Origin of the sequence: Arthrobacter sp. NPDC056727 (genome assembly GCF_042790555.1) — a bacterium.
Lineage (GTDB): Bacteria > Actinomycetota > Actinomycetes > Actinomycetales > Micrococcaceae > Arthrobacter.
The window spans coordinates 233,797-291,467 of the sequence record NZ_JBHTZA010000004.1; the positions used below are offsets into that span (position 1 = coordinate 233,797).

The 57,671-nt window shown below is 67.0% G+C and carries 45 protein-coding genes (2 of these 45 only partly in view); 14 read left to right on the plus strand and 31 right to left on the minus strand.

The window, feature by feature from the left end:
• Both ACFRAH_RS06035 and ACFRAH_RS06040 read right to left on the minus strand, forming a co-directional pair.
• Positions 1-828, minus strand: partial view of a glycosyltransferase gene (locus ACFRAH_RS06035; RefSeq protein WP_377989990.1) — the 5' portion only. It extends 294 nt beyond the left edge of the window; the window shows 828 of its 1,122 coding nt (coding positions 1-828); its start codon is at positions 826-828; its stop codon lies beyond the left edge, outside the window.
• Positions 829-875: 47 nt separating this feature from the next.
• Complete coding sequence (locus tag ACFRAH_RS06040) at positions 876-1,982, minus strand: glycosyltransferase (RefSeq protein WP_377989991.1); 1,107 nt, start codon at positions 1,980-1,982, stop codon at positions 876-878.
• Positions 1,983-2,036: 54 nt separating this feature from the next.
• On the opposite strand from ACFRAH_RS06040, the gene ACFRAH_RS06045 reads away from it, so the two are divergent.
• Positions 2,037-3,194 carry a glycosyltransferase family 2 protein gene (locus tag ACFRAH_RS06045; protein WP_377989992.1) on the plus strand — a complete coding sequence of 386 codons (1,158 nt, stop codon included), beginning with the start codon at positions 2,037-2,039 and terminating at the stop codon, positions 3,192-3,194.
• Positions 3,195-3,265: 71 nt separating this feature from the next.
• Positions 3,266-4,330: a non-hydrolyzing UDP-N-acetylglucosamine 2-epimerase gene (gene wecB / locus ACFRAH_RS06050; RefSeq protein ID WP_377989993.1), complete on the plus strand. Its 1,065-nt coding sequence runs from the start codon at positions 3,266-3,268 to the stop codon at positions 4,328-4,330.
• A gap of 75 nt (positions 4,331-4,405) precedes the next feature.
• Here wecB and ACFRAH_RS06055 read toward each other — a convergent pair whose 3' ends face one another.
• The 10 genes from ACFRAH_RS06055 to ACFRAH_RS06100 all read right to left on the minus strand — a co-directional run bounded on the left by ACFRAH_RS06055 (position 4,406) and on the right by ACFRAH_RS06100 (position 16,639).
• Positions 4,406-6,409 (minus strand): DUF6541 family protein, encoded by a 2,004-nt coding sequence (locus ACFRAH_RS06055; RefSeq protein ID WP_377989994.1) that lies wholly within the window; start codon positions 6,407-6,409, stop codon positions 4,406-4,408.
• 50 nt (positions 6,410-6,459) lie between these two features.
• Positions 6,460-7,188: an ABC transporter ATP-binding protein gene (locus tag ACFRAH_RS06060; protein WP_377989995.1), complete on the minus strand. Its 729-nt coding sequence runs from the start codon at positions 7,186-7,188 to the stop codon at positions 6,460-6,462.
• 3 nt (positions 7,189-7,191) lie between these two features.
• The gene (locus tag ACFRAH_RS06065) at positions 7,192-8,079 is read right to left on the minus strand and encodes an ABC transporter permease (RefSeq protein ID WP_377989996.1); all 888 of its coding nucleotides are present in this window, start codon (positions 8,077-8,079) and stop codon (positions 7,192-7,194) included.
• A 14-nt stretch (positions 8,080-8,093) separates the two neighbouring features.
• Complete coding sequence (locus ACFRAH_RS06070) at positions 8,094-10,124, minus strand: glycosyltransferase (protein WP_377989997.1); 2,031 nt, start codon at positions 10,122-10,124, stop codon at positions 8,094-8,096.
• Positions 10,121-11,305, minus strand: coding sequence for a UDP-galactopyranose mutase (glf, locus tag ACFRAH_RS06075; RefSeq protein ID WP_377989998.1), 1,185 nt, complete (start codon positions 11,303-11,305; stop codon positions 10,121-10,123). Before glf ends, ACFRAH_RS06070 begins: the two co-directional genes overlap by 4 nt.
• 122 nt (positions 11,306-11,427) lie before the next feature.
• Positions 11,428-12,603 carry a glycosyltransferase family 4 protein gene (locus ACFRAH_RS06080; protein WP_377989999.1) on the minus strand — a complete coding sequence of 392 codons (1,176 nt, stop codon included), beginning with the start codon at positions 12,601-12,603 and terminating at the stop codon, positions 11,428-11,430.
• Positions 12,600-13,595: a Gfo/Idh/MocA family oxidoreductase gene (locus ACFRAH_RS06085; RefSeq protein ID WP_377990000.1), complete on the minus strand. Its 996-nt coding sequence runs from the start codon at positions 13,593-13,595 to the stop codon at positions 12,600-12,602. The genes ACFRAH_RS06080 and ACFRAH_RS06085 overlap by 4 nt, the downstream gene beginning before the upstream one ends.
• Complete coding sequence (locus ACFRAH_RS06090) at positions 13,595-14,686, minus strand: DegT/DnrJ/EryC1/StrS family aminotransferase (protein WP_377990001.1); 1,092 nt, start codon at positions 14,684-14,686, stop codon at positions 13,595-13,597. The genes ACFRAH_RS06085 and ACFRAH_RS06090 overlap by 1 nt, the downstream gene beginning before the upstream one ends.
• Positions 14,683-15,282 carry an acyltransferase gene (locus tag ACFRAH_RS06095; protein WP_377990002.1) on the minus strand — a complete coding sequence of 200 codons (600 nt, stop codon included), beginning with the start codon at positions 15,280-15,282 and terminating at the stop codon, positions 14,683-14,685. The genes ACFRAH_RS06090 and ACFRAH_RS06095 overlap by 4 nt, the downstream gene beginning before the upstream one ends.
• 67 nt (positions 15,283-15,349) lie before the next feature.
• Positions 15,350-16,639: a nucleotide sugar dehydrogenase gene (locus ACFRAH_RS06100; protein ID WP_377990003.1), complete on the minus strand. Its 1,290-nt coding sequence runs from the start codon at positions 16,637-16,639 to the stop codon at positions 15,350-15,352.
• Positions 16,640-16,876: 237 nt separating this feature from the next.
• On the opposite strand from ACFRAH_RS06100, the gene ACFRAH_RS06105 reads away from it, so the two are divergent.
• Positions 16,877-21,091, plus strand: coding sequence for an FtsK/SpoIIIE domain-containing protein (locus tag ACFRAH_RS06105; protein WP_377990004.1), 4,215 nt, complete (start codon positions 16,877-16,879; stop codon positions 21,089-21,091).
• Positions 21,092-21,193: 102 nt separating this feature from the next.
• Here ACFRAH_RS06105 and ACFRAH_RS06110 read toward each other — a convergent pair whose 3' ends face one another.
• A complete protein-coding gene (locus ACFRAH_RS06110; protein WP_377990005.1) occupies positions 21,194-21,691 on the minus strand; it encodes a hypothetical protein in 498 nt (165 codons plus the stop codon).
• Positions 21,692-21,924: 233 nt separating this feature from the next.
• Here ACFRAH_RS06110 and ACFRAH_RS06115 point away from each other — a divergent pair, with 233 nt between their 5' ends.
• A complete protein-coding gene (locus ACFRAH_RS06115; RefSeq protein WP_003804966.1) occupies positions 21,925-22,173 on the plus strand; it encodes a WhiB family transcriptional regulator in 249 nt (82 codons plus the stop codon).
• An 86-nt stretch (positions 22,174-22,259) separates the two neighbouring features.
• Here ACFRAH_RS06115 and ACFRAH_RS06120 read toward each other — a convergent pair whose 3' ends face one another.
• Genes ACFRAH_RS06120 through ACFRAH_RS06135 form a run of 4 tightly spaced genes read right to left on the minus strand, consistent with a single transcriptional unit; the run spans position 22,260 to position 30,639 of the window.
• Positions 22,260-23,729 (minus strand): sensor histidine kinase, encoded by a 1,470-nt coding sequence (locus ACFRAH_RS06120; protein WP_377990006.1) that lies wholly within the window; start codon positions 23,727-23,729, stop codon positions 22,260-22,262.
• Positions 23,730-23,763: 34 nt separating this feature from the next.
• On the minus strand, positions 23,764-28,617 hold the full coding sequence (locus ACFRAH_RS06125) for an NAD-glutamate dehydrogenase (protein WP_377990007.1): 4,854 nt from the start codon (positions 28,615-28,617) through the stop codon (positions 23,764-23,766).
• Positions 28,618-28,675: 58 nt separating this feature from the next.
• Positions 28,676-29,998 (minus strand): CpaE family protein, encoded by a 1,323-nt coding sequence (locus ACFRAH_RS06130; RefSeq protein ID WP_377990008.1) that lies wholly within the window; start codon positions 29,996-29,998, stop codon positions 28,676-28,678.
• Positions 29,995-30,639: an SAF domain-containing protein gene (locus ACFRAH_RS06135; protein ID WP_377990009.1), complete on the minus strand. Its 645-nt coding sequence runs from the start codon at positions 30,637-30,639 to the stop codon at positions 29,995-29,997. The genes ACFRAH_RS06130 and ACFRAH_RS06135 overlap by 4 nt, the downstream gene beginning before the upstream one ends.
• A gap of 154 nt (positions 30,640-30,793) precedes the next feature.
• Between ACFRAH_RS06135 and ACFRAH_RS06140 the strand changes: the two genes are divergently transcribed.
• Positions 30,794-31,009, plus strand: coding sequence for a helix-turn-helix domain-containing protein (locus tag ACFRAH_RS06140; RefSeq protein WP_043419585.1), 216 nt, complete (start codon positions 30,794-30,796; stop codon positions 31,007-31,009).
• 30 nt (positions 31,010-31,039) lie between these two features.
• On the opposite strand, the gene ACFRAH_RS06145 is transcribed toward ACFRAH_RS06140, so the two are convergent.
• Positions 31,040-31,609 carry a hypothetical protein gene (locus ACFRAH_RS06145; RefSeq protein ID WP_377990010.1) on the minus strand — a complete coding sequence of 190 codons (570 nt, stop codon included), beginning with the start codon at positions 31,607-31,609 and terminating at the stop codon, positions 31,040-31,042.
• Between the two features lie 138 nt (positions 31,610-31,747).
• On the opposite strand from ACFRAH_RS06145, the gene ACFRAH_RS06150 reads away from it, so the two are divergent.
• The gene (locus ACFRAH_RS06150; protein WP_377990011.1) at positions 31,748-32,563 is read left to right on the plus strand and encodes a LysM peptidoglycan-binding domain-containing protein; all 816 of its coding nucleotides are present in this window, start codon (positions 31,748-31,750) and stop codon (positions 32,561-32,563) included.
• Positions 32,564-32,669: 106 nt separating this feature from the next.
• Entirely contained in the window at positions 32,670-33,116 is a 447-nt protein-coding gene (locus ACFRAH_RS06155) for an Rv3235 family protein (RefSeq protein ID WP_377990012.1), read from the plus strand.
• 55 nt (positions 33,117-33,171) lie between these two features.
• Here ACFRAH_RS06155 and secA read toward each other — a convergent pair whose 3' ends face one another.
• The 7 genes from secA to mtrA all read right to left on the minus strand — a co-directional run bounded on the left by secA (position 33,172) and on the right by mtrA (position 43,527).
• The gene (gene secA / locus ACFRAH_RS06160; RefSeq protein WP_377990013.1) at positions 33,172-35,904 is read right to left on the minus strand and encodes a preprotein translocase subunit SecA; all 2,733 of its coding nucleotides are present in this window, start codon (positions 35,902-35,904) and stop codon (positions 33,172-33,174) included.
• 85 nt (positions 35,905-35,989) lie between these two features.
• The gene (locus ACFRAH_RS06165; RefSeq protein WP_377990014.1) at positions 35,990-37,204 is read right to left on the minus strand and encodes a winged helix-turn-helix domain-containing protein; all 1,215 of its coding nucleotides are present in this window, start codon (positions 37,202-37,204) and stop codon (positions 35,990-35,992) included.
• A 29-nt stretch (positions 37,205-37,233) separates the two neighbouring features.
• A complete protein-coding gene (gene hpf, locus ACFRAH_RS06170) occupies positions 37,234-37,959 on the minus strand; it encodes a ribosome hibernation-promoting factor, HPF/YfiA family (protein WP_377990015.1) in 726 nt (241 codons plus the stop codon).
• Positions 37,960-38,138: 179 nt separating this feature from the next.
• A complete protein-coding gene (locus ACFRAH_RS06175) occupies positions 38,139-39,038 on the minus strand; it encodes a ComF family protein (RefSeq protein WP_377990016.1) in 900 nt (299 codons plus the stop codon).
• Between the two features lie 88 nt (positions 39,039-39,126).
• Complete coding sequence (locus ACFRAH_RS06180; protein WP_377990055.1) at positions 39,127-40,836, minus strand: LpqB family beta-propeller domain-containing protein; 1,710 nt, start codon at positions 40,834-40,836, stop codon at positions 39,127-39,129.
• Positions 40,837-40,841: 5 nt separating this feature from the next.
• A complete protein-coding gene (gene mtrB, locus ACFRAH_RS06185; RefSeq protein WP_377990056.1) occupies positions 40,842-42,695 on the minus strand; it encodes an MtrAB system histidine kinase MtrB in 1,854 nt (617 codons plus the stop codon).
• A gap of 157 nt (positions 42,696-42,852) precedes the next feature.
• Positions 42,853-43,527, minus strand: a complete 675-nt coding sequence (gene mtrA / locus ACFRAH_RS06190) for an MtrAB system response regulator MtrA (protein ID WP_076801713.1) — start codon at positions 43,525-43,527, stop codon at positions 42,853-42,855.
• Between the two features lie 508 nt (positions 43,528-44,035).
• On the opposite strand from mtrA, the gene ACFRAH_RS06195 reads away from it, so the two are divergent.
• Genes ACFRAH_RS06195 through ACFRAH_RS06220 form a run of 6 tightly spaced genes read left to right on the plus strand, consistent with a single transcriptional unit; the run spans position 44,036 to position 50,101 of the window.
• The gene (locus ACFRAH_RS06195) at positions 44,036-45,178 is read left to right on the plus strand and encodes a hypothetical protein (protein WP_377990017.1); all 1,143 of its coding nucleotides are present in this window, start codon (positions 44,036-44,038) and stop codon (positions 45,176-45,178) included.
• Positions 45,175-45,882, plus strand: a complete 708-nt coding sequence (locus ACFRAH_RS06200; protein ID WP_377990018.1) for a DUF4129 domain-containing protein — start codon at positions 45,175-45,177, stop codon at positions 45,880-45,882. Before ACFRAH_RS06195 ends, ACFRAH_RS06200 begins: the two co-directional genes overlap by 4 nt.
• Positions 45,879-47,048: a DUF4350 domain-containing protein gene (locus tag ACFRAH_RS06205; protein WP_377990019.1), complete on the plus strand. Its 1,170-nt coding sequence runs from the start codon at positions 45,879-45,881 to the stop codon at positions 47,046-47,048. Before ACFRAH_RS06200 ends, ACFRAH_RS06205 begins: the two co-directional genes overlap by 4 nt.
• 56 nt (positions 47,049-47,104) lie before the next feature.
• Positions 47,105-48,085 carry an AAA family ATPase gene (locus tag ACFRAH_RS06210; RefSeq protein ID WP_377990057.1) on the plus strand — a complete coding sequence of 327 codons (981 nt, stop codon included), beginning with the start codon at positions 47,105-47,107 and terminating at the stop codon, positions 48,083-48,085.
• Between the two features lie 4 nt (positions 48,086-48,089).
• Positions 48,090-49,382 (plus strand): DUF58 domain-containing protein, encoded by a 1,293-nt coding sequence (locus ACFRAH_RS06215; RefSeq protein WP_377990020.1) that lies wholly within the window; start codon positions 48,090-48,092, stop codon positions 49,380-49,382.
• On the plus strand, positions 49,382-50,101 hold the full coding sequence (locus tag ACFRAH_RS06220) for a DUF4166 domain-containing protein (protein ID WP_377990021.1): 720 nt from the start codon (positions 49,382-49,384) through the stop codon (positions 50,099-50,101). Before ACFRAH_RS06215 ends, ACFRAH_RS06220 begins: the two co-directional genes overlap by 1 nt.
• Here ACFRAH_RS06220 and ACFRAH_RS06225 read toward each other — a convergent pair.
• Together ACFRAH_RS06225 and ACFRAH_RS06230 are read right to left on the minus strand one after the other, a co-directional pair.
• Positions 50,098-51,138, minus strand: coding sequence for a hypothetical protein (locus ACFRAH_RS06225; RefSeq protein WP_377990022.1), 1,041 nt, complete (start codon positions 51,136-51,138; stop codon positions 50,098-50,100). The two genes, ACFRAH_RS06220 and ACFRAH_RS06225, sit on opposite strands and share 4 nt — an antisense overlap.
• A gap of 3 nt (positions 51,139-51,141) precedes the next feature.
• On the minus strand, positions 51,142-51,564 hold the full coding sequence (locus ACFRAH_RS06230; protein WP_377990023.1) for a chorismate mutase: 423 nt from the start codon (positions 51,562-51,564) through the stop codon (positions 51,142-51,144).
• Between the two features lie 96 nt (positions 51,565-51,660).
• Here ACFRAH_RS06230 and ACFRAH_RS06235 point away from each other — a divergent pair, with 96 nt between their 5' ends.
• Positions 51,661-52,323 carry an NADPH-dependent F420 reductase gene (locus ACFRAH_RS06235; RefSeq protein ID WP_377990024.1) on the plus strand — a complete coding sequence of 221 codons (663 nt, stop codon included), beginning with the start codon at positions 51,661-51,663 and terminating at the stop codon, positions 52,321-52,323.
• Positions 52,324-52,402: 79 nt separating this feature from the next.
• Here ACFRAH_RS06235 and ACFRAH_RS06240 read toward each other — a convergent pair whose 3' ends face one another.
• From ACFRAH_RS06240 to ACFRAH_RS06255, 4 genes are all read right to left on the minus strand, one after another.
• Complete coding sequence (locus tag ACFRAH_RS06240) at positions 52,403-54,118, minus strand: ABC transporter ATP-binding protein (RefSeq protein ID WP_377990025.1); 1,716 nt, start codon at positions 54,116-54,118, stop codon at positions 52,403-52,405.
• The gene (locus ACFRAH_RS06245; RefSeq protein ID WP_377990026.1) at positions 54,115-55,137 is read right to left on the minus strand and encodes an ABC transporter permease; all 1,023 of its coding nucleotides are present in this window, start codon (positions 55,135-55,137) and stop codon (positions 54,115-54,117) included. The genes ACFRAH_RS06240 and ACFRAH_RS06245 overlap by 4 nt, the downstream gene beginning before the upstream one ends.
• Before the next feature lies 1 nt (position 55,138).
• Positions 55,139-56,230: an ABC transporter permease gene (locus tag ACFRAH_RS06250; protein WP_377990027.1), complete on the minus strand. Its 1,092-nt coding sequence runs from the start codon at positions 56,228-56,230 to the stop codon at positions 55,139-55,141.
• Positions 56,231-56,359: 129 nt separating this feature from the next.
• Positions 56,360-57,671, minus strand: the 3' portion of a protein-coding gene (locus ACFRAH_RS06255) for an ABC transporter substrate-binding protein (RefSeq protein ID WP_377990028.1). The gene runs 323 nt beyond the window's last position; only the last 1,312 of its 1,635 coding nucleotides appear in the window; the start codon falls outside the window, past its right edge; the stop codon is at positions 56,360-56,362.

The window sequence follows — 57,671 nt, forward strand, 5'->3', positions numbered from 1 at the left end:
GAAGAACAGATCGGCGGCGGACAGATGCCGGGCCACGTCGGCTGGCCGGACCGAGCCTGCCAGCGTCACCCGGTCACCCAGGCCGAGCGCCGCAATCCGCGACTCGACCTCGGCCCGCAGGGGCCCGTCCCCCACCCAGGTCAGGTGGGCTTCAGTGCCGTGGTCCCTGAGCCAGGCGATGGTGTCCACCGCTTCCAGCGGCCGCTTCCGGGCGACCAGCCCCCCGACGGCAGCAAGGCGGAGGGGATTCCCGAATGAGGCTGGAACGACGGCGCCACGCCCTTTGACCACGCACGGCACCACTGCCGCCGCGCCGGGCCGTGCAAAGCGCTGCATTTCCGCGGTCAGCTGTCCGGTGACGCCGGTGACAACGTGCGGCAGCCGCAGAACCGCCCGGACTCCGGCGAGCTTTTCCCACAGGGGTGAGACGCTCGCCGGGTTGACCACGCCGTTCCAGTGCTCCGTGTGAACCCAGGCCGGTCCCCGGCCGGTAAGCGTCCGGGCAGCCCACGGCAGCATCGTGACGAGGATGGAGGAGAACGCCATGGTGTGGATGGCGTCCGCCCAGGCCATTTCGCGTGCCAGCGTCCGTGCCGCCTGCACGAGGGTGAACGGGCGTTTGGGATCGGCGGCAACGCGCCGCACCGGCGTTCCCTCCCACAGGCCGGACGCCTGCCCGGGCATGCCGAGCGCGCCCCCGAGCCTCACATGGACCACCCGTACGTCGTGTCCCCGGCCGCGGATGGCTTCCACGTGTTCGGCGTTGAAGGGCGCCTCGGTGGGGTTTTCGTCATGGGGGTACCACGTGGCAACTACCAGGATCTTCATGTGTTCCTTTGACGTGTCTGGAATTGTGCGGGTGCCTGGACTGGCGTCTAGACGAGGGCCGAGGCGCTCATGAACCGGAAGGGGGCTTCCGGGTGCAGCACCCTGGTGACGTCGCGGGGCACCCAGGTCTGCGGGCTGACAAAGCGGCGCCTGGCGTGGGCCAGGGATTTCATCACGTCCAGGTCCGGTTCTTCCCGGACGACGGCGTCGAGCAGCTTCCTGTCCGCCAGCGACAGCGGACGTGCGGCCTGCGGCGCCCTGAACAGCAGCTTCCGCACCTCCTGCGCCATTTCCCGCGCGTCTTCCGCGTCCCAGGTTCCGGCGTCCGCGCGCAGCAGGACGTGTCCAAAAACGTGCACGCGGATGATCTTGGTGACGATCGCCTCCCGGGCCCGCTGCGGAAGTCCGGCAAACCAGTCGGACAGCACGAGGTCGGTGGCGAAGGCCAGGTCCTCCTTGACCGGCCGCGGCGTGTGGGTCACCCGGACGGCTGCGTCGGCGTGCACCAGGTAGCGCGGCAGACCCCGGCCGTAGCTGATCTTTGCACCGGAAAACCACAGCTTCGCGGAAAAGGACTGGTCCTCCCCCGTCGCGTAGCGCGGCGGAAACGTGAGGCCGAGGTCGCGGACGAGTGAGAGTTTCAAAAGTCCCAGCGGTGCGGTCCGGTAGGTGAGCCGGTCCGCCACCGGGTCAAGGTGTCCGCGCCGGGTACGCCGGACCACGGGGGTACGGATCGTGCCGCCTCCGGCGTGCGCCATGGGGGCGATCAGGACGTCGGAGGCGTCCCGTTCGGCCGCCTCCACCCACTGCGCCAAGGCGCCGGGTTCGACGGAGTCATCGCTGCCCATGATGGCCACCCAGGTGCCGGTGGCCTGGGCAATGCCGTGGTTGAAGGGACCTGCCGGGCTTTTGATGCCGTCAGCGTAAGGCAGGAAGCGGACCAGATCCCGCTGCCCGCGGGCTACGCGCTGCCGGATCGGCTCCACGTCCGTGTTGTGGCAAACCACGTTAATCCGCAGGCGCCGCGGCGCTCCGGCCTCTACGGCCAGGCCGCCCTCCAGCAAGGACGCCACAGCGCGCCCTACCGGCCGGTCCGGGGTGTGCACGGCAATCACCACGTCGAGCAGCACGGAGTCCTGTGTTTCGTTGTCCACCCAGTAAGGTTATCGCGGGTCCAATGAAACCTTGCCGAGGAGCACGCACACCCCATGAGCCAGAGCATCGAAGTGGTCATTCCCGTCCATGATGTGCAACGACCCTTCAAACGCGCTGCCAGCTCCGCCCTGGACCAGCGCTCCGAGCTGTCCCGGCTGGGTGTTGAGCTGCGGGTGACGGTGGTGCTGCACAACCTCGGCGGCGCAGCCGGGGACACAACGGCTGCATCTGCTGCGGGCAATGAGTTCGACGGCGTCACCTGGCTGGCGTGCGACGACGGCGTGAGGTCCCCCGCCGGCCCCCGCAACCTGGCGCTGGACGAAAGCACGGCAACGTTCCTGAGCTTCCTCGACTCGGACGACTACCTGGAACCCGGGTCGCTGGCAGCATGGTGGAAGGCCGCCCAGCCGGACAGCGCTTCGGTGGTCATTGCTCCGCTGCGCACGCCGGAGGGAAGCATCCTGCCGGCGCCCCGCATCAGGCCCTCGAAGCCGGCGGTCCTCGATCCCCTCAAGGACGGGCTCGCCTACCGGAGCGTGCCGTACGGCCTGCTCCGGCGCTCAGCCCTCACCAACACTGGCTTCCGGTACGCGGAGGGGATGCGGACCGGCGAGGACATCGAAGCCACCCTGAAGCTCTGGTTCCGCTCAGGCCCCGTCCGCTACCCCTACGGCGCGCCCGCTTACCAGCAGACGGACGATTCCGGCGCCGGACGTGTCACCAGCTCCCTCACCAACCTGGCGGACGAACTCCAGTGGCTGGAACGGCTGCTCGATTCTGTTTGGCTCCAGCAGGCCGCCCTTTCCGAGCGGCGGGCCGTGGCACTGAAGATCTTGCGTGTCCACGGCATCGGCGCACTGCTCCGCCGCGGCGCCCCGGCCGGCGCGGCCGGCGCGGCTGGTCTCCCGGACGACGCCCTGTGGAACGAGACGGAACGCTCATACTGGGCGGACATCTCCTCACGGCTGTACGCATTTGCCAGCGGCTCCCTGCCGGAACTGAGCCGCCGGGACGCGGAACTGACACAGGCAGCCGCCGCAGCGGCAGATGTTCAGTCGCTGCGCACCGCCGTCGAACGCCACCGGAGCACGGGCCGCCTGGGCGACCTCGTCCCGGTGGCCCCCGCGGCGATCCTGTCCCGGGACTCGGTGCTGCGGCATTACCTGACGGAGCGGCTGCGCGCCCGGGCCGGGGTCTTTTCCCGGTCCTGACAGTGCGGTCCAAATGCTGCACTGGCGGCCCCGGGCGGAAATCCGTGCGGCCTGCAACTAAACTGGAACCCATGCGAATTCTCAGCGTCGTTGGCGCACGTCCCCAGTTTGTGAAACTTGCGCCGATTGCGGCGGCCATGGAAGGTCGGGCAGAACACCTGATCGCCCACACGGGCCAGCACTATGACGAGCTCATGAGCGATGTGTTCTTCCGCGACCTCGGCATCCCCGCACCGGACTTCAACCTTGGAGTGGGCTCCGGCAAGCACGGGGCCCAGACCGGTGCCATGCTGCACGGGCTGGAAGAAATCCTGGAACAGTCCGCCCCTGACTGCGTCCTGGTGTACGGCGACACCAACTCCACCCTGGCGGCGGCCATCGCCGCCATCAAAATGCACATCCCCGTTGCGCACCTCGAGGCCGGACTGCGGTCCTTCAACCGCCGGATGCCCGAAGAGCACAACCGGGTCCTGACCGACCACAGCGCCGATCTCCTGCTCGCCCCCACCGAGGTGGCCGTCAAGCACCTCGCCACCGAGGGCCTCGCCGAGCGGACCGTCCTGGTGGGCGACGTCATGACCGACGTCCTCTTCAAGGTCCGCGACATGCTCGACGGCGGCGACCAGCCCCTGCCGGTCGACGCGGCTCCGGGCGAATACTACGTCTGCACCATCCACCGGCCGGACAACACGGACTCCCCGGAACGCCTGGCCGCCATCGTCGGGTCCCTGGCCAGCCTGGAGAAGCCGGTATACCTGCTGGCCCACCCCCGGCTCGTCAACCTGGCAGCCAAGCACGGCCTTGAGCTGGAGCAGGGCTCGGTTCGGGTTGCCTCCCCGCTCGCCTACCCGCAGCTGGTCCACGCCGTCCGGAACAGCGCCGGCGTCATCACGGACTCCGGCGGACTGCAGAAGGAAGCCTTCCTGCTCCGCACCCCCTGCACGACGATCCGCCCTGAAACCGAGTGGGTGGAGACCGTGGAACTGGGCTGGAACGTGCTGGTGAGCAAGGACCTCAGCATCCTGGCCGACACCGTCCGCCGCCCCGCGCCTGCCGCGACGGACGCCACTCCGTATGGCGACGGCCACGCCGCCGACCGCACCGTGGAAGCCCTGCTTCAGGCCTTCGGAAACTGACACCGGTTTAAGCAGAAGACCTCCGGAACAGGCGTCCACAGGATGCCCGTTCCGGAGGTCTTTTGCTTGGGGCTGCTAGCTGCAGGCCACCACTTTGAAGAGCTTTGCGTTGCCCTGCTGGTCCACGAGCTTTACCGCGCCCGAGGATGAGAGGTTCTGCAGGCCGGGGTATGTCCGGCTTTCGGGGTGGTTGAGGAGATACTGCGTACCGAAGTCCAGGGCGTAGGACACCTTGGTCGCCTTCACGGCGTCACACACCGCGGGTGAGGTATCGGCATCGGCCAGCGATTGGGCCACAGTACGCATGCTCTTGGTTTCGCGCTGGCCCATGTGGAACTCCAGCACCTTCCGGTCGGAGAAGGCGTACGCCAGGGCCCCGCCGTTCCAGGGGTTCACGGCGATGACGGCGTCCTCGGGCACTTCGGATCCCAGACGCGCCAGCAGCGCGTACTCGTCCGAGGACAGGATGGAATCCTTCGTGTCCCGTTCAAAGAAGTACTGGCTGGACGCCACGTACCCGCGGACCGGACCTGCCTGCGTTGCCCATCCCAGTGCGAGGCAGACCGCCAGGATGCCCGCGAAACCCGCAACACCTGTCAGCCGCATGCGGCGAACGCCATCGGGCTGCAGTTTCAAAGCCAGGACGCCGGCTGCTGCCTTCAGCGTATCCGCTGTCGCCAGCACGCCCAGCGCCGCCAGGACCACGGCGAAGATCGGAAGATAGGCCGCGAGCCGGTAGGTGTCCTGGTACCAGGTGCCGGTGAAGAATGCCCGCGCCCAGCCCGCCGCAAATCCGGCGTCCACGACGTAGAGGAACCCGGCCACGAGGTAGCACCCGAGCAGCCACAGCTGCGCGCGCCGGCGGACGATCCTGGCCGCGCCAATCACCGCCAGGACGGAGATGATGAGCGTGACATCGGTTTTCATGGGGCCGTTCGCAATGACTTCGCCGATGGCGCCCGCGACGGTCTGGTGCGGCGTCCATCCGTTGTACGGCGCCGGGCGCAGCTTCTGCCAGGCCACCACAACGGCCGCGGCAGCCGCCACCGAGGCCACAGCAACCAGCACAAATTTGGCCGGTGATGCCTTGGTCCGGATCATCTCCCGGACATAAAGGAAGAGCCGGGCAAGGACAATGGGGATGCTGAAGGCCAGAAGCGCGTTGACGGCGCTCATGTGCGAAAGTGCCAGGCCCGGAACGGCCAGCAAAAGCGCCAGCCAGGCGCGCAGTGGAGGTTCGCGGAGCGTCCAGGACAGGCGGCAGACAAAAATCACCGCGGCGACGCCGGCCGGAAGGGCACTGACCGAGAGCAGGTTCGGAAAGAGCGGTCCCCACACCAGCAGCAGGTAAGGGAACGCGAGGAATCCAGCCGACATGACGCCTGCGGCCATCAGGCCGATCGGACGTGGGCCGATCACAACGCGCGTCAGGAACACCACGGAAACGGGCCAGATGACCGCCGAGGCCACGAGGTTCACGGCGTTCACCGAGACCGGGACGGACGCGCCCGTGAGCTGTGTGACGAGCGCGGCCAGTGAATGCCACACGGCAGGGTACACCGAGGACAGTCCGCCGGTACCGCCGGCCATGCTGCCGAGGTTCAGGGTGGAGGCGTTGCCTGTGTCCAGGATGAAGCGGACGGCGTTCAGGTGAAAAACGTTGTCATAGCGCTGGGAGATATTGTCCGGTTCGCCGATCAGCTGGATGACCCGCCGGGCGATGAGCAGCGCCCCGACGGCAATGCCGAGGGCCCCGGCAACAAGGGTCGGCCAGCCGTCCCCCTGCTGCACTGCCTGCCGCAGTGATGTGCGCTCCCCGCGCTGCCATGGCCGCCGGGTTATGGCCCAGGCTGCCGCAGATGCCAGGACGGCCGTCACGAGGACGACGCCGATCCCCCACCCCACGCCGAGGAACGGTGCCAGTACGGCGCCGACGCCGGCAATGGACAGGGACAGCACCGGCGCGAGTCCCAGCAGGCTGGTCCGCCGGAACCCGAGGGACCAGGCAAGCGCTGCACCGGGCAGCAATACGACGGCTGCGGCAGCGAAAAGGGCCGGCAGCGATGTCAGCCAGGACAAATTTCCTCCAAGAATGTTTACGGATCGGGCCGGGGCTGCCCGGACCGTTGCTAGTTGCCGCGGAGGCGGCTGATCACGTCCGCCACGGGGCCGTCCATGATGACCCGCCCGTGCTCCAGAAGCACTCCGCGGTCGCAGACATGGGCAACAAGGTCGAGGTCGTGGCTGACCACCACCAGCGTCTTGCCTGCCGCCGCGAGTTCCTTGATCTTGGCGAGGCACTTCTTTTGGAACGGTTCGTCGCCCACGGCCAGGATCTCATCGACCAGGAAGACGTCCGGGTCCGTGTGCACGGCTACCGAGAACGCCAGCCGGAGGTACATTCCCGAAGAATAGAACTTGACCTCGGTGTCGATGAACTCCCCGATCTCGGCAAACTCGACGATGGAGTCGAACTTTTCCTTGATCTGGGCCTCCGTCATCCCGAGGATCGCCCCGTTGAGGAAAACATTGTCCCGCCCCGAGAGGTCCGGGTGGAAACCGGCGCCGACCTCGATCAGGCCGGCCACCCGCCCGCCGGTGCGGACCGTGCCCGAATCCGGAAGCATGACCCCCGAGATGTGCTTGAGCAGTGTCGACTTTCCGGAGCCGTTCAGCCCCAGCAGCGCCACTGTCTCACCGTGCTCGACGTCGATGGACAGGTCGCTGAGGGCATGGAACTTCTTCGACAGATCACCTTTGCGGCCCCGCAGGAGCCACACCAGGGCTTCCTTCAGTGACCGGGTGTGCCTGAGCACGAACTGCTTGTTGATGTTGCGGATTTCAATTGCGGTGCTCACGTCTCACAGCTCCTGTGCGAAGCGGCCCTCGAGCCGCCGGAAAGTCCACTGGCCGAGGAAAAGGATGGCAAGCGAGACCAGAATTCCCACCGGCACCCACAAGGTAACCAGGTTGGGCGGGCTTCCCTCAGCCCCGGCCGTGGTGGGCAGCCAGAAAGCGTGGTGGAAACACTCGACGGCGATCGTGATCGGGTTGAGCTGGTAGACCGTGAACCAGGTTTCGCCGGCCTTGTCCAGCACCATCCGCCAGGAATACAGCACGGGTGCCACCCAGGTGGCGATCAGCAGGATCAGGTCAACCAGGTTCTCCGAATCACGGAAGTACACGTTGACGGACCCGAAGAAGAGACCCAGGCCGGTGGCCAGCAATGCGATCATGACGAAACCGGCGACGGCGGTCACCAGCTCAAGCGGCCCCGGCCGCCAGCCACTGAAAAGGCAGGCCACCACCAGGACAAACAGCTGCGGAAAGAAGTGGACCGCGGAGACCCACACCGAGGAGACCGGAAAGAGTTCCCTCGGCAGGTAGATCTTATTGATCAGTCCGCTGTTGTTGACGATCGACCGGGTGGCCGTGCTCAGCGACTCGGTAAAAAAGTTCACCAGGATGATCCCGGAAAACAGGTAGACGGCGTAGTTGGGCAGCCCTCCCCTGTTGCTCGGGCTCTGCTCCAGCCCCAGGAATACCCCGAGGGCAATATAAAAAGCGACGAACTGGACCCCGGGCTTGACGTAGGTCCACAGCAGTCCGAGGACGGAGCCCCGGTACCGGATCCTGAGCTCCTTGCGGACCAGCAGCTTCAGGAGGAACCGGGAACGGAACACATCTACGAGCCCGTTCCCGGTTCCCGGCGCTACCAGCGCCCGGCCGGAGTCCTGGTTTGTCGGCAAAGTACGTCCGTTTGTCACTGACCGGGCTTCTGCTGTCCAGCGTCGGAGCCGGAGTTGGCGGCGAAGGTCTTGCGCCACGCGTCCGGGGACGTGAAGTTGGGCAGTTCCTTCTTGTAGGACGCCGAGAGTTCGTCCCAGCGGGCCAGCACACGTGCGTGCAGGGCAAGGCTGCGCAGCAGTTCCTTGCGGAAGCGGACGTTGTCCCGGCGGTACCAGGAGGCCCCTGTGCCGTCAGACGCCGAGACCAGCGCTGAGTCCAGGTGCGACAGCCGCCACCAGCGGGCGTCCGCCGCGGGCACCACTGCCTCAGGATGCTCGGAGGCAGCCGGGTCCACGGGGCGGAGCTGGCGGAGCGCCCCGGACAGTGCACCCGATACCGTCTGCGCAAAGTTCTTGGGGCGTGTCGGAACCATGCCGAACTTGGGCAGGTGCAGCCGCTTCACGGCCGGGAACTCGGTGATGTCCTTGCTGACCTGGGCATCCGGGAACTCTGCACGGACCTTGCGGATCTCGGGGAGTTTTCCGCCGATGGTCCGGTGCAGGTGCGAGGGCCCGTCGAGAAGGTCCGTGAGCGCACGGTTCCGCAGCTCCACTGCCGAGTACTGCAGCGAGAGGAGGTGCCTGACGTCCTGCAGGAAGCTCTCGATCGGCAGCCGGCCGCCCTTTTCATACTGCGAGTACAGCAGCGCCGCCACCCAGCGGTTCCGCTGGTGGAAGTAGGCCTGCCAGTCGATGGTGTCGTCTTTTTCGGTCCACGGCATGTGCCAGACCGCCGCGCCGGGCAGGCTCACCGTGGTGTAGCCGTTGGCCTTGGCGCGGATGCCGTATTCGACGTCGTCCCACTTGATGAAGACGGGCAGGGCCAGCCCGATCTCCCGGATGATCGACGTCGGGATCAGGCACATCCACCAGCCGTTGTAGTCGACGTCGATCCGGCGGTGCATCCACGGGGTGGTGCGCAGGTTGCTGGCGGCAAAGTCATGGGTGCTCTGCGCCTCGCCGATCGGCTGGTACTGGAACCTGTACTCGTTGATTCCCTCGCCGAAGTTGTGGATCACGGAGCGTTCGAAGAGGTTGAACATGTGGCCGCCCACAATGGTGGCGCTGCGGGTGAAGTCGGCGAAGTTGACGGCGCGGAGGACGCCTTCGGTCTCCACGACGACGTCGTCGTCCAGGAGCATGACGTACTTGCTCTCCCCGCCCTCGACCGCCTCGTGCATGCCCCGGGCAAAGCCGCCGGAGCCGCCGAGGTTGCCCTGCTCAACGAGCTTGAACTTGTCGCCGAGCACGGCCGCCGCTTCATCGAAGCCCGGCTCGTCCCGGACCTTCTGGTTGCCCTGGTCCGTGACGATGAGCCGGTCCATGGCCGCCAGCAGTTCCTCGGACTCGGCGAAGGTCCGCAGGTGCTTGACGCAGTAGTCCGGCCGGTTGAACGTGGTGACGGCGATGGACAGTGACCCGGGGCTGAAGCCCTCGGGCTGCGGAACGGACCACTCGGCCTGCTTCAGGGTGACGTCCTGGCCGTGGGCGACGAGGTCGAACCAGTACCAGCCGCCGTCGGCGAACGTGGTCAGCGTCAGGTCGCAGCTGGCCGTAGTGCCGCCCGTGACGTGGAGGCTCTGCACGCGGTTCGAGCTGCCGCGGGGGCTGGACTTGTAGACAATAACCGTTGCCTCGGCGTCCACCTCAATGCTCAGGCGGACCTGCTGGACGTCCGTGTGGGCGCGCCAGTAGCTGGCGGGGAAGGCGTTGAAGTACGTTCCGAAGGAAACGCGCCGGTGCGCCGGCAGCGACAGCTGGCGCCGACCACGGATGAAGTCCGACCGCATTTCGCTCCGCAGCACTGCCGGCTGCGAAGCGGTGGCGCTCTTCTTGCTTCCAGAATCCTGCGACTCCACCACGCGGCGGGCAGCGTCAAAGTCGACGTACAGCGGGAGGGTGTCGGTGTCGCCGTCGACCGGGAAGACCACCCGGTGGACTGTCTTCCACACCGTCTCGTCGCTGCCGGGATCGGTTCCCTGCCGGAACTCCGTCGCTACGCTCATGCGTCTACTCCTCCGCTTTCCAGCTTCGCACCGCCGCTGAAGTGCGGCTTGATCTTGTTGTCGAACATGCTCAGGGCCGATCCGATGGCCATGTGCATGTCGAGGTATTTGTAGGTTCCCAGCCGGCCGCCGAACAGGACCGAGTCCTCGCCGCGGGCGAGGTCGCGGTAGGCCAGCAGCTTCTCGCGGTCCACCGCCGTGTTCACCGGGTAGTAGGGTTCGTCGCCCTTCTCGGCGAAGCGGGAGAACTCCCGCATGATGACCGTGGCGTCCTTCGTGTAGTCCCGCTCGGGGTGGAAGTGGCGGAACTCGTGGATGCGGGTGTATGGGACGTCCTCGTCCGGGTAGTTCATCACCGAGCAGCCCTGGAAGTCCTCTATCGGGAGCACCTCTTCCTCGAGGTCGATGGTGCGCCAGGACAGGTCGCCTTCGGCGTAGTCAAAGTAACGGTCCACCGGGCCGGTGTAGATGACCGGCACCTGGCCGCGCACGGCCGCCCGGCTGTATTCGCCGTCGTCGAAGAAGTCGGTGTTGAGGTGGACCTCGATGTTGGGGTGGTCGGCCATCCGCTCGATCCACGCCGTGTAGCCGTCAACCGGCAGTCCCTCATAGGTGTCGTTGAAGTACCGGTTGTCGTAGTTGTAGCGGACGGGAAGGCGGGAAATGATCTCCGCGGGCAGGTCCTTGGGGTCCGTCTGCCACTGCTTGCCCGTGTAGTACTTGATGAACGCCTCGTAGAGCGGGCGGCCGATCAGCTGGATGCCCTTGTCGTTGAGGTTCTGCGGATCGGTGCCCGCGAGCTCACCGGCCTGCTCCTGGATGAGCGCACGTGCGTCGCCGGGGCCCATGGAGGACCGGAAGAACTGGTTGATGGTGCCCAGGTTGATGGGCATGGAGTACACCTCGCCCTTGTGGCTGGTGTAGACCTTGTGCTGGTAGCTGGTGAACGCCGTGAAGCGGTTCACGTACTCCCAGACCCGCTCGTTGGACGTGTGGAAGAGGTGGGCGCCGTACCGGTGTACCTCGATGCCGGTCTTGGCCTCATTTTCGCTGTACGCGTTGCCTCCGATGTGGTGGCGGCGGTCCAGGACGGCGACTTTCAGCCCCAGTTCCGTGGCGGCGCGTTCCGCGATTGTCAGGCCAAAAAAACCCGAACCGACTACGACGAGATCAGCGTTCACAACTCTCCTGTGTGTTTTGGTGGCAGGGTTCAGCAGCCCTATCTGCCGGGTCTAGACTACCCGAAGTTAAAAAGCGTCCCGCATTCCGGGGCGGCTGCCGCAGGGCCGCCCGGCCGTTCAAACTAAGCCCTGGACGGAACGGTGGACAGCACTTCGGCGGCGGCATGCTGCCCTGACGTTGCCAGCGAGGCGTTCTGCTGCACCCAACCGGCCCGGGCGTCCCGGCCGTCCGCAGTGCCGGAGTGTTCAGCGGCCGCCACTCGGCACATGGCGGCGGCGACGCTGTCCACGTCGTAGCTGGCGGCTTCGCCGAGTCCGTTGCCGGAGACCAGCGCGGCGCCCTCCCCCGTTCCGGCGAAGACCACCGGCGTCCCGCAGCCGGCGGCAGCGTAGATTTTGGTGGGCTTGGCAAAGTCGTAACCCTGGCCGGGTTTGATGCTGACCAGGGCCGCGGCTGCGCCGCGGATCCAGCGGGCCGCGTCGGCAGGGGGAATGACTCCGCCGAAAGTCACCCGGCCGGGCACTGTCTGCTCCGCAAGCTCCCTGAGGTGGGGCTCGTCGGCGCCCTGCCCGAAGAACCGAATGCCGGCGCGGGGGTGCTCGGCGAGCACAGCGGGCAGTGCACGGATGAAGATGTCGGCACCCTGCCATTCGGACATTGTTCCCGTGTACACGAAGTACGGTCCCTCGGACCCGGCGCTCTCCCCCTCTGGGCCGAACACCGACGTATCAATCCCGTTGCCGACGACGGCCACGCGGTTTTGCGGAACGCCGAACTGCGCGACTTTCTGTGCCACGGCGTCCGAGATGGCGATAACCTTCGACGCCCTGCGCAGTGCAAACCCTTCGGCGGCCCGCATCACGCTGATGACGACGCCGGGCACGTCCGTGGCGGACAAGGCTTCAGTCCAGATGTCGGCAGCGTAGTAGACGAACGGCCTGCGCCGCAGCGCCGAAGTCAGCGCGACAACCACGCCGGTGGTGGGCGGCGGCTCCGACACGACGACGTCGGCCCGCGAAAACACCAGCCGGAAGAAGGCGGGCACGTCAAAGCTCATGTACTGCACGTAGCCGCGCACGTTGCCCCCGGCGTCCCGCAGCACGGGCCACCGGGAGACCTTGTACCGGGGCTTGAACGCCGGCGATCCCTTGGGCGGCCTGGTGGTCACGACGCTGACGTCAGCGCCGTCGGCCACCAGGCCGTCCACGAGGGCTTTCAGCCGGAACGAGGCCGCACCCACTTCCGGCGTGAAGAGCCGTGTTGCCACGGTGACCCGGACAGGTCTGTTGTCACTCACGAAGCGGCAATCTGCACGATCTGCCGGTTGGTGGCGGACTCCAGCACGGCCTCGGCCACGCGGAGCGTGTCCAGGCCTTCGCGCATGGTGACGACGTCGCTGCGCAGTCCGAGGACGGCGTCGCGGAACGCTTCGTGCTCTGTCCGCAGCGGCTCCGGCTTGGCGATGGCGAGCCGGGTGACGTTGCCTTCGGAGACGCCACGGAACGCGGCCATGGATTCCCATTCGGTGGCGACGGTGCCGTTCTCGAAGAACGTCAGGTCGGCCGTGATGGTGTCGGCCACGAAGGCGCCCTTTTCACCGGTGACGATGGTGAGGCGTTCCTTCATCGGGGAGAGCCAGTTGACCAGGTGGTTGGTGATGACGCCGTTGCCGAGCTGTCCGGTCGCGGCGACCATGTCCTCGTGCGGGCGGCCGCTGCGGGTGGTGGTGCGGGCGAAGATCGACTCAAAGCGGCTCTGTGCCAGCCAGGCGGTCAGGTCGATGTCGTGCGTGCCGAGGTCCTTGACCACGCCGACGTCGGCGATCCTGGCCGGGAAGGGGCCCTGGCGCCGGGTGGCGATCTGGTAGACATCGCCCAGCTCGCCGGCTTCGATCCGCTTGCGCAGCGACTGCAGCGCCGGGTTGAACCGTTCGATGTGGCCGACGGCGCCAACGAGGCCCTTGGCTTCGAACGCGTCGACGAGGCGCTGGCCGGCCTCTGCGCTGGAGGCGATCGGCTTCTCCACCAGGGTGTGGACGCCGGCCTCGGCCAGGGCCATTCCGACTTCCTCGTGCAGGCCCGTGGGGACGGCCACCACTGCCATGTCGATGCCGGCGGCGATGAGTTCCTCCACCGAGGACAGGAGGCCCAGCTGGCCCGCGACGCCGTGCGAGTCGCCGAAGGAGTCGGCGACCGCGACCAGGTCGACGCCGTCGAGCTCCCGCACCACCCGGGCGTGGTGGCGGCCCATCATCCCCAGGCCAATGAGGCCGACGCGCAGGTTAGCCATCAGGCACCTGCCTGGACGAGCTTGTTGACCGCGGTGACGATGCGGTCCAGGTCGTTCTGGCTCAGGGACGGGTGCACCGGCAGGGACAGGACTTCCCGGGCGGCGGTTTCCGTGTTGGGCAGGTCCTCGGTGCGGTTGAACGAGGGCAGGCGGTGGTTCGGGACCGGGTAGTACACGCCGGTGCCGATGTTGTATTCCTCCCGCAGGGCCTTGGCCAGTCCGTCGCGGTCCTCCGGCACACGGATCGTGTACTGGTGGTAGACGTGGGACGCGCCCTCGGCGACCTTGGGCGTGCCGACGCCCTGGAGGTTCGCGGTCAGGAAGGCAGCGTTCTGCTGGCGCTGTTCGGTCCAGCCAAGGACCTTCTTCAGCTGGACCCGGCCAATGGAGGCGTGCAGGTCCGTCATCCGGGCGTTGAAGCCCACGAGCTCGTTTTCGTACTGCTTTTCCATGCCCTGGTTCCGCAGCAGGCGCAGGTTCCGTTCCACGGTGCTGTCAGGGGTGGAGACCATGCCGCCCTCGCCGGAGGTCATGTTCTTCGTCGGGTAGAGGCTGAACATCGCGAACTTGCCGAACGTTCCCACCTTCTGGCCGTTGAAGCTGGCACCGTGGGCCTGGGCGGCGTCCTCGTACAGGTCGATCCCGCGCTCTGCGGCGAGTTTCCCGAGGCCCTCGACGTCGAACGGGTGGCCGTACAGGTGCACCGGCATGATGCCCTTGGTCTTGTCCGTAATCAGCGAGGCGACATGGTCCACGTCCAGGGTGTAGTGGTCCAGTTCGATGTCGGCAAACACCGGGGTGGCCCCGGCCAGCGCCACCGAGTTGCCGGTCGCGGCAAAGGTGAACGAGGGAACGATGACTTCATCACCGGCCCCGACCCCCGCGGCCAGGAGGCCGAGGTGCAGTCCGGAGGTTCCGGAGTTGACGGCCACGGAGGAGCGGCCATCGAGGAGAACCTCGGAGAATTCCTTCTCGAACTCGGCGACCTGCTGGCCCTGGGCCAGCATTCCGGTGGCCAGAACGGCGTCGACGGCGGCCCGCTCGTCGGCGCCGATGATCGGCTTCGCCGCGGGGATAAAGTCGTAGCTCATGCGTTCTCCTCAGACTCTTTCAGGGAATTTCCGTCTTCAATGTATTTGGCGCCGGTGGCGGGACAGACCCAGAAGCCGCCCTCCTGGCGCAGCGGCTCGCCCGCCTTGCCCACCCAGCCAAGCCGGCGGGCAGGGACGCCCGCCACCAGGGCAAAGGCAGGAACATCCTTCGTGACGACCGCGCCCGCCGCCACCGTGGCCCAGCGCCCCACCGTCAGCGGGGCAACACACACCGCGCGGGCACCGATCGAGGCGCCGTCCTCGATGGTGACGCCCACCGGCGTCCAGTCGTGGGCGCTTTTGAGCGAGCCGTCGGGGCTGACCGACCGCGGGTACGTGTCGTTGGTCAGAACCACGGCCGGACCGATGAAAACACCTTTGCCGAGCTTGGCCGGTTCGTACACCAGTGCGTAGTTCTGGATCTTGGTGTTCTCGCCGATCTGGACGCCGGTGCCGACGTAGGCGCCGCGTCCCACGATGCAGTTCGCGCCGAGGTTCGCCTGTTCGCGCACCTGGGCCAGGTGCCAGATCTTCGTTCCGTCGCCGAGGATTGCCTGGTCCGAAACGTCGGCGCTCGGAGCAATGGTCGTCGTCATACTTTAATTCCTCTCAGAAGTGCTGCTGCGGGCCTGCCGCAGCGGCGAAGGCTGCCGCGAAGCGCTCTCAGGCCTTGCCGATAACGCGGTAAACGACGCCGTCCCACCGTTCGGCAGAGCTGACCCGGCGGCCGTCAATGAATGCCTTGATGCCGGGCAGGTCAGCCGGGGCCAGCGTGCGGTACTCGGCGTGGTCGGCCTGGACGACGGCCGCGTCAACCGGCTCGCCCACGTGGTACGCGGTGAAACCGAGCTTCTCCAGTTCGGCATCCGTGTAGAGCGGATCGTGGACCGTTACCACGGCGCCGCGCTTCTCGAGGCTGGACACGGCGTCGAAAACGCCGGAGAAGGCGGTCTCCTTCACCCCGCCGCGGTACGCGGCGCCCAGCACCACCACGCGGGCATCGGTGAGATCGCCGTAGGCACCCTCGAGGAGGCCCACAGTGTAATCGGGCATGTCAGCGTTCGCCGCGCGTGCAGCCCGGACCACCGTCGCTTCGGGGTCGTTCCAGAGGTACAGGCGCGGGTAGACCGGGATGCAGTGACCGCCGACGGCGATGCCCGGCTGGTGGATGTGGCTGTACGGCTGCGAGTTGGAAGCCTCGATGACCTGGTAGATATCGATGCCCGCGGTACCGGCGAACCGGGCGAACTGGTTGGCCAGCCCGATGTTCACATCGCGGTACGTGGTCTCGGCCAGCTTGGCCAGCTCGGACGCTTCCGCGGATCCCAGGTCCCACACGCCGTTCGGCCGGCGAAGGTCGGCACGCTCGTCGAAGTCCAGAACGGCTTCGTAGAACTCGACGGCCTTGGCCGCGCCCTCCTCGGACAGGCCGCCCACCAGCTTGGGGTACTTGCGGAGATCCTCGAACACCCGTCCGGTCAGCACCCGTTCCGGGGAGAAGACAAGGTGGAAGTCCTTCCCTTCAACCAGCCCGGATCCGGCCTCGAGGGCAGGCTTCCAGCGCGTGCGCGTGGTTCCCACAGGCAGGGTTGTTTCATAGGACACGAGGGTGCCCGGGGTCAGGTGCTTGGCCAATTCAGCCGTTGCGCCGTCCATCCAGCCGAAGTCAGGCTTGGCATCCGCATCCACGAACAGCGGGACCACCAGCACCACGGCATCCGCGCCCGGAACAGCCTCGGCGTAATCCGTGGTGGCACGAAGCCTGCCCGCGGGAACCAGTTCGGCCAGCTTCTCCTGCAGGTGGGCTTCGCCCGGAAACGGCTCGGTCCCCGCGTTGATCAGCTCCACGACCTGCTGGTTGACGTCGACGCCGACGACGTCATGGCCTTTGGAAGCAAACTGGACAGCCAGCGGCAGCCCGATTTTTCCCAACGCAATTACAGCAATCTTCACGAGTCAGAAGCCTTTTCTCTCAGGACTGGCAGGCGGCAGCCACGCTGCCACACCGGGTTTTGCTTAACACTATCCGCTGAGCGGACCTTACGCCGATTCCGCGGCATGGTCGGCGCAGCCGGACTCTGCGGTCCGGAGACGCGGGCGGGTTTTCCACATGGAAGGATTGGTGGCCTCCGTTCGGGCCGCGCCGTCACTAGCGTGGTGCCCAGGTTTTCCCGAAGATCGGAGATCGCCGTGCAGCTGCAATGCACCCTGGTCCGCGCCCCCGGAGCCGGTTCCGGCGGGCCCGGTTCCCCCCGGCCCGCATTCCCCGCCGGGCCGGTGGAGCTGACGGTGTCGGCCCCGGACGGCTGCCCGGGGGCAGACCTGGAGGCAGAGGTCGCGCGCAGCTTCCAGACTGGCGGGCTGACTGTAGCCGGCCAGCCGCTCAGCGGGCTGACCGTCGGCCGCGCGCCCCTGGTCAATGGGGCTGTCCTGGTGGACGGCCACGCCGCCTTTCCTGCCTCCGGGCCGGGAACTGCCGGCGAACCTGCCGCCGCTGTCCTCCTCACCGTGGACAGCGGACCCGTTGCGGGTTCCGTTCTTCGGCTGCGCCGGGGAAGCTACCGGATCGGCCGGACCAACGTCGAACTGACCATTCCGGATGCCGACCTGTCCCGCGAGCACGCCAGCATTGAGGTCTCGGACACAGCCCTGACGCTGGTGGACCTTGGCAGCATCAACGGCACCGAGGTTGATGGCAAACGCGTGTCAAAAACAACTGTGGCGATCGGTTCCCGCATCCGCTGCGGCAATTCCTCCATGTCGATCGTGCTGGCGGCGGCGCCGGGGACACCGGACGGTGGCCTTGCGCTTGCCGGGAGCCCCGTGGCCGAACCCCTGACCGTATCGGGTCCGGCCGCGCCCGCGGGGAGAACCGTGCTGGCTCTCGGGGCGATTCTTCCGGTGATCATCGGTGTGGGACTGGCCCTGGTCACGGGATCATGGATGTTCCTGGCGCTCACGGCAGTGTCGGCGGTGACCCTCCTTGTCCCCTTGCTCTCAGGCGCCCGGCAGCGCCGTGAACTCAAATCGGCAATCGCCGCGGCAGCTGCGCAGGATCAGGACCGACGACGGCGGTCCGCACCGTCCGCTGCTGACCTTGCGCTGGGCGCCGCGTTTCCCGCCCTGATCCCTGCCGGCAACGGCCTGCCCGCCGCACGGGAGGCGGCAGCGTCTACGGAAGGGCCGGGCCCTGCGTCCGGTGTCTGGCTCCGCCTCGGCCTGGCTGATCAGCTGGCCAACATCCGCCTTGAGCCGGACCGGCCGGGCTTCAAAGCCCCGAGGCTCGGTGCCGTGCCGCTGCTCCTTGATCCGGGCCTCGCGGTGGTTTCCGTCCGCGGGCCGGAGCCGGAGGTTCACGGTCTGGTCCGCTCGTTCCTCATGCAGCTCACGGCGTATCCGCTGGCCAGGGGCACCCGGATCGTGATTCACGGGCCGGCTTCCGCGCTGCCGCTGGCCGCCCGGTTTCTCCCCTGCGTCTCGCTCCACTCAAGGATCCCGGACACCATGGCGGCACTGACGGAGACGTCCGGCGGGAAGGGCGCGGCACGCATTCTGCTGCTTTTCGGCAGTACGGAAGACGGCACCGGAGAGACCGGCATCGCCGCGACGGCCCGGGGACTGGGCTGGCGGGTGATCCATCTCCCGGCGGGGGGACAGCAGCAGGCGGAAACCGATATTGAACTCGGCGAGCGCGGGGCCGTGCTTCGGGCGCGCGGCGCATCTCACCGCTTCGTTCCCGATCTGGTCCCGGCCGGCGTGTTCGACCGCTACAGCCGGACCTTCGGGCAGTCCCTCACCGACGTCCCGGCCAACCGGCATGCCGTGCCCGCACGCTGCGGGCTCGGCGACCTCCTTGACGTGTCGGCCTCTGCGACCGCCACGCGCTGGGCGGCAGGCAGGCTGACGCCGGGACTCAGTATCCCCCTGGGCCGTACGGCCCAGGGGGTGCGCATCCTCGACCTCGAGACAGACGGTCCGCACGTCCTCGTGGCCGGCACCACAGGTTCCGGGAAGTCGGAACTGCTTCGCACCATGACCGCCGGGCTCGCCCTCTGCTATCCGCCGGACCGCGTCAATGTCCTCTTCTTCGACTTCAAGGGCGGGTCCGGACTCAGTCCGCTGGCTGCCATCCCGCACTGCGTCGGCATGCTGACGGACCTTGCCAGCACCCAGCTGGAGCGCACAATTGCGTCACTGCGGGCCGAAGTCCGCAGGCGCGAACAGCTGCTCGCCACCGCCGGCGCCCCGGATCTGGCCGCGTACAGGCTGGCCCCGGCCGGCGGGCCGCCGCTCCCCCAGCTGGTCCTCATCATTGACGAGTTCCGGATGCTGGTCGAGGACGCTCCGGAGACCCTGACCGAGCTGATGAGGATTGCAGCCATAGGCCGGTCCTTGGGTATCCACCTGGTCATGGCAACCCAGCGCCCACAAGGGGCTCTCACGTCGGACATCCGCGCCAACGTCACAACCAGCATCGCCCTGCGTGTGCAGTCAGCGCACGAGTCGGCCGATGTGATCGGCACGAGCGAGGCCTCGGCCATACCCGTCACCCGGCCCGGCCGCGCCTACCTTGCCAGCGGCGCCGAAGCGGCCGAGGAGTTCCAGTCGGCGTCACTTGCCGCCAATGACCCCGCTTCTGGCCAGGTCACGGTGCTCGAGACCGTCAAGGCGCTGGCCATGCTGCCTTCTGACGACGGAAGCAGCGCTGCGCCGGCCACTCCCTCGGACGTCGCCAGGCCTGTGGTGGCCCTGGCTGCCTCCGTGTGGGCCGGGATGGGCGGTTCCGCGCCGCGCCGGCCTGTCGCTCCGATGTTGCCGGACGTCCTGACGGATCCTGCTGACGTGGCCATACTTACCGCGGAAGGCACGGCCCCTGACGCCGTGCCCCCTGGCGGCCCGGTGCCAGGAGCGGCCGGGGACTGGGCTGTTGGACTGGGCCTGCTGGACCTGACCGACGAGCAGCGGCTCGCCTGCCTCACCTGGCGGCCCGGAACTGACGGGCATCTGGCCCTGATCGGCGGAGGATCCTGTGATGCCGCCTCCACCATGTCCACTGCAATGCAACAACTCCTGGCCCATCCCACGGAGTGCCACCTCTATGTCCTCGATGCGGACGGATCCCTGGCGGGACTGGCGGGCGCCCAACGCACGGGTTCCTTTGTGGGCCTCCACGACCTCCGCCGCGGCGTGCGCGTACTGGAGCGCCTGGCGGCCGAAATGTCCCGGCGGCTCAGCAGGCTCCCGGCAGCCTCGGGTCCGGCGCTGGTACTTGCCATTTCAGGCTGGGGCTCCTGGCTGTCGGCTCTTCGCTCAGGTCCCCTGACCCGCGCCGAAGACCATGTCCAGGACATCGTCCGGGATGGCCGCCCTGCAGGAATTACCGTCGTGATCTCCGGCGACCGCGACCTCGTGACGTCGCGGTTCTTTCCGGCCATCCCCAACCGGATCTACTGTCCGCGGGGTGCCAGCGCCGAGAGCAGGCTGGCATGGCCAACGGTGCCCCTCCTGCCGCCGGTTCCGGGCCGCGCCGTCGCATCCGGCCCGCTGGCCGCCGGGCGCCAGGTTGTCTGCCAGCTTCTCACCCCGGGAATTGGACGCGCAGGCCCTGGCGGAGCCGCGACGCCCGGCGAAGGGCTGCAAGGGCCGGTCCGGGTAAAGCCCTTCCGCGTGGATCCGCTCCCCGTGCGGCTCTCTGTGGCTGACGTGCTGTCCCGGATGCCCGGACTTTCCCAAATGCCCGGAACCGGGTCAGGTTCAAACGCCCCTGTGCCTGCACCAGACCCCGCGGCGGCACCCGCACGCACAGCCGCCCGGAACCTGGTCGTCGGCATGGGCGGGGACGAACCCGCCCCTGCCGCAGTGCGCCTCCCGGGCGGCGCTGTCCTCGCCGTGCTGGGCGGCGCCGGTTCGGGCAAGTCATCATTCCTGGCGTCCCTGCCGGCACTCAACCCGTGGGTGTCCGGGTGGCTGCGGCCCGGTCCGGAACCGGGCCCCGCCAACTTTTGGACCGGCGTTCACCGAGATGCCGTGGAAGGACGCCTGCCCAGGGACGCGATACTCCTGGTCGATGACGCCGACCTGCTGCCTGCCACCTCACACCAGCACCTCGCGGATCTGAACGGCCGCGGCTGGCCGGTAATTTTCTCAGCAGCGTTCAGCCAGTCACTGGTGCAGCGCGTCCCCCTCGCGCTGGCCGCCCGCGGCGGCGGCAAGGGCATCCTCATTGCGCCCCGCGGTCCGCTGGATGGGGACCTCTTCGGACTGCGGATTGAGCCGGATTCCCATCCACCGCCGGGACGTGCCCTGCTCGTGGCGGACGGTAGAGCACTGCCCGTTCAGCTGGCCGTGGCCGAAGATCTCACCACACTGGCGGGCATCCCGCCGCACGGCGAAGCAGCAGGGTGAGGCACCGTGTACCAGGCGCCGGGGCGCTGGCGGGCGGCAGAGTGCCACAGGCTCAGCGGGGCCGGGGCCTTCCGGTGCCGGGGCCTCGAGGTGCCGGGCCCGTCAGAGCGCCGGCGGAGCGGAAGCGGCCCGGGAGGCGAAGCGAATCACACGTTTGTCGAATAGCAGGACGATGGCCGTTGCGGCCGGAATCAGCATGGCGGCGCCGGCCACCGGGAATCCGCCCGTGAGCGTGGGGAAGCCAATGGTCAGCACGAACAGCTGCGCCACGAGCGCCCCCGCGCGCGGCCAGCGGAAGCCCCGGAACAGGAACACAGCAACGGCGTACAGCCACGACGCAAAAGCCAGCAGCAGGCCGAGCGTGAAGACGGCACCCCAAAACGACATGACAGGCGCGCCGCTGACCAGCTGGAATCCATACCAGGCGGCTGCCCCCAGCAGCGCCGTGGCCTCGGCCGCCACAATCCCGGAGATCACAGCAACGGCGCGGGGACGGACGTGGCTCAGAGATTCCGTTCCGGCTGGGTCCTGGTCCTCCGGGGTCCCACGGTCTCCGGCATCGGAGAACGGCTCGGACGGGTCTTTCGGGGCTCTTGACACACTGGCACACTACCCGACATAGTCGACACGCGGCGGGATGCACCCCCGATGTGATGCATCGCTCACGTTTCTTGGGGATTTCGTGGTCCACTACCCCTTGTTTACACAGCGTTAACATGAAACGCTTGATCCAGATGACCAAGGGGGCCCTGCAGGGCCCCTTTCCTATGTAAGCCCTAGTGAATATTTTCACAAAGGGTATTGACTTCCCAGGAATGGAGTGACTGATCAGCATGGATTGGCGTAACCGCGCGGCCTGCCTCGACAAAGACCCGGAGCTGTTTTTCCCGGTGGGCAACACCGGCCCGGCACTGCTGCAGATCGAAGAAGCTAAGAGCGTCTGCCGCCGGTGTCCGGTCGTTGACACCTGCCTGCAGTGGGCCTTGGAATCCGGCCAGGATGCCGGCGTGTGGGGCGGCATGAGCGAGGACGAGCGCCGTGCGCTGAAGCGCCGCGCAGCCCGGGCCCGCCGCGCTTCCTGACGCGAGCCACAGCAGGAAATAGGCGCCACAGCTATTAAAAGGCTGCGGCCGCGGACCCCTGGTCCGCGGCCGCAGCCTTTTTCATGTCAGCGGCTTGCCAGGCTCAGCACAATCTGCACAGCAGTGCCGCCGCCCTCGCGGGGCTTCCACTGGATGGTGCCGCCCAGTTCGCTCGTGACCAGGGTCCGGACAATCTGCAGCCCGAGGCCCTCCACATGCGGCGTTTCCGGCAGGCCGACGCCGTCGTCCGCCACAGTGACGGTGAGCAGCTCCTCGCCGTCCTCGTTGGCCGAACGGTCGGCGAGCAGCCACACCGTGCCGGTGCGTCCCTCCAGTCCGTGCTCGACAGCGTTCGTCACGAGTTCGTTGATCACCAGCGCCAGCGGGGTTGCGAAGTCGCTGGGGAGCTCACCGAACAAACCCGACCGCTGCGTCCGGACCTGCTGGGACGGCGAGGCCACTTCTGCGGAAAGGCGGAACTGGCGTCCGATGAGTTCATCGAAGTCGACGCTTTGTGCCAACCCCTGGGAGAGCGTCTCGTGGACGAGGGCAATCGTTGCCACGCGCCGCATTGCCTGTTCCAGCCCCTGCTTTGCTTCGTCGCTGACCATCCGGCGGGACTGCATGCGCAGCAGCGCGGCAACGGTCTGCAGGTTGTTCTTGACCCGGTGGTGGATTTCACGGATCGTGGCGTCCTTCGTGACCAGCTCCATCTCGCGGCGCCGCAGTTCAGACACGTCGCGGCACAGGACCAGCGCACCGAACCGCTGCCCTTCGTCGCGGAGCGGAATCGCGCGCAGCGACAGGCTCACGCCACGGGATTCGATCTCACTGCGCCACGGCATCCGCCCGGTGACAACGAGCGGCAGTGTCTCATCCACCATGCGGCGGTCCTTCAGCAGCCCGGCCGTGACCTCGGCCAGCGAGCGGCCTTCGAGGGATTCGCCGTCGCCGAGGCGCCGGAACGCCGAGACGCCGTTCGGGCTGGCATACTGCACGATGCCCTCGGCATCGAGGCGGATCAGGCCGTCGCCTACGCGCGGAGCACCGCGGCGGGAACCGGTCGGCGAGGCGAAGTCCGGCCAAAGACCCAGCGTGCCCATGCGCAGCAGATCATAGGCGCACTGGCGATACGTCAGCTCCAGCCTGGACGGCATCCGCGAACTGGACAGGTCCATGTGCGAGGTGACCACGGCCAGCGTCCGGCCGTTGCGGACCATCGGGACGGCTTCGACCCGCAGCGCCATATCGCTGCTCCAGTTCGTTTCACTGGACCGCTCAATGGTGCGGCTCTCCCATGCCTTATCCACCAGCGGCTGCAGGTCCGACCGGATGCCCTCCCCGACGAAGTCGGCATGGAACACCGTATGCGTCGTGGAGGGCCGGACGTGGGCCAGGGCAACATAGCCGTGCTCCGGGTGCGGGAACCACAGGGCAAGGTCGGCAAACGCGAGATCGGCCACCATCTGCCAGTCGCCCACCAGGAGGTGCAGCCACTCGGCATCCCCCGGCCCGAAATCAGCGTGCTCCCTGATGGGGTCCGTAAAGATTGCCACTGCACCTCCAGTTTTTCGACGGCGGGACCTTGTCCTAGCGTCGGACGATTGACCTCAAGAGCCTCAATGCTACCGAGAGCGAGGCCATGTCGTCCGCTTCGAGGGCGTTGACCTCATCGAACATGCTCTTCGCACGGCCCAAATGTTCCGCATTCAGCTGCTCCCAGGCTTTGAGCCTGTCCTCGGCCGGCGACCCTCCGTCGGTCGAGTCCAGGACCGCCGTCGTCATGTCGGAAATGGTTGAGTAAAGGTCATCACGCAGCGCAGCACGGGCCAGGGCCTGCCAGCGGTCCTTCCGCGGCAGGGAACTGATCCGCTCCAGGAGCGAGTCCGCGTGGAACCGGTTGAACACCGTGTAGTAGACGTGGGCGATGTCCTCCACCGGCTCCTTGCGGGTGTGCGCGATCTTCGCGATGTCCAGCAGGACAAAGCTCTCGAACAGCTCCGCCCAACGGTGGCCCAGGTCCTCCGGCAGGCCCCACGACTGCGCCTTCTCAAGCCAGGACGCAACGCGTTCACGGTCGTCACCGCACAGGTAATCCAGCAGTTTGGCCCGCATGGGCTCCATCGGCGGCTTGAACTCGGCGACGATGTCGGCGATGGGCCGTGAGGCGCTTCCCTGGGCAAGAACCCAGCGCACCGCACGGTCCAGGAGCCGCCGGATATCGAGGTGGACCGTGCTCCAGTGCTCGGTCGGGAACGACGCCGGCAGGTCGTTGAGCTCGGACACCATGACGTCGAGTTCATAGATTTCCCGGAGGGCCACGAACGCCTTGGCCACAGCCACCTCGCTCGCAGAGGTCTCCTCCATGGTCCGGAAGGCAAAGGTGATGCCGCCCAGGTTGATCATGTCGTTGGCCACGACCGTTGCGATGATTTCGCGGCGCAGCGGATGGGTGTCCAGTTCGGCGTCGAATTTCTCCCGGAGCTGGACCGGGAAGTACTGCCGGAGCGTCTCGCGGAACCACGGGTCGTCGGCCAGGTCGCTGTCGCGAAGTGCCGTCGCCAGTTCGATCTTGGCGTAGGCAGCCAGCACGGACAGCTCGGGTGACGTGAGGCCCTGCCCCTGTTCCAGCCGCTCACGAAGGACGGCGGTGGAGGGCAGCGCCTCCAGGTCCCGGTTCAGGTCCGCCGTCTTCTCCAGCCAGTCCATCAGCCGCTCGTAGCTCGGGCTCCATTCCGCCACCTTCTGGCGGTCATTCAGAAGCAGGATGTTCTGGTCGATGTTGTCTTCCAGGACCAGACGCCCCACCTCGTCGGTCATCGACGCCAGGAAGTCCGAGCGGTCGGCGGCGTCGAGCTTGCCGGCAGCCACCATCCGGTCCACGAAGATCTTGATGTTGACCTCGTGGTCGGAGCAGTCGACGCCCGCGGAGTTGTCGATGGCGTCGGTGTTCAGGATGACGCCCTGCAGCGCAGCTTCAATGCGGCCCCGCTGCGTCATGCCGAGGTTTCCGCCCTCGCCCACAACCTTGACCCGAAGGTCCCGGCCGTCCACCCGGATGGCGTCGTTGGACTTGTCGCCCACCATGGCGTGGGTCTCGGAGCTGGCCTTCACGTAGGTTCCGATGCCGCCGTTGTACAGCAGGTCCGCGGGAGCAAGCAGGATCGCGCGCAGGAGCTCCGGCGGGCTGAGCTGGGTGGTGTCCTCGGGCAGGCCCAGTGCGGACCGTACCTGCGGCGAGACCGGGATGGATTTCGCCTGCCTCGGGTAGACCCCGCCGCCTTCGCTGATCAGGCTCTTGTCGTAGTCGTCCCACGACGACCGGGGCAGCTCGAACAGCCGCTGCCGCTCCGTGAAGGAGCTGGCCTCGTCCGGGTTCGGGTCGAGGAAAATATGCCGGTGGTCGAACGCCGCGAGCAGCCTGATGTGCTTGGACAGGAGCATTCCGTTGCCAAAGACGTCCCCGGACATGTCGCCGACGCCGACCACGGTGAAGGGCTCGGACTGGGTGTCCAGGTCCAGCTCACTGAAGTGCCTCTTGACGGACTCCCAGGCACCGCGGGCGGTGATGCCCATGGCCTTGTGGTCGTATCCCACAGAACCGCCGGAGGCGAAGGCGTCGCCCAGCCAGAATCCGTAGTCCGCTGCCAGTCCGTTGGCAATGTCGGAGAACGATGCCGTGCCCTTGTCCGCTGCGACCACCAGGTAGGAGTCGTCGCCGTCGTGCCTTACAACGTCCGACGGCGGGACAAGCCGTTCGCCGTCTCCTCCCGTCACGAGGTTGTCCGTGATGTCCAGCAGCCCGCGGATAAACGTCTTGTAGCTCTCGACGCCCTCCGCCATCCAGGCCGACCTGTCCTTGGCGGGATCCGGCAGCCGCTTGGCGAAGAACCCGCCCTTCGCGCCCGTTGGAACGATCACGGCATTCTTGACGGTCTGCGCCTTGACCAGGCCCAGGATTTCTGTGCGGAAGTCCTCCCGCCGGTCCGACCAGCGCAGCCCGCCGCGGGCCACCTTGCCGAAGCGCAGGTGCACGCCCTCGACCCGGGGCGAGTAAACCCAGATTTCGAACATCGGCCGCGGGAAAGGCAGCCCTTCGATCGCTGAGGGGTTGAGCTTGAAGCTCAGGTGCGTCTTGTCCTGGTAGAAGTTGGTGCGCAGGGTGGATTCGATGAGGTTCGTGAACGTCCGAACCACCCGGTCGGCGTCCAGGGTAGCCACGTTTTCGATTGACGCCGCCAGCCGGGCGCGGACGCCGGCCTGTTTCTGTGCCCGTTCAGCCTCGGGCACGCCGGGGTCGAAGCGTGCCTCAAACAGTTCAATGAGTCCGAGGGTGACCTCCGGATTGGCCAGCAGGGTGTCGGCCATGAACTCAAATGAGTTGGTGTTTCCCATTTGCCGCATGTACTTCGCGTAGGCCCGCAGTACGATGACCTGCCGCCACGTCATGCCCTCGCGGAGCACCAGCCGGTCAAAGCTGTCGGATTCGACGGCACCGGAAACGGCCGCACCGAAGGAATCCGCCAGCAGCCGGCCGGTGGACACCGGGTCCACTCCGGCCGGGTACTTCAGTCCGAGGTCGTACAGGAAGAAGTCCCGGCGGTCGGCGGTCTCGATCTCGAACGGCCGCTCGTCCAGCACCTCCAGCCCCAGATTGTGGAAGTAGGGAAGGATCTGGCTCAGGCTCTTCGGCTCCAGCATGTACAGCTTGACCCTGGCGTCTTCTTCAAGGGTGGCACCGGCGCCTTCGGGAAGGTACACATGGACGCCGGGACGCTCCTGCCGGGCGCCAGCCACGCGCTCGGCCTCGGCGCCGTACTGTTCAAACCGGGCGATGTCCTCGAGGGCATCCTCGATTTCGTAGTCGACCCGGTAGCTGGCGGGGAAAGCTTCGGCCCAGATGGTCGCCAGTTCATTGGCGCCGTCGTCGGTACTCCGCTCGCGGAGTACCTCGGCGATTCCTTCGCTCCAGGACCGCGCAGCCCGGACAAGCCGCTTTTCCAGCGCATCGGTGTTGACGTGGCTGACGTCCGCGCCCTTGGGCAGCCGGATCCGGAAGAACAGGCGGGCGAGCGCCGATTCGGTCATCCTCGCCTCGTAGTCAATGGACTCGGCGTGGAAGGTCTCGCGGAGTTCCTGTTCGATCCTCAGCCGGACGTTGGTGGTGTACCGGTCGCGCGGGAGGTAGACGACGGCGGACATGAACCGCCCGTAGATGTCCGGCCGGAGGAAGAGCCGGGTCCGGCGCCGTTCCTGCAGCCGCTGGATTCCTGTTGCCGTCGCGGCGAGGTCGGGAATTTCGATTTGGAAGAGCTCGTCGCGGGGGTACGTTTCCAGGATGCCCAGCAGGTCCTTCCCGGAATGCGAGTCCGCCGGAAAGCCGGCGTCACGCAGCACGGCCTCGACCTTTTCCCGGACAATCGGGATGTTCCGCACGGAGTCGGTGTAGGCGCTGGTGGCAAAGAGTCCGATGAAGCGCTGTTCGCCGTTGACGTTGCCTGCGGCATCGAAGCTTTTGACGCCGATGTAGTCCAGGTAGGCGGGCCGGTGCACGGTTGAACGGGAATTGGCCTTAGTGATGACAAGGGCACGCTTTTCGCGGGCCTTGCGCCTGCCGGCGTCGGTGAGGTGCTGTACCTGGCGGGTGTCGTGGTGGGCACGCAGCAGGCCCAGGCCGCTGTCCTCGCGCAGCTCCAGGACATCCTCCCCGCCCTCGTTGACCAGGTCGTATTCCCGGTAGCCGAGGAAGGTGAAGTTGCCTTCGTCGAGCCAGCGAAGCAGATCCTTCGCCTGGCGCAGCTCGGCGATCTGTGTCGGATGCGCCACCTTGTCCAGGTCCTTCGCGATCTGAAGTGCCTTGTTGCGCATCTTGGGCCAGTCTTCGACGGCGGCACGGACGTCCCCGAGGACGCGTTCCAGCCCCTCCTGGAGCTTGTCCGCAGCCTCGTCACTGGCGCGGCCGATCTCGACGGCGATCCAGGACTCCATGTGGGACGCGTTGTCGCCCTGGGCAATCAGCCGGGAAAGGACAGGCAGCGCCGCGGTGTCACCGCTGGAGATGCCGATGCTGGACGGAACCCTGTCCACTTTGACCAGCTCGTTGGTTTCGCGGTTGCGCGCGACCACGAACATGGGGTGCAGCACGAGGTGGATGGCGGAATTCTGCCGGACCAGTTCGGCGTTGACCGAGTCCACCAGGAATGGCATGTCGTCGGTAACGATGTACACGACGCTGCGGTCGCCCTCGGGAACGATGGAGATGTTGGCAGTGCCCGGCCTGCGTTCGAAAGCGACTGCACGGTGGGTCTCAGCCCGGGCCGTCAGCAGCTCGTGCGGGTAAGCGCGCGCGTCCTCCTCCGCCAGATGCTCGTAGTAGTCCGCAAAGAAGCCTTCCTCGGCTCCGATTGAACGGGACTGATCCTCCACGCTGGACCCAGACGACATCGACACACGCCTCCATCACACAGTTTGCGGCTGCTTCCTTGCAGCCCTCACCGTGAGCCTAGCCCGTCCGCCGGCGCCCTGCTGTGGAGGAGAACACAGAGGGTCGCCGTTTTTGCTGGGCAGGTGCACAAACCAATTCGGCGATTGCCGTCCGAAGCCGGGAATCGGGAGCCGATTCGAGCAATAGCGAGCCGGCCAGCAACGCGGCGTCCGCTGTGTCCGGGTCCCACGGCAGGAAGGCCTTGATGCCCGACGGCGGGGCGAACCGGTCCCACGCCTCGCGGAGCTGACGTTCCGGCGACCGGCCCACAGCCGAGGCCCGCACCTTGTTGAGCACCACGTCGGGACTGACGCCGGGCACTGAACCTTCGAGTTCCGCCAGCGCCCTGATAAGGCGGGGAACACCGATCGGATCCGCAGAGCCAACCGCAATCACGGTGTCGGCCATCTCAAGGCTCCGCAGCGTTGCAGCGTTGCGCCGCGGTGCCATGGTGTCGAAGCTCAGCTCCTCGTCGGCCTCAAGGCAAAAGCCGGCATCCACCACGATGACTTCGGCCACTTCCCGGGCCCGGTCCAGAACACGCGCCAGCGCGGCGGCGCGCAGCTCGGTCCAGCGGTCGGCCCGGGTGATTCCGGTCAGGACCCGGAAGGTCCCGGCCGGGGCCGCCACCGGGGCGGCGACACGGAGCAGCGCTTCCCGGTCCAGCAGGCCTTGGTCCGCCAACCGGCACGCCTGCGCCAGGCCTGCCGCTTCATCGAGCAGCCCGAGGACTCCGGCGACGCTGGCCCCATAGCTGTCGGCGTCGACCAGCAGGACAGATTTGCCCTCCGCTGCCAGCTCCCCTGCGATGTTGACGGCAACCAGGGTTCTGCCGGGTGCGCCGGCTGGCCCCCACACCGCCAGGACCTTGCCGGTTCCGACACCCGGCGGCTCCTTTGCTGCGTCGACAGCCTCCGGACGCAGTGCCGCTCCGGCATCCGCGAAACCGGCGCTGTACCCGGCGCCGGGGCCCTGCCCCGCGGGGCGGGAGCCTGCATGCGTGCTGACAGCATCGGCGATGCTCTCTGCAAGGGCCGTGGATTCAACCGTCGATGGCGCTGCGGTGACGCCGATGCTGCGAAGCCGCAGCCTTTCCTCGGGGCTGTCGGTGAGGGCAATGATCACTACGCCCACGGCGGCGAGCCTGTCCACCAGCGAGGCGGTCAGGTCCGGACTTCCCTCGGCAACAACGGCCGCCCGCGCCAGGCCGCTCTGGCAGGCAGCCAGCAGTTCCGCGAGCTCCGCGCAGCGCCGGACTACAGTGACGGGACCGTGGAGCCGCTCCAGTCCGCCAACCAGATCTTCCTGCGACTCACCGACGGTGACAACCGGGATGCTCACTTGGCGGTCCCGCCGGGATTCCACACCACGGAGATTTTGGCCTCGTTCGCCTGAGCGCCCAGGAGCGAGGCCATCTGGGCGTCCCCCACCAGAACCATCAGGACTGTTGATTTCGAAGCACCAAGGGCAGTGGATCCCTGCGAAACCTCAGCGATTTCCGCGCCCGGAAGCAGCAGCTTCGGTTGGGCAAAACCGTTCCGGGCGTCAGGCATGGAGACCCAGACGTCCACCCGGGTGCCCGCCACGGCCTGCTCGGGTAAGGCCTCCTGGACGGTGACGGCCACCGGCTTCCGGTCCAGCGCGTCGACAGTGCCGAGGCTCTCCCGGGGAACCAGCTGGTCCTTGGCGATCCGCTGGACGGCCACCTGGCCATCGGGAAGGCCTGCCTCCGCCGTGACGTAGTGCGCTTCGACGTCGCCGAGGCGCACCCTGACCCTGCTGATGTTTTCGGGAGTGAGTTTCTGCCCGACGGCGATTGCCTCGCGGGCTGCAAAAACCTCTGTGGTCCGGTCCGCACTGCCGACGAGTGCAACGACCCCGGCGACGGATGCGAGGACAAGGAGCACGCCCACCAGCAGCCTCGGATCCTTCCAGGAAGGTTTCTTCAACCGGGTTCCGGTGGCCGCCGTGCCTGTACTCATGCGTACTGCTCCCCCTTGACGCCTGGGCGCCTGGATCGCGCCGGTCATGATCATTGTTGCGGCATGCCTGCCCGTTCGGAAGGGTCTTGCGGCAAACAACATCAAACTGTGGATAACAGCATCACCCGGCGCCCAACGGTGGCACAATTGGACTATGCCCCGATTCCTCACGCTTGCAGATGTAGCCGAGCAGCTCCAGATCAATGCACCGGCAGCGTATGCGCTCGTCCGCAGCGGCGAACTGAAGGCCATCCAGGTGGGTGGCCGCGGCCAGTGGCGCGTCGAGGAAAAAATGCTTGAGCAGTACATCGAAGAGCGCTATGCCGAGGCAAGCCGCATGATTCAAGAGGCCAAGTCCAAATCCGTTTGAATCTGTCCGCCTGAACCAGGCGGCGCGCTCTCAGAGTTCCCCGGCGCGCCTTGACCGGAGCGCAGCCAGCGCCTGAAACGGAACCGTGGCCACATCGGCAACCCGGCCGGCCCTGCGCGCCTCGCCGGGCAACGTCAGGGCCAGGTCAAAAAAGTCCCGCCCCACCCTGTCGATCACACCTCGCAGCTGCACGTCCGGTGACCGGCCAGCCATTAGGACGGTGAGTTCAGCCCGGTCCCGCGCCAGCCCCCGCAGCGCGCTGGCAAGGCCCAGCCTGCGGCGCACGGGGGAAGCCTCGCCCACCGCGAACCGCCCGAGGCCGGTGTAGTGGCCCACGGCGGCATACGGGATCAGCACCTGATGCAGCGCCTCTTCAAGGACCAGGCTTTCCGCTCCCGCATGCGTGAGCGTGCCGGCAAAATCCTGCCCCGAACGCAAATGAACTCCGACGTGGCAGCCCAGCGCTCCCCGCAGCCTTTCATCGAGCGCGATGGCAGCCGTGTCCGCCCGGGAGCGCTCGGCAATCTCGGACTCCAGATCCAGGGTTCCCGCTTCGGCAAGCTGCAGCTCAAGATCCTGGAAAAGTGCATTCCATCGCATGGCGCCAGCGTAGGCCCGGCCACCCACAGGGTCAATTCATCCACAGGCTTCCCCTCCTCCATAGACAACATAGGCACAACTGCTGCAAACTAGCTCCACAGGAACCACACAGCATAAAAGTGGATCAAACTGCATTAAATGCACTGGTTGGGGGAAGTCATGGCGGAAGCACTACGGCGCCCGGTGAGGGCAGAAGCGTCCCTGGCGGCTGTCATCCTGGGGCTCGGAGTCTTTCTCGCATTTACCGGAAGCGGAATGGTCGACCATTGGCGTCAGTCCGCTGCCCGCCGGCAGTCGTTGCTCTTCGACGACCTCCTTGGCCTGCTGGCCCTCGCCGCCGGGCTGGCAATGATCGCTTGGTGGCTGCTGTCCCTGGCGGCCGCCCTTGCATCCGCTGTCCTGGAGCGTGCCGGGCACCACACTGCCGCACGCGCCACGGGGAAGTTCAGCCCGGTATTCATGCGCAGGCTGGCGATGGCCGCCGTGGGTGTTCAGCTCCTTGGCGCACCGCTCGCCCATGCAGAGGCCTTGCCTGCCGCAGGCCTTTCTTCGGGCAACGGATCATCGCTGTCCGCAGCGTGGGCGCCTCTGTCAGACCGCCGGCCTGCCCTGGCCGCCGCCCATTCCGCGGACTCCGGCAGCACTGAAGGATCCATCGCTGACGGAAGAGAACTCCAGCCCCAGTGGAAGCCCCGCATCCCGGTGGTCGAGCCGGGCCTCGTCACCCCGCGATCGGCCAGGGCAGCGTCCGGGCCGGCGGGCGCGCACCGCGAAGTTCCTGTCCGGCCCGGCGAATCACTGTGGACCATCGCCGCCCGCGAGCTTGGCCCCGGGGCTTCCGACGTGGAAATTGCCGCCCGGTGGCCGCTCTGGTACCAGGCGAACAGGGATGTCATCGGAGAAGATCCCAATGCCCTTCTGCCGGGCCAGCTCCTCAGCCCGCCGCCGCCATAATCTGCGCCGCTTCCGTCCGTTAGTCGGCGCCGCTTTCCTTCCGCGTCGTTGCCCCTGGACCGCCCCGTGCGGCCTGCCCATGCCAGACCAACCAAAAGGACCGATCATGACTGCAGTAACTCCACTACGGCGTGCAGGAAGCGCTGTTCCTGAACCCGTCCCGGCCGTACCGGCCCGCACGGCGGCGGCCCCTGCCCCCGGCGACGAGGTGCGCGAAATATGCGCCATCACCGGGGCCACTGTCCAGGCCGCCATTGAGGTCCTGGCGGGAACGAGACCGATCCACCAGCTGGCACGGCGGCTGGACCAGCGCTGCCTCACCGTGCTCCAGCACCGGGCCGCCCTCACCCGGCGGGTGGCTGCCCGGGCTCCCCGGAAGATGGGTCTGCTCCACCGCAACGCATCAGTCCGGTCGGTTCATGCATGCCAGGTGACGCCGGACATCTACGAGACAAGTGCGGTGGTGGTTGACGAGCTGCGGATCCGTGCAGTGGCTGTCCGGCTGGAGCGCAGCAAAAACGTCTGGCGTGTGACGGCACTGGAGATTGGCTGAAGCAGAAACAGGAAGGGACCGGAGCATGAACTCCGGTCCCTTCCTGTCGTATCCTCTAGCGCTTTTTCTTCTTCCCGTCGCGCCGGTCCTGCGCGGCGGCCTTGGCGGGGTTGCCCGAGCGTCCCGCAGCCCTGCCCTCGATCCGGGTCTCGGCTCCGCCGTCCTCGCGGGGCGCCGTGTACTGGAGTTGGGCGGGCTTTTCCGGAGCTTCGAGACCGGCGGCACGGATCTGCGGCTCGTGGTGTTCGGTGTGGCCGCCGGCTTCATCGGCAACCACGACGTCCTCGGCCGGGGTGACTTCCACTTCGAGGTTGAAGAGGAAGCCGACGCTCTCTTCCCGGATGGCTTCCATCATGGACTGGAACATCGTGAAACCTTCACGCTGGTATTCCACCAGCGGATCACGCTGGGCCATGGCGCGCAGGCCGATGCCTTCCTTCAGGTAGTCCATCTCGTACAGGTGTTCCTGCCACTTCCGCCCGATCACGGAAAGGACAACACGCCGCTCGAGTTCACGCATGCTCTCGGAGCCGATGGCTTCCTCGCGTGCCTGATACACCAGCTTGGCATCAGACATGATTTCTTCCTTCAGGAACTCCACGGTGATGCGCGACTTCCCGCCCGCTTCGTCGATGACATCGTGCGGCGTCACAGTCACCGGGTAGAGGGTCTTAAGGTTGGTCCAGAGCTGGTCGAAGTCCCAGTCGTCGCCGTTGCCCTCGGCCGTTGCTGAGTCGATCAGCGCGTTAATGGTGTCTTCCAGGAAGAACTGCACCTTTTCGTGGAGGTCGTCGCCTTCCAGGATCCGGCGGCGGTCGCCATAGATGGCTTCGCGCTGGCGGTTGAGGACGTCGTCGTACTTCAGGACGTTCTTGCGCTGTTCGGCGTTCCGGCCTTCAACCTGCCCCTGGGCCGAGGCGATGGCGCGCGAGACGAGTTTGGATTCCAGCGCCACGTCGTCGGGCACCGAGCTGTTCATCAGGCGCTCCGCCGCACCCGAGTTGAACAGGCGCATCAGGTCGTCAGTCAGTGACAGGTAAAAGCGGGATTCTCCGGGGTCGCCCTGGCGTCCGGAGCGGCCGCGGAGCTGGTTGTCGATGCGCCGGGATTCGTGGCGCTCGGTGCCAAGGACGTACAGGCCGCCCAGGCCCAGTACTTCCTCGTGCTCGTCCTTGACGGCCTTCTTCGCGGCCTCCAGCGCCCCGGGCCACGCGGCCTCGTACTCGTCCGAGTTTTCCTCCGGGTCAAGTCCCCGCTGGGCCAGTTCGGCGATGGCGGTGAACTCGGCATTGCCGCCGAGCATGATGTCCGTGCCGCGGCCGGCCATGTTGGTGGCCACCGTGACCGCGCCCTTGCGCCCGGCCTGGGCCACGATGGCAGCTTCACGGGCGTGGTTCTTGGCGTTGAGGACCTCGTGCCGGATGCCGTCCTTCGCCAGCAGCCGCGAGAGGTACTCGCTCTTTTCGACGCTGGTGGTGCCCACCAGGACCGGCTGGCCGTTCTCGTGGCGTTCGGCGATGTCCCGCACAACGGCCTCGAACTTTACGACTTCGTTTTTGTACACGAGGTCGGGCTGGTCGGCGCGCTGCATGTCGCGGTTCGTGGGAATGGCCACCACCCCGAGCTTGTAGGTGCTCATGAATTCGGCGGCTTCGGTTTCGGCCGTGCCGGTCATGCCGGAGAGCTTTTCGTACATGCGGAAGTAGTTCTGCAGGGTCACCGTGGCGAGGGTCTGGTTTTCGGCCTTGATCTCGACGCCCTCTTTGGCTTCGATCGCCTGATGCATGCCCTCGTTGTAGCGGCGGCCGGCGAGGATACGGCCGGTGTGCTCATCAACGATGAGGACTTCGCCGTCGAGGATGACGTAGTCCTTGTCCCGCTTGAACAGCTCCTTGGCCTTGATGGCGTTGTTCAGGAAGCCGATCAGGGGCGTGTTGGCGGATTCATAGAGGTTCTGGATGCCGAGGTAGTCCTCAACCTTTTCGATTCCGCCTTCGAGCACGCCGACGGTGCGCTTCTTCTCGTCGACTTCGTAGTCCTTCTCCGGCTGCAGGCGCAGGACAACCTTGGCGAATTCGCTGTACCAGCGGTTGGTGTCGCCCTGGGCCGGGCCGGAAATAATCAGCGGCGTACGGGCCTCGTCGATGAGGATGGAGTCCACTTCATCCACGATCGCAAAGTTGTGGCCGCGCTGGACCAGTTCGGACTTGTCCCAGGCCATGTTGTCGCGGAGGTAGTCGAAGCCGAATTCGTTGTTGGTGCCGTAGGTGATGTCGGCAGCGTACTGCTCGCGGCGGACAGCCGGGTCCTGGTTGGCGAGGATGCAGCCGCTGGTGAGTCCCAGGAACCGGTAGACACGGCCCATGAGTTCGGACTGGTATTCGGCCAGGTAATCGTTAACGGTGACAACGTGGACGCCGTTCCCGGTAAGGGCATTGAGGTAGGCCGGAGCAGTGGCCACCAGCGTCTTGCCTTCACCGGTCTTCATTTCTGCGATGTTGCCCAGGTGCAGGGCAGCGCCACCCATGAGCTGGACATCGAAGTGCCGCATGCCGAGCGTCCGCGAGGACGCCTCACGGACTGCAGCGAAGGCTTCCGGCAGGAGGTCCTCGAGCTTCTCGCCATCCTGGTGGCGCGCCCGGAGCCGGTCGGTTTCTTCACGCAGTTCCGCATCGGTGAATGTTTGGAACGAATCTTCAAGGGCGTTAATGGAATCGGCATAGGTCCGCAGTTGCCGCAGGAGCTTCTTGTCACCTGTGCGGAGAATTTTTTCGATTAGTGATGCCACGTGAAGTTGCTCCCAGTCTCATGCTGCCGAATTCTGGCGTGATTTAGTCTACGGGAGACACGCACGGCACGTTGCCCCTGTTCCCTCACAGCGGATAGCCGTCGACGGCGGCCGCAACCGCGGCAGCGAGGTCCCCCACCGGCGAGACGGCTACGCCGTCCAGTCCCAGCCAGCCCGCCATCAGCTGCAGTTCGGCAGCGAGTTCGACGGCGGTGTCCGCCGGCGCGTCCGGCTCACCAAAGCATGCCTTGGCAAGCAGCAGGCCCGCGGCCCGGTCTGCTTTGAGGTCCACCCTGGCCACAATGCGGTCGCGGAGCAGGAACGGAAGCACGTAGTAGCCGAAGCGGCGCTTGGCCACCGGCGTGTAGATCTCGATCCGGTAGTGGAAGCCGAAGAGCTCCTCGAGCCTGCGCCGTTCAAACACCAGCGAATCGAACGGGCTGAGCAGCGCGCGGCCAACTGCCTGGCGCGGAAGCCGTGCCTGGCCGTGGCGGTACACCTGCCGGTCCCAGCCTGCGACTGTCACCGGCTCCAGGCGCCCGGCATCCACGAGGCGCTGCACCGAGGCCGTGGCTGCCTTGATAGGCGTCCGGAAGTAATCGGCGAAACAGCGCACGCTGCCGATGCCGTGCGCCTGCGCGGCCGCATCGATGAGCCGGTCCATGGCCGCCGCGGGGTCCGGTGCCGCTTCAAGGTCGTGGCCAGGCAAAACCTGCCGGGTCAGGGCATACTGCCGCTCGAACTGGTCCGTCCTTGACGCCGACGAGACGACCCCTTCTTCGAACAGGTGCTCCAGAACACGTTTGACGGCGTTCCAGTTCCAGCCCCAGTTGACGTGCTTGCGGTCCTCAACATGCCCCAGCCTCGCCGTGAGCTGCGCAGCCGTCATGGGCTTTCCGTCGGCGAGCGCTTCCAGTATGCGCCCCGTTACGCCGGAGCGAAGTGCCGGATCCATCCCTGCTGCCCCCACCCATCTCCGGTTCTGCCACACCACCAGGTCCAGGAAATGCTCCGGGCGGATATAACTGGCTTCGTGGGCCCAATACTCCACCATGCGCCGCGGGTGCCTGCCCGCCATTTGCTGGAGGATGGTGCGGTCGTAGTCGCCAAGCCGGGAAAAGAACGGCAGGAAGTGGCTTCGGGCCAAAACGTTGACGGAATCGATCTGTACGAGCTGAATCCGGGCAAAGGTCCGGCCCACCGCCCGTGAGGTCACGGGGCCGGCGGGCCGTCCTTTGTCCAGTCCTTGGGCTGCCAGTGCGATCCGCCGGGCCTGCGCGAGGCTCAGCGATGCACCCATGTCAGCCCTTTCGTAGTCTGGGCTCCATCCTATGCAGTTGCGGCCGCATCGTCCGAGCGGTACGCGAGGATTTTCTCCTCGTGCGTGTTCTCGCCGGGTTCGCAGTAGTGGTCAAGGGTGATGACCCCGTATGTCCAGCCGCGGCGGCGGTACACAACCGATGGCGCGTTCGTGGCCTTGTCCACGAAAAGGTAAAAGTCGTGACCGATAAGTTCCATATTGTCCACGGCGTCGTCAAGGGTAAGTGACGCGGCCGGGAATACTTTGCGCCGGATCAGCACCGGCGAGTCACCGGCGGGGATGTCGTTGTCGACGTCGTACGGCGATTTTTCAGCCGGCTCCGGAGCGGCCTGGGCGTTATTGCTCGCTTCGACGTAGATCGGCTGGTTGGAGCTGGCGGGCTCCAGTGTTGCAGTTGCCTCGCGTACGGCCTTGGGCGTATGCCGCCCGTGGTGGACCTTCTTGCGGTCCTTGGCCCTGCGCAGCCGCTCAAGCAGCTTGTTGTAGGCGAGGTCGAACGCGGCGAACTTATCTGCGGCGCTTGCTTCGGCACGGATCACGGGGCCGCGGCCCAGGACTGTCACTTCAACCGTGAGCTGGTCACCGGTCTGCCGCGCATTCGTTTCCTTGGAAACCTTCGCGTCGACCCTCTGGACCTTGTCCCCAAGCGATTCGATCTTTGAGATCTTCTCGCCGGCGTATTCGCGGAAGCGGTCCGAGACCGTCAGATTCCGTCCGCTGATCATGAACTCCATGGTGCCCTCCAAATGACTTCGGTGACACGACGGCGGGACATCCGGGGGACGATCTGATTGACAGTCGAGCCCCTTTCCGAGCCGCTATCGAAAGGTACAACTGATCTTGGTACCCATATCCGACGTTAGTTCATAGCAACCAGTTATTCATCCTTTCGCAGTTTATTTTTTTCTATGTCTCAGCTAATCACCAGCCGGTCTTCAGGATGCCGCGACGGCCCCGGAGCGGCCGACGCATCGGGCGCGCGGGTAGCTGCAATGACCACGGCGCCGCGCACAATTCCGCCGGCATCGTGGATGGCCCGGGCAGCTTCCGCGAGAGTGGCACCGGTGGTCAGGACATCGTCCACAATGATGCACTGCCTTCCGCGCAGGGAGCGTCCGCGTGCGCCCCGTGCGCTGCGCATGGAGCCGCGGACCCTTCGGGACCTGTCTCCTCTGCCAAGCCCTTTCTGCCCACCGGCCAGCCCCACGCCTGTCCTGGGGTTCCGGACTTTGCGCAGCGCATCCCTGCAGTCCGGATGACGGCCCCTGATGCCCCGCCCCGTGCCGCCCAACAGCAGGTGAACGGGACTGAACCCGCGCTTCCGGTATGCGCTGCCGCTGGTAGGGACCGGAACGAGGAGGACACGGTCCGTTCCCGCATGTGCTGCCGCAAGCGCGCCGGCGAGTACCTTCGACAGCACAATCCGCAACTGCCCCTGCCCGTGGCGCTTGAAGGCCAGGATCGCTTGTGAGAGCTCCTCCCGGTAGATGCCCGCCGCCACCACGGGAAGGATGACCGAGCCGTCGGTGTCCATGAGCGCCGGCGCCCCCGTCTCCGCCCGGAAGGGGTGGCGCGTGAGCATCCGGAGCCTGCGCTCGCAGCCGGAACACAGCGCGAGATCCTCCTTGCCGCAGCAGACGCATTCAATGGGCAGTGCCAGGGCAACAAGATCGGACGCGGCCCCGGCCAGCACATCCCAGGCCTGCAGGATCCGCTGCCGGTGCTCCCCGCGGTGGCGGGCGTGCCACAGCGGCTGGACGGCGAGATCAGGGTCTGCCTGCCTTCCCCGTTCCCGTGCCCTGTGACTCCCCATCAGTCAAGGTTGCCTTGGCGGTGACGCCGGCAACAGGGCGTGCGGCCTCCATGTGGAAAACGCACCGCGCGGGAAGGTGCAGGAACGCTCAGCCGGGGAAGGACGGGTCCGTGGGCCCCCGCAGCTGCGCCGACCACCCGTTGCCGAGCCGCTGGAAGATGCCGTCCCTGGACTGGGCATAGATCTCCTCCGGGCCGTTGCCTGCGCTCAGGGCAACCAGACCCGGCCACGGGGCGAGTTTCTGCGGCTGGGGGGAGGTGAGGGAGAGAAGCTCGGGGGTCACGTTGGACGTCGCAGCGCCCTTCATCACCACAAGGGTGGTGTCATTGACCCAAACGCCCTGGTCCGGATTTCCGCTGGACTCCAGGGTTATGGGGGCCGTCAGTTCCTTCGGCGTGCCGTCGGCACTGCGGATGATCCCCGTTACCTGCACCCGTGTCTCGCCGTTCAGCTCTGAGATGACCAGTGCCCGGACGCCTTCCCGGGACACCCGGAAGTCCTTGACGTTGCGGCCGGCCAGCCAGGAGGGGGTCAGCGTGACAGCCGGCACCGGTGCACCCTGGGCCACGCCGGTGGGACGGAAGGCCGTGATTTCCGTTACGCCCTGGGCGCCGGGACCGGCAGTCCACAGCCAGTCGTGCAGGCTGAACGACGGGTGGGTCAGCGTGCTGCGCGTGGTCAGGGCACGCGCCGGCTGGCCCGGCACCATCGAGTAGAGCGTGCTGCGGCTGCCGTTCAGGAACGCCACCGTCTGCGAGACAGGCGATTCGGCGGGTGACCGCGGTTTCAGCCCCGCCACCGGCTGCATGTCGGGCAGCGGTGAGACCCTGTTGTTCTCGTACCGCACCAGCTCGCCATTGCTGATGGCGATCTGGCGTGCAGGGGCGTTCCTGTTCTGGACCGGTGGAAGGACCGAGCCGTTGTCCTCCACGCGCACTAGGTCCTGGTTGGCCCGGAGCTCCACGTTGATGACGTCCGGCTGGCTGCGGAACGTCAGGGCCAGCTGCGTCTGCATCCTGAGCCTGTCCTCGGTGGAGGCATCGGTGAGCTCCTTGGCGGACAGGTCCACCTGGGCAGCGCCGGAAACAACGGGCACCGATTCCCTGGCAAGTTTCATTCCGGACGGGAACGCGCTGACGACAGCGCCCTTCAGGTACGGGGCGGGCCCGGCGAGCAGGGCGCTCGTCATGGCCTTCACTGTTTTCTTCTTGATGAACCAGCGGACATCGGGAACCGCGTAGGTGAAGCTGGGGTCGTAGAAGTAGATGGGGTAGGCGCCGTAGATGACCTTGAAGGTCTCCTCGGGAATGGCGGTGCCGTCGGGGATCTTGGAGATGCGCCATTCGCCGTCGACCTGCACGAGGGTAACGGGGATGTTTTCCTTGGTACCCTCCGGCATCTGGGTGGCGACGCCGTCGGAATCCACTGAGTACGCGACGTCCAGTTCGTAGTTGTAGACGCCCTCGACGGCGGTCTTCACCACCCGCTCGGAGCGGAACACCAGCGTCCGCTGGTCCGGTTTCCAGCCAACGGAGGACGCCTGCGTCAGGTACTGCCGGGCCACGGCGTAGTCGTCCTCATACCCGCTGCCTGCCAGGTAGAAGTCCTCAATGACCGCCTCCGGGCTGGACCCGGTGCGCGGCGCGACGGGAAAGAACACGGGCGCGTTGGGGTTTCCGGCACTTTCATCGGTGCTCTTTCCCACGGGGCCCGACCTCGGGATCTGGGCACACGAGGCCAGGAACAGCAGGATGACGGCCAGCAGCCCCGCGGCCAGTCCGCGGGCCGCCGGGCGCACCCGGCTCACGAACGCTCCCCTGTGCGCGCCGGCTCCGGTGTGCCCGGTCCGCCGCCCGCGGCGGGCCTGGCGTCCGCGGGCGGAACAGGGTTCGCCGGTGCAGGGTTGGCGGGCTCAGGCCTGGCCGCTCCGGAATCCGCGGGCACAGCGGTGGCGCCCGTTCCCAGGACCAGGACACTGTGGTCGCCGGGGCCGCCCAGTCCCACGTCCGCCGGCTCAAGGGGCAGCGGCGACTTTGTGATGGTGCCGCCCTGTTTGAGCGGAAGGGTGAGCCGGAAGCTGGAGCCGACTCCGGTGTTTCCCCAGGCCTGCAGCCAGCCGTTGTGCAGCTTGGTGTCTTCGGTGGCGATGGACAGGCCCAGCCCGCTGCCGCCCGTGGTACGCGCCCGGGCAGGGTCGGCGCGCCAGAAGCGGTCGAAGACCCGTGCCGCCTCGGCGGGACTCATGCCGATGCCGTGGTCCCTGACGGTGACCGCAACGGCGTCGGCGTTGGAGGCGACGGAGATATTGACGGGGCGGCCTTCGCCGTGCTCAAGGGCGTTCAGGATCAGGTTCCGCAGGATCCGGTCGATGCGCCGGCTGTCCATTTCCACCACGACGCTGCCTTCCGGCGCATTCAGTGTCATCTTCGAACCGTATTCTTCGGCGACCGGCGCAGCGCCCTCCATCACGTGCGAGATGAGCTGCACGATGTCCGTCGCCTCGGCATCGAGCATGGCAACGCCGGCGTCGAACCTGGAGATCTCCAGCAGGTCCGCCAGCAGTGACTGGAACCTCTCCACCTGGTTGTAGAGCAGTTCGGCCGACCTCTTGTTAATGGGGTCAAAGTCGTCGCGGGCGTCGTACAGCACCTCGGCGGCCATCCGGACGGTGGTCAGCGGGGTGCGGAGCTCATGGGACACATCCGAAACGAACCGCTGCTGCATCTGCGAGAGCGTGGCCAGCTGCGTGATCTGCTCCTGCAGGCTCGCGGCCATGTGGTTGAACGAGGCCCCGAGACGGGCCACCTCGTCCTCCCCCTTGACCACCATGCGTTCCTGCAGCTGGCCCGCCGCCAGTTTTTCCGAGACCACGGCTGCATGGCTGACAGGGCTCACCACGTTGCGGGTGACGTACCAGGCGATGGCGCCAATCATGAGGATCAGCGCGGCGCCGCCGGCCCAGAGGACGTTCTGGATTTCGTTCAGGGTCTGCTGTGCCGTGTTGAGGTCGTAGATCAGGTAGAGCTCATAGACGGTGCCGTTGAAGGTCACCTTGTTGCCGACGGCGATGCCCGGCCGGTCTTCGGTCCCCACCGGGAATTCCGTGGACGCCCAGAACTGTTCCTTGCCGGAGTCCTGGACGGCCTTCCGGAGATCCGGCGGGATGACGCTGATGGTCAGCTGGTCGGAGGCGCGCGATTCCACCCACCGGTTGCGGGGCTTGGTCTGCTCCGGCATCGCCTCAAACACGTAGCGGCGCTGGATCACCGAGCCCTTGCCCTCCACCGCGTTGAGGGTGTCGTAGACAAGGGTGATCACACTGGACTGGTCGGTGACCTGGGCGCCGTCGAACGTGTCCTGCACCTGCTTGACGTTGTAGCGGGTCTCAGACTCCGCCTGTGTCAGCCGTTCCTGGAACAGGTTGTTGGCAATCTGGTTGGACAGGTAGGCGCCCACGATCGCGAACGAGCTGATGGACAGCAGCAGGGTGGTCAGGACTGTGCGGAACTGCAGGGACCGGCGCCACCGGCGCTGGAGGGAGTGCAGCAAGTACCGGATGCCGGGAAAAATGCGGTCGACGCCGGTGCGCACCAGGCGGGCGACACGGAGGACGACGATGAGTGCCCGGCGCTGCCAGATCCGGGCCTGCGACGGCAGCCGTGCGAGCCCGGCGCCGAAGGCGTCGGTGTGCTCCGGGCCCGTACGGGGACCGGGTTTGCGCGAACCGTCCCGGGCATGCTCCGCCGCGGGAGCGCTTCCGCTGGATTCGGAACCGGATCCCGCGGGCGCCTCAGGGGGATTCTGGCCCTGCGGTTCAGGACCCTGCTTTGTAGCCGACACCACGAACCGTCAATACAACTTCCGGGGCTTCCGGATCACGTTCAATCTTGGACCTCAGTCGCTGGACATGGACATTGACCAGCCGGGTGTCAGCCGCGTGGCGGTAACCCCAGACCTGCTCCAGGAGCAGTTCACGGGTGAAAACCTGCCAGGGCTTGCGCGCCAGGGCAACCAGGAGATCGAACTCAAGCGGCGTCAGCGAGATCCGCTCGTCGCCGCGGCTCACCAGGTGGCCGGCGACGTCGATGGTGACGTCCGCGATGCGCAGCGTCTCGGGCGCCTTCTGGTCGCCGGGACGCAGCCGCGCCCGGACACGGGCAACCAGCTCGGCGGGTTTGAAGGGTTTGGGCACGTAGTCGTCGGCTCCTGATTCCAGTCCCCTGACAACATCGGAGGTGTCCGACTTGGCCGTCAGCATGACGATCGGAACATCGGACTCCGACCGGATCTGCCGGCAGACCTCGATGCCGTCCGTTCCGGGCAGCATCAGGTCAAGGAGCACAAGATCCGGCTTTGACGACCGGAAGACGTCCAGAGCCTGTCCGCCGTCCGCACAAAAGACGGGCTCAAAGCCGTCGTTGCGCAGGACAATGCCGATCATCTCTGCGAGCGCCTCGTCATCATCAACCACCAGAATGCGTGCCTTCATAGTTATATATTCCCTTATTGCTGTTGCTTTGTCGTATTGATGGAGTTTTCGGCGGGGCGCGTGCCGGGCCGTCAGGAACGGCAACCGGAGGGCTTCCCAGCCCGACTGCCCCGGAAGCTAGGATGCCCGACGGCGGAACTATAGTCTGGAGGTGCCCGGCCGTTGGCCGGCGCGCACATTGGGGAGGAACAGGTTGTCAGAGCAGGATCCGCAGCACCCGCCGTCCGGAAACCGGCCGCCTGAACACCAACCGCCTGAACAGCACCCCTGGGGCACAACCCCGCAGTGGGGCAGCCCGCAGTGGACTACCCCGCAGCCCGGCCCCTACCAGCCTGGCGCCGCCCAGCCGTTTGGTCCACCGCAGCAGTGGGCGGCGGGACCAAATTTTGCGGGGCCGAATTTTGCAGGGCCGAATTTTGCAGGGCTGAATTTTGCCGGGCCACATTCCGCCGGGCCAAACCCCCCGGTCCCCTATCCCGTGTACGCCGCCCCGCCGAAGCCAGGTGTGGTGCCGCTGCGGCCGCTGATGTTCGGCGAACTCATGGACGGTGCCTTCCAGACAGTCCGGCGGAATCCCAAGGCGATGCTCGGGGCGGGCCTGGTGGCGCAGGCACTGGGCGCCGTGATTGCCGGCATCCTTCCGCTGGTCATGCCGGCTTCCGATGCTTCTGCGGGGGCCTTGCCAGGGAATTTCAGCAGCTCTCAAGTGACCTCCATCCTTGGCGTGGCGGGCGGCTTTCTGCTTGTCGGCCTGGTGTCCCTGTTTATTGGCATGGTGATGCAGGGGGCCATGGTGGTGCCGGTGGCCAGGTCCATCCTCAACCGGCGCACCGGGTTCCGGCAGATGTGGCTGTTGGCACGCGGACGTGCCTGGACGCTGGTACGCCTGGCCGGGCTCGGCGTGGCGGCCGCGCTTCTGGCCATGGCCCTCATCGGCCTGGCCACCGCGGGACTGGCCAATTCGATGGGCACCGGGGCACTGGTGATCGTGCTTCCGCTGTTTCTGGCCTTTATTGCAGCCATGATCTGGGTGTCCGTCAAGCTGACGGTCGCACCGGCCGTCATCATCGTCGAGGACGTCGGCGCCTGGGACGGCATCCGGCGTTCCTGGGCCGTGACGCGGGGAAGCTGGTGGCGCGTCTTCGGCATCGTCCTCGTGGTGTCCCTCCTCGTTGGCGTCATTGGCCAGATCGTCCTCATCCCCGTCACCCTGCTCGCCGGGCTGCTCACCGCCGTCGCCGGGCCCCAGGACCTGGCCGGCCAGGCCGCCGCCCTGCAGGCAGTGGTCGTAGTTGTCACCGCTGTCGTCTCCGCCGCCGTCGGTGCGGTGGCGTTCGCCTTCCAGACGTCGGTCATGGCTTTGCTCTACATGGATTTGCGGATGCGCAACGACGGCCTGGATATCGCGCTGCTCCGGCTGCTGGAAGCCGGAAACGACGACGGCGGCATACCGGGCCGGGGCGTGCCGGTCTACAGTTCGGGCCGCTACAACGCCGCGCCTTACCACCAGCAGGGGCCCTACCAACGCGGACCATACCAGCAAGGGCCTTACCAGCAGCCGCCTTATTACCCGGGTCCGCACCAGGGCGGCCCTTACGGCAACTCAGCCGGCTGGCCGCCGCCTCCGGGGCCGCCGACGATGCCGGGATGAGCGCCGTCGGCTTCCTTCCGGTCCTGCGGCATGCCACAGTGCTGCTTCAGCGCCCGCTGGAACCCCCAGTGCAGCCTGACCGGGAAGAAGCGCGCCGCTGGGCGGTGGAGGAACTCTCAAAACGCGAGTACAGGGAGGCTGAACCTGGCTGGCTGGAGACCCTCTGGCGGCAGTTCCTTGACTGGCTGCAGTCCGTGACCGATGGCCAGCCCTTCGCCGACGGACCCCCGGTGGCGCCCCTCATCGGCCTGGGCATCGCCATCCTGGTGGGCGCGGCCATCATCCTGGCCCGGCCCCGGCTTAATGCCCGCCGCCGCGCACCGAAGGAAATCTTCGACGCCGAAACAGCCGCCACTGCAGCCGATTACCGGGCGCGCGCAAGTGCCGCTGCCGCGCGCGACGACTGGGCGGCCGCCGTCGTCGAACAATTCCGCGCACTGGTGAGTTCCGCCGAGGACCGGGCCGTCCTGGACCCCCAGCCCGGCCGGACGGCCGACGAAGCCGCCGGGCAGCTCACGCGGGCGTTTCCTGCGGCCGGCAACAAACTGGAGGCGGCGGCCATCATTTTCGACGCCGTCCGCTACGGCAGCGGGAGCGCCCAGGCAGCCGACCATGCGGCAATCATTGAGCTGGAATCGACCCTCGACAGGCTCACACCTACCTACACCGGGGCCGCACCCGGCGGACTGGCGGTCCCCAGATGACGCAGGTTGCCGTCGCCGGGCGAAGGAAGACGGGCTGGATCCGCAGGCACCGGGCGGGAGTGCTCTTCGCCGTGGCCGTGGCCGCTGCCCTGGCGGTGACCCTCGCACTGCAGTTCACGCAGCGGTCTGACGGCCAGGACCTGTCTATCCGCAACCCCGGCCCGCAGGGCGCCAGGGCGGCAGCCCGGATCCTGGCCGGACAGGGCGTCTCCGTCAACCAGACGGAGTCGTTCCAGGAAACCCTCGCCGCGGCGCGTGAGGCCCGCAGCACCGGGTCCGGCTCGACGGTCCTGGTCTACGACGAACGGGGGTTCCTCGCCCCCGACAGGCTCCGCCGGCTGCTCACCGAAACCGACCGGCTGGTGGTGGTTTCGCCGCGGCTGGCCGCATTGACCGGCCTGGGCAGCCCTATCCGGCAGGCCGGGGTGGTCCCCGGCTCGGGTCAGACACTGCAGCCCGGATGCACTGTCGCCGACGCCCAGGCTGCCGGGAACATCAGTGCCGAGGGCGGCTTCGTCTACACCGGTGGCACCGTGTGCTATGGCGACGCCGGCAACGGACGGGGCCTGTACGCCTCGGCAGAGGACGGACGGCTCGTGGTCATCGGCAGCACGGCCGTGATCAGCAACCAGTTCCTGGCCGCCAACGGCAACGCCGCCCTCGCGCTGCGGACCCTGGGCAGCCAGGGGCACCTCATCTGGTACCTTCCGGGTCCCGGGGACCTCGGCGGCACCCCGGCACCAAAGACGCTCGCGGAGCTGGCACCGGCGTGGTCCGTGTTCGTGGCCCCGTGGCTCATTGTGGTGGCACTGTTCGCCGTGCTGTGGCGCGGACGCCGCCTGGGTCCGCTGGTCTTTGAGCCCCTGCCGGTGGTGGTGAAATCCGCAGAAACGGCAGAGGGCCGGGCGAGGCTGTACCACGAGGCCCACGACGTTGCCCGGGCAGCAGACACGCTCCGGGCCGGCACGCTCGTCCGGCTTGCCGCCGCCCTCCGGATGGGGTCCGCGGCGGACTCCGTGGATGTGGCGGCCGCGGCTGCCCGGCACCTGGACAGCACACTCCCGGAGGTGCTCCGGGTCCTGCAACACCGCCCCGCAACCGAGGCCGAGCTTGTCCGCTGGGCCCAGGACCTTGTCCGACTAGAGAAAGAGGTACAGGCCAGATGAGCCAGCAGCCAAACGGCCACGACAACGGGACCTACGGCGAGGCGCCGGTGGGCACCATGGCCGCCCCGCGGACCGCAGATCATTCCCCGGATCCCGTCCGGCAGGCACTGCTTGACGTCCGGCACGAGGTGGCCAAGGCAGTGGTGGGCCAGGATTCCACCGTCACCGGCATGCTGATCGCGTTGCTGTCGCGGGGACACGTGCTGCTCGAAGGCGTGCCGGGCGTTGCCAAGACGCTCCTGGTCCGCGCCCTGTCCGCTGCGCTGAGCCTGGACACCAAGCGCGTCCAGTTCACGCCGGACCTGATGCCCGGCGACGTCACGGGTTCCCTCATCTACGACGCCGCAAATTCCGAATTCAGCTTCCGTGAAGGCCCCGTCTTCACCAACATCCTCCTGGCCGACGAAATCAACAGGACGCCGCCCAAGACCCAGGCTTCACTGCTGGAAGCGATGGAGGAACGCCAGGTGTCCGTGGACGGCGTATCGCGCCGGCTGCCGGTGCCCTTCATCGTTGCGGCCACCCAGAACCCCGTTGAATACGAGGGCACCTATCCGCTGCCCGAGGCCCAGTTGGACCGCTTCCTCCTCAAGCTGACCATGCCCCTGCCGGACCGCGCCGCCGAAATCGAAGTGGTCCGCAGGCACGCCGCCGGTTTCGATCCCCGCGACCTCGCCGCGGCAGGCATCCGCCCGGTGGCGGGCGCCGGCGAGCTGGAGCGGGCACGGCAGGCTGTGGCCGCCGTCGGCGTGGCGCCCGAGGTGCAGGGCTACATCGTGGACGTGGTCCGGGCCACGCGCGCCGCCCCGTCCTTCCAGCTCGGCGTCTCGCCGCGCGGCGCCACCGCGCTGCTGAACACCTCCCGTGCCTGGGCCTGGCTGTCCGGCCGGAACTTTGTCACCCCGGATGACGTCAAGGCACTTGCCCAGCCGTGCCTGCGGCACCGCGTGGCACTCCGGCCCGAAGCCCTGATGGACGGCGTCCAGGTGGACGACGTGCTGGGCAGCATCCTGGCTTCCGTGCCGGTCCCCCGCTGATCCGGTGGCCATTTCCGGGCGTTTGGTACTCCTGGCGGCGGCCGGGCTGGCTCCGGTGCTCCTTTTTCCGGGCTGGCTGACCGTGCTTGCCGTGCTCCTGGTCCTTGGCGCGCTGGTCCTGCTTGACCTGCTGCTGGCGGCTGCACTGCGGCAGGTTTCCGTGGAAAGGTCAGCACCCGCCAACGTCACTCTCGGCGGCGTGGCGGACTCCGTGCTGACGCTGCGCAACAGCGGCACGCGAAAGCTGCGGGCAGTGGTGCGTGATGCCTGGCAGCCGTCCGCCGGGGCGGAAAACCCAGTGCAGGAGACAGACATTCCGGCCGGTGAGAGACGCCGTTTGACTGTCAGGCTCAGGCCGGCACGGCGGGGTGACCTCAGGGCACCCCACATCACGGTCCGGTCCTTCGGTCCCCTCCGGCTCGCCGCCCGGCAGAAAACGGTGCAGGCTCCCGGATCCCTGCGGGTGCTGCCGCCTTTCAACTCCCGGCGGCACCTCCCGTCAAAGCTGCGCCGGCTGCGGGAGCTTGACGGTAAGGCGGCAGTGCAGATCCGCGGCGCCGGAACCGAGTTCGATTCCCTGCGCGACTATGTCCGGGGCGATGACGTCCGCTCCATCGACTGGCGGGCAACGGCGAGACGGTCCGCCGTCGTGGTCCGCACCTGGCGGCCGGAGCGGGACCGGCGCGTAGTGATCATGCTGGACACGTCGCGGACCGCCGCGGCGCGCGTGGACGACGAACCCCGGCTGGACACCGGAATCGAGGCCGCGCTGCTGCTGGGTGTCCTTGCCGAACGCGGCGGTGACCGCGTGGACTTCTTCGCGTTCGACCGGCGCATGCGGGCCCGGGCAGGCACGACGGCAGGCGGCAACCTGCTGGGGCAGCTGGTCCAGGCGGCGGCGCCGCTGCAGGCGGAACTCATCGAACTGGACTGGGCACAGGTGCCGGCCCAGGTCCGTGCGGTTTCGGCGCACCGTTCGCTGGTGGTCCTGCTGACCTCACTGGATGGCGGCGCACCGGAGGAAGGGCTCATTCCGATGGCGGCGCGCCTCGCCCGGCAGCACATGGTGGTGGTGGCGTCGGTCCGCGACCCCCTGCTGAGGGAGATGCTGCAGGACAGGACGACGGCGGCCCAGGTGTTCCGTGCGGCCGCCGCGGAGCGCGCCCTGCTCGAGCGGGAAGCCGTGAGCGTCCAGCTGCGCCAGCACGGCGTCGAGGTGGTGGACGCGGAACCGCACCAGCTGCCTCCGGCGTTGGCCGACGCCTACATACGGCTCAAAGCGGCAGGACGGCTGTGATGCCCGCCCCGATCTACCGGCAGGCCTTGGGTGCCGACTTTTACCGTCTGCAGCCCGAACTGCAGCGGTATTTTTCGCTGGCGCCGGGGTCCGGCAGCTTCGGCGTCGGCGAGGGCGTCTTCGATGTGGTGGGCTGCCGGCAGCGATGGCTGCGGCCCATGGTTCAGCTGACCGCCGGAGAGCAGGCCTTCTTTCCGGAGTACGGCGAGGGCGTGCCATTCCGGATCGAAAACCATGCGCATTTCGATCCCTTCGGCCGCTCCAGCCTGACGGCCCGGCGCGAGATTTTCTTCCCCGGCAGGACCAGGATCTTCCAGGACACCACGAGTGTGGAAGCCGGTGGCAGCGTCGGCCGGGCACGCCTCGTGGACTATGTGGGCCGGTACCGCCGGCTGGTCACGGACCTAAACCTGAGTGTGACGGCCGGGGGCCGGCTGCGGGGAGTCTCCGAGGCCTCGCGGCTGTTCCTCGGCCCGCTCCGGCTGCCGCTGCCGGCGGCCCTTGACGCGAAGGCCTACGCGGAGCAGTGGTGGGACCCCGCAGCCGGGGAAACCGGGCGGCACAGGATCCAGGTAAAAGTAATCCAGCCGCAGCTCGGCCTCGTCCTGGTTTATGCGGGCCACTTCGACTACCGGCTGGAGCCCTATCCGCCGGGTACTTCGTCGGCAGGCTTCCTTCCGGCGTACGCCAGGCCGGACCGCTGGGAGCGGCGAAGCTAGCCCAGCGCCAGCTGGTTCAGGCCGTCCGCAACCTGGGTGAGCCGGGTCAGGACCTCTGTTGCCACGGCGGGCGACTGCCGTTCAAGGCCGCCCGACGGCGTGACCCGCACTGTGCCGAGCGCCGCCAGCGGCAGCCCCAGCTGCTGCCATGGACGCCGGACAGATTCAACAATGTCCGAAGCCTTCGGCACGCCGCCCGGCCCGTCGGTCCGCAGCGCCCCGGCCCAGAGCCGCTTGCCGGCTTCAACCGCGCCCGCCAGCTGTTCCCATTGCCGGGTGGTCAGGGCCAGCAGCGGAACGGCGATCGCGTCAGCGCCGGCAGCCAGGATCCTTTCGAACGGGGCCTCGATTTCCGGCACCGCAATGGCGATTTCCAAAGCCCCTGCCTCGCGGAGGGCGTCAATCACCACGCGCCAGAGTTCCGTCACTTCCTGTCCCGGGACGGATCGCAGGGTGCGGTAGCCGCTGGAGGTGGGAATGGTGCCGGCGAGGACCGGGGCTATGTCCGGTTCGTCGAGCTGCACCACGAGTTTGGCGCCGGGAACCGCGGCGGCCACCTTGGCAAGGTGCGCGCCGACCCCGGCGGCGAGGGAGGCAGCGATGTCGCGTCGTGCGCCATAGTCGATCAGGGCGCGCTCGCCGTTGTGGAGGTGCAGGCCCGCGGCCAGGCTCAGGGGTCCGCGCAGCTGGACCTTGAGTTCGTCGGCGGCGCTGTCCTCTTCACCGGCGACGTCGGCCAGGACGTTGATGTCGGTGGACAGGGCTGACCGGGCCCGCACCAGGTCGCGCCCGGGCCGGTCAACGATCCGCCAGCCGTGCGGCTGGACATCGACTGCCAGGTCCACCAGGAGTGAGGCGGTGCGGCCAATGGCGTCAGCACCGACGCCGCGGTCTGGCAGTTCGGCAAGAAAGGGCAGGTGCGGGCTGCCGAGCTCGCCGCGGATGATGCGGGTGGCTTCCACCGGGTCCTGGCCCGGCCAGGGCCCCAGCGCGGTGGCCGTTACCTGGGCCGTCCGCTGAAGGTCTGCGTCCGGCACGGCTTAAGCGGTGAGGGGTGCGGACGGGCTGGCCGTTCCGTTTGCCGGTGCGCCGGCGGCGTTGTGGTCCTCGGCGATCGCCTCGTGGTGCCGGATCACCTCGCCGATGATGAAGTTCAGGAACTTCTCCGCGAAGGCGGGGTCCAGCTGGGCATCCTCGGCAAGCCGGCGCAGGCGGGCGATCTGGGCCGTTTCGCGCCCGGGGTCCCCCGCCGGAAGGCGGTGGGCGGCCTTGAGGAAGCCCACCTTCTGCGTCGCCTTGAAGCGTTCGGCCAGGAGGTAGACCAGGGTTGCATCGATGTTGTCGATGCTCGACCGGATCGACAGCAGCTCCGCCATCACCGCAGGATCCACATGCCCGGCCAGCGAGCTGGCGGCGGGATTGTAGGAGTCAGTGTCAGGCAGATCATGGTTTAGCTCGGTCATGGTTCCAGTCTATGGGCACCGCCGGACTCTCTGCCCGTGTTAAGGATGCTGGCAGAGAATGTAAGTGTTCGCACATACCGATGAGGGAGGATGCACGTGAAAATCGCAGTTCTTGGTACCGGCGTGGTGGGCAGGACCCTGGCGGGAAAACTCGTGGAGTCCGGGCACGACGTCGTCCTGGGGTCGCGGAGCGCCACCAACGAGGCCGCCGTGGGATGGGCAGCGGAGGCGGGGCCGCGTGCCAGGGCCGCCACCTTCTTCGACGCCGCGGCGGAGGGCGAGGTGGTCATTAACGCGACGCCCGGCGCGGTTTCGCTGGACGTGCTGGCCGCTGCCAGCACCCTGAACCTTGCCGGCAAGGTGCTGATCGATGTGGCCAATCCGCTGGACCATTCGGCCGGCTTCCCGCCGTCGCTCTCCATCTCGAACACCGACAGCCTGGCAGAGACCATCCAGCGGGCGTTTCCCACCGCCCGTGTGGTGAAGGCGCTGAACACCATGCGCGCCGATGTCATGGTGGCGCCGGACCGGCTGGCGGGCGGCGATCATGACGTGTTCATGGCCGGGGACGACTCGGAGGCCAAGGACGTGGTGGCCGGACTCCTGCGGGAATTCGGCTGGCGGCCCCGGCACATCAGGGACCTGGGACCGCTGGAGGCGGCCCGGGGCATGGAGATGTGGCTGCCGCTGTGGCTGCGGATTTTCCTGAAGCAGGGCGACCGCGTGTTCAACATCAAGGTTGTATCCGACCAGGAGTAGGCAACGGCGGCCTCTGGGCAAAGACACGTGTCCCCGCCCTCGGGGAGGACGGGGACACGTGATGACTCTGCAAATGCGGCTAGATGCCCAGCAGGGCGCGGTTGTCCTCCCGCCGCTTGGCCTGTTCGGCCGGATCCGGGACCGGCAGCGAAGCGATCAGGCGCTTCGTGTAGTCATGCTGCGGAGCACCCATGACCTGGTGGCCGATCCCCTGTTCAACGAGCTTGCCCTTGTAAAGCACCCCCACCCAGTGCGACAGCATGTCCACCACCGCGAGGTCGTGGCTGATGAACAGCGCGGCGAAACCGAACTCCTGCTGGATTTCCCGGAAGAGCTCCAATACTTTCGCCTGCACCGAAACGTCCAGCGCCGACGTCGGCTCATCGGCGATGAGCAGTTTCGGGTTCAGGATGAGGGCCCGCGCCAGGGACGCGCGCTGGCGCTGCCCGCCGCTGAGCTCATGCGGGAAACGGTCAGCGTACGACGCCGGCAACTGGACTGACTCCAGCAGCTCACCGACGCGTTTGCGTGCCTGTGCCGGTGAAGGGTTGGTGTGGATGACCAGCGGTTCGGCGACGCAGTCGCCGATGGTCAGCTGCGGGTTGAAGGACGCCGCCGGGTCCTGGAAAACGAACCCGATCTCCTTTCGGAGCGGTTTGAAGCTCCGCTCCTTGAAGTTCAGCATCTCGTAGCCCAGCACGTTCAGGCTTCCGCCGGTGGTCCGGTTCAGGCCGGCGATGGCCCGCCCGATGGTCGTCTTGCCCGAGCCCGATTCGCCGACGAGTCCGAACACCTCGCCCTCGGACACGGTGAAGCTGACGCCGTCCACGGCCTTGAAGGCGGGGCTGCCCAGCCGGCCGGGATATTCGATGGTGAGGCCCTTCGCCTCAACCAGCACCCTGCCGTCCTGGTGCGCCCGTTCGGTCATCCCCTCCGACGCCGAATGCCGGCCAAGGTGCGGCACGGCGGCCAGCAGTTTCCGGGTGTACTCCTGCCGCGGCTCGGCGAAGAGGGTCTTGGCCGGGGCCTCCTCGACGACATCGCCGCGGTACATCACCACGACGCGGTCGGCGAGGTCGGCCACCACGCCCATGTTGTGCGTGATCAGCACTATAGACGTTCCATACTTGTCCCTCAGGTCCCGCAGGAGCTCCAGGATCTCTGCCTGCACCGTGACGTCCAGGGCGGTGGTGGGTTCGTCCGCCACGATCAGCCCCGGGTTCAGTGCGAGCGCAGCGGCGATGACCACGCGCTGCTTCTGGCCGCCGGAGAACTGGTGGGGGTAGTAGTTGACGCGCGTTTCGGGGTCCGGGATGCCCACCTTGCGCAGGGCTTCAATGGCCCGGGCCTTGGCCTCCTTCGCGGTAACCCGCTTGCCGCCGTCCCGGCCCGCATGGGCAAGGATCCCCTCCGCGATCTGCCAGCCGACGGTGAACACGGGGTTCAGTGCCGTGGACGGCTCCTGGAAGACCATGGCCACGTCCCGGCCGCGGATCTGGCGGAGCCTGCCCGGGGAAACGCTGATGACGTTGCTGCCGTTGATCACCACCGCTCCGGAGCTGATGGCGGTCTCCGGCAGCAGTCCCAGGATGGTCTTGGCAGTGACGGTCTTGCCGGACCCGGACTCGCCGACGATGGCGAGCACCTCCCCTGCCTTCACCTCGAGGCTCACGTCCTTGACGGCGTGGACGTCCCCGGCGTCAGTGGCGAACGTGACCTTGAGGTGGTCGATGTCCAGCACCGGTCCGGCCCCGGCGCCGTGCCGGTCAGAAACAGATCCGATATTGATGGTCATGGGGTACTCACATCTGCTGAAATGGCTGCCTGGGCCGCCGCGGTCGAATCCGGGCCGCCCTTGTTGCCGGCGCGCTTGCGGCCGCGGAGGCGGGGATCATTGAGGTCATTGATGCTCTCCCCCACCAGCGTGAGGCCAAGAACTGTCCAGACAATGGCGAGGCCGGGGAACACGCCCGTCCACCAGATACCTGACGTGGTGTCCGCCAGCGCCTTGTTGAGGTCGAACCCCCATTCGGCGGCGGAGGAGGGCTCGATCCCGAATCCCAGGAAGCCCAGGCCCGCAAGGGTGAGGATCGCTTCCGAGGCATTCAGGGTGAAGATCAGCGGAAGGGTGCGGGTGGCGTTCCGGTAGATGTGCCGGCCCATGATGCGGATGCTGGAGGCACCCACCACCTTCGCCGATTCGACGAAGGGTTCCGCCTTGAGCCTGATGGTCTCCGCCCGGATGACCCGGAAGTACTGCGGAATGAACACCACGGTGATGGAGATCGCCGCCGCCAACACGCCGCCGAGGAGGCTGGACTCGCCGCCGCTGATGACGATGGCCATGACGATGGCCACCAGCAGCGACGGGAACGCGTAAACGGCGTCTGCCACCACAACGAGCACGCGGTCCAGCCAGCCGCCGAGGTAGCCGCTCACCAGGCCGAGGATGACGCCGGCGAAGATGGACAGCACCACGGCAACCACGATCACGAGGATGGCGGTCTGGGAGCCCCAGATGACCCGGGACAGGACATCGTAGCCGCCCACAGTGGTGCCCAGCAGATGCTTCCCGCCGGGCGGCTGCTGCGTGGGGAAGCTGCCGTCGGCGTCGGAAAGCTGCGCGAACCCGTACGGGGCAAGGAGCGGCGCGAAAATGGCGGTCAGGAGAAAGACGCCGGTCAGGACGAGGCCGACGACGAGCATGCCCCGCTGGAGTCCGACGCTCTTGTTGAAGTGGGAGATCACGGGCAGCCGCTTGAACAGCGGGGCCCTGCGGTCCACGGTGGCTTCCACCGGAGTTGCAGTGCTCATGTCAGTACCTCACACGGGGATCGATCAGCGCGGCCACGATGTCCACGATGAAGTTGGTGACGGCGACGATCACGGCCAGGAGCACCACGATGCCCTGCACCGCCACAAAGTCACGGGCCGTCAGGTAGTTGGCCAGCTGGAAGCCCAGCCCCTTCCACTCGAAGGTGGTCTCGGTGAGTACGGCACCGCCCAGCAGCACGGCGATCTGCAGACCCATCACGGTGATGATGGGGATCAGGGCCGGCTTGTAGGCGTGCTTGGTGACCAGCCGGAATTCGCTGACGCCACGTGAGCGTCCGGCCTCGATGTAGTCCCGGCCCAGGGTGCCGATGACGTTGGTGCGCACCAGCCGGAGGAAAATGCCGGCTGTCAGCAGGCCGAGGGCAACGGCGGGCAGGACGGCATGCGCCATCACGTCGCCGAGGGCGGCCATGTTGCCGCTTCTGAGCGCGTCGAGCCAATAGATTCCCGTAGGTGCTTGGAGTCCTGTGAGGGCAAGCTCGGTGGAGGTTTTCGCCCGGCCCGCCACGGGTAGCCAGCCAAGCCAGACGGAGAAGGTCAGCTTCAGCAGCAGCCCCGCAAAGAACACGGGAGTGGCATAGCAGAGGATCGCAAAGACGCGCAGCACGGCGTCGGGGAGGTGGTCACGCCGGTGCGCGGCGATCATCCCGAAGGGAATGCCCACCAGCAGCGCGACGATCAGCGCATTGATGGTCAGTTCCAGGGTTGCCAAGCCGTACGTCACCAGCATCTCGGTGACCTTGCGGTTATCGGACAGTGTGGTTCCGAAATTGCCCGTGACAAGCTGGCCCAGGTATTCGAAATACTGCACGGGAAGCGGACGGTCATAACCGGCCGCATGGATCCGTTCCTGCAACTGGTCCGGGGGCAGGCGGCCGCCCATCGCGGCCGTGATGGGATCCCCGGTGATCCGCATGAGGAAGAACACCATGGTCACCAGGATGAAGATGGTCGGAAAGATCAGGAGGAACCTGATCAGGAGGTATTGGCCCAGTCCCCCGCCGGACTTCTTTTTCTTTGTCGGCAAAAGGCCGTCGGCGTCGCTTGGCGGCGCCTCAATGAGAGTTGTCATTACTGCCTGATTCTGTGTTTCCGGATCCGTCGGGGACCTGGAATCGGCTGTTCACTGGCCAGCAGGAAGGCGGGACGCCCGGAAGGCGTCCCGCCTCCTTGGCTGGTCAGGACCTGATGGGGTGGGGCCCTACTTCGAGATCACTCCGAGGCGGGTCTTGAACGACGCGTCGAGGGTCTGGTCCACGCCCTTGACGTCTGCCCCCGCAACCATGAGCTGTGCGCCCTGCAGCAGCGGCAGGGTGGAGAGGTCCTTGGCGACGGCGGTCTGGGCATCGCCCAGCACCTTCTCGCGTTCGGCCTTGTCCACCGTGGTGAGCTGCTTGGTCACCAGGTCAGTGACAGCGGAGTTCTCGTAGTGGTTCTTCAGGAAGTTGCCGGGGATGAAGAACGGCGTGAGGTAGTTGTCGGCGTCGGAATAGTCCGGGAACCAGCCGAGCTGGTAGACCGGGTAGGCATCGGCCGTCCGGGCCTTGTTGTACGTGACCCATTCGGTGGACTGGAGGTCCACCTTGAACAGGCCCGACTTTTCCAGCTGTTCCTTGATCATGGCGTATTCGTCGCCCGAGGACTTGCCGTAGTGGTCCGCGTTGTACTGCAGCTTGATGTTGACGGTTCCGGTGATGCCGGCGTCGGCGAAGGCCTTCTTGGCCTTGTCCAGGCTGGGCTTGCCGTTGCCGTCGCCGTACATTTCCTTCAGCGGCTGGATGGCGCCGTTGAAGCCGTCCGGAACCACGGAGTAGGCGGGCAGGTAGGTGCCCTTGTAGACCTGGGTGGCGATCGCCTCGCGGTCCACAACGTCCGCCATCGCCTGGCGTACGGCGAGCGCCTTCTTGGCGTCGGCGTCGGCCGTCTTGGCGCCGAACGGCATGGTGTCAAAGTTGAAGACGATGTAGCGGAGTTCACCGCCGGGGCCCTTGTGCACCTTGACCTTTGAGTCCTTCTCAAGGTCGGCTGCGTCGGTGGCCGTCAGGCTGCGGCCGGCGACGTCGATGTTGCCCTGCTGGACATCCAGCTTCAGGTTGTTGGAGTCGGCGTAGTACTTGATGTTGGCGCCGTCGTTGGCGGGCTTGCCCAGGAGCCCCTGGTAGTCCGGGTTGGCCTTGAGGCTGACGAGCTCGTTCTTCTTGTAGCTCTCGATGGTGTAAGGCCCGGCAAACGGCTTGCCCTTGACGATTTCGTCGTCGCTGAGGACCTTGTCCGCCGGGAAGACCTCTTCGTCGACAATCGGTCCGGAGTTGGCGGCGAGAACGCCGGGGAAGACCTGGTCGTTGCCTGCCTTGAGGGTGAAGACCACTGTCGAGTCGTCCTTGGCCTCCACGGACTTCAGGTTCGACAGCAGTGCGGCCGGGCCGTTGGGGTCGGCGATCTTGACCACGCGGTCGATCGAGAACTTGACGTCGGAGGAGGTCAGGGCGTGGCCGTTGGCGAACTTCAGTCCC

What these genes read in the sequence shown, in the direction of transcription:
- ACFRAH_RS06045 (WP_377989992.1), top strand. Translation starts at nt 2,037, where the DNA reads ATGAGCCAGAGCATCGAAGTGGTCATTCCCGTCCATGATGTGCAACGA.
- ACFRAH_RS06200 (WP_377990018.1), top strand. Translation starts at nt 45,175, where the DNA reads ATGAGCGCCGTCGGCTTCCTTCCGGTCCTGCGGCATGCCACAGTGCTG.
- hpf (WP_377990015.1), bottom strand. Translation starts at nt 37,959, where the DNA reads ATGGAGTTCATGATCAGCGGACGGAATCTGACGGTCTCGGACCGCTTC.
- ACFRAH_RS06145 (WP_377990010.1), bottom strand. Translation starts at nt 31,609, where the DNA reads ATGCGATGGAATGCACTTTTCCAGGATCTTGAGCTGCAGCTTGCCGAA.
- ACFRAH_RS06175 (WP_377990016.1), bottom strand. Translation starts at nt 39,038, where the DNA reads ATGGGGAGTCACAGGGCACGGGAACGGGGAAGGCAGGCAGACCCTGAT.
- mtrA (WP_076801713.1), bottom strand. Translation starts at nt 43,527, where the DNA reads ATGAAGGCACGCATTCTGGTGGTTGATGATGACGAGGCGCTCGCAGAG.
- ACFRAH_RS06135 (WP_377990009.1), bottom strand. Translation starts at nt 30,639, where the DNA reads ATGAGTACAGGCACGGCGGCCACCGGAACCCGGTTGAAGAAACCTTCC.
- ACFRAH_RS06205 (WP_377990019.1), top strand. Translation starts at nt 45,879, where the DNA reads ATGACGCAGGTTGCCGTCGCCGGGCGAAGGAAGACGGGCTGGATCCGC.
- ACFRAH_RS06245 (WP_377990026.1), bottom strand. Translation starts at nt 55,137, where the DNA reads ATGAGCACTGCAACTCCGGTGGAAGCCACCGTGGACCGCAGGGCCCCG.
- ACFRAH_RS06240 (WP_377990025.1), bottom strand. Translation starts at nt 54,118, where the DNA reads ATGACCATCAATATCGGATCTGTTTCTGACCGGCACGGCGCCGGGGCC.
- ACFRAH_RS06220 (WP_377990021.1), top strand. Translation starts at nt 49,382, where the DNA reads ATGCCCGCCCCGATCTACCGGCAGGCCTTGGGTGCCGACTTTTACCGT.
- ACFRAH_RS06125 (WP_377990007.1), bottom strand. Translation starts at nt 28,617, where the DNA reads ATGTCGTCTGGGTCCAGCGTGGAGGATCAGTCCCGTTCAATCGGAGCC.
- ACFRAH_RS06155 (WP_377990012.1), top strand. Translation starts at nt 32,670, where the DNA reads ATGACTGCAGTAACTCCACTACGGCGTGCAGGAAGCGCTGTTCCTGAA.
- ACFRAH_RS06115 (WP_003804966.1), top strand. Translation starts at nt 21,925, where the DNA reads ATGGATTGGCGTAACCGCGCGGCCTGCCTCGACAAAGACCCGGAGCTG.
- ACFRAH_RS06150 (WP_377990011.1), top strand. Translation starts at nt 31,748, where the DNA reads ATGCACTGGTTGGGGGAAGTCATGGCGGAAGCACTACGGCGCCCGGTG.
- ACFRAH_RS06250 (WP_377990027.1), bottom strand. Translation starts at nt 56,230, where the DNA reads ATGACAACTCTCATTGAGGCGCCGCCAAGCGACGCCGACGGCCTTTTG.
- ACFRAH_RS06095 (WP_377990002.1), bottom strand. Translation starts at nt 15,282, where the DNA reads ATGACGACGACCATTGCTCCGAGCGCCGACGTTTCGGACCAGGCAATC.
- ACFRAH_RS06230 (WP_377990023.1), bottom strand. Translation starts at nt 51,564, where the DNA reads ATGACCGAGCTAAACCATGATCTGCCTGACACTGACTCCTACAATCCC.
- ACFRAH_RS06140 (WP_043419585.1), top strand. Translation starts at nt 30,794, where the DNA reads ATGCCCCGATTCCTCACGCTTGCAGATGTAGCCGAGCAGCTCCAGATC.
- ACFRAH_RS06210 (WP_377990057.1), top strand. Translation starts at nt 47,105, where the DNA reads ATGGCCGCCCCGCGGACCGCAGATCATTCCCCGGATCCCGTCCGGCAG.
- ACFRAH_RS06070 (WP_377989997.1), bottom strand. Translation starts at nt 10,124, where the DNA reads ATGAGCGTAGCGACGGAGTTCCGGCAGGGAACCGATCCCGGCAGCGAC.
- ACFRAH_RS06165 (WP_377990014.1), bottom strand. Translation starts at nt 37,204, where the DNA reads ATGGGTGCATCGCTGAGCCTCGCGCAGGCCCGGCGGATCGCACTGGCA.
- ACFRAH_RS06085 (WP_377990000.1), bottom strand. Translation starts at nt 13,595, where the DNA reads ATGGCTAACCTGCGCGTCGGCCTCATTGGCCTGGGGATGATGGGCCGC.
- ACFRAH_RS06090 (WP_377990001.1), bottom strand. Translation starts at nt 14,686, where the DNA reads ATGAGCTACGACTTTATCCCCGCGGCGAAGCCGATCATCGGCGCCGAC.
- wecB (WP_377989993.1), top strand. Translation starts at nt 3,266, where the DNA reads ATGCGAATTCTCAGCGTCGTTGGCGCACGTCCCCAGTTTGTGAAACTT.